Annotated in this window: 46 protein-coding genes (1 of these 46 running past the window's edge); 23 read left to right on the top strand and 23 right to left on the bottom strand. The window is 45.2% G+C overall.

Going from position 1 to position 57,671, the window contains the following annotated elements; genetic code table 11:
- Positions 1 to 357: 357 nt before the first annotated feature.
- The 3 genes from MN210_RS13045 to MN210_RS13035 form a co-directional block, all read right to left on the bottom strand.
- Entirely contained in the window at positions 358 to 645 is a 288-nt protein-coding gene (locus MN210_RS13045) for a polyhydroxyalkanoic acid system family protein (protein WP_110817241.1), read from the bottom strand.
- Positions 646 to 780: 135 nt separating this feature from the next.
- Complete coding sequence (locus MN210_RS13040) at positions 781 to 1,305, bottom strand: endonuclease V (RefSeq protein WP_241878794.1); 525 nt, start codon at positions 1,303 to 1,305, stop codon at positions 781 to 783.
- Between the two features lie 91 nt (positions 1,306 to 1,396).
- Positions 1,397 to 2,326: a hypothetical protein gene (locus MN210_RS13035; RefSeq protein ID WP_338412334.1), complete on the bottom strand. Its 930-nt coding sequence runs from the start codon at positions 2,324 to 2,326 to the stop codon at positions 1,397 to 1,399.
- Between the two features lie 174 nt (positions 2,327 to 2,500).
- Between MN210_RS13035 and thrC the strand changes: the two genes are divergently transcribed.
- A complete protein-coding gene (gene thrC / locus MN210_RS13030) occupies positions 2,501 to 3,931 on the top strand; it encodes a threonine synthase (RefSeq protein WP_338412333.1) in 1,431 nt (476 codons plus the stop codon).
- A gap of 97 nt (positions 3,932 to 4,028) precedes the next feature.
- On the opposite strand, the gene MN210_RS13025 is transcribed toward thrC, so the two are convergent.
- Positions 4,029 to 5,183, bottom strand: coding sequence for a cytochrome-c peroxidase (locus MN210_RS13025; protein WP_338412332.1), 1,155 nt, complete (start codon positions 5,181 to 5,183; stop codon positions 4,029 to 4,031).
- 500 nt (positions 5,184 to 5,683) lie between these two features.
- Between MN210_RS13025 and dprA the strand changes: the two genes are divergently transcribed.
- The 3 genes from dprA (at position 5,684) to MN210_RS13010 (ending at position 8,780) form a co-directional block, all read left to right on the top strand.
- Positions 5,684 to 6,949, top strand: a complete 1,266-nt coding sequence (gene dprA, locus MN210_RS13020; protein WP_338412331.1) for a DNA-processing protein DprA — start codon at positions 5,684 to 5,686, stop codon at positions 6,947 to 6,949.
- A 76-nt stretch (positions 6,950 to 7,025) separates the two neighbouring features.
- Entirely contained in the window at positions 7,026 to 7,772 is a 747-nt protein-coding gene (locus tag MN210_RS13015; RefSeq protein WP_227535331.1) for an L-threonylcarbamoyladenylate synthase, read from the top strand.
- A 57-nt stretch (positions 7,773 to 7,829) separates the two neighbouring features.
- Entirely contained in the window at positions 7,830 to 8,780 is a 951-nt protein-coding gene (locus MN210_RS13010; protein ID WP_338412330.1) for a TIGR01777 family oxidoreductase, read from the top strand.
- Between the two features lie 156 nt (positions 8,781 to 8,936).
- Here the strand turns inward: MN210_RS13010 and MN210_RS13005 are convergent, their stop codons facing one another.
- Entirely contained in the window at positions 8,937 to 9,395 is a 459-nt protein-coding gene (locus tag MN210_RS13005; RefSeq protein ID WP_227535329.1) for a hypothetical protein, read from the bottom strand.
- Positions 9,396 to 9,453: 58 nt separating this feature from the next.
- Positions 9,454 to 10,842, bottom strand: coding sequence for an efflux RND transporter periplasmic adaptor subunit (locus tag MN210_RS13000; protein ID WP_338412329.1), 1,389 nt, complete (start codon positions 10,840 to 10,842; stop codon positions 9,454 to 9,456).
- A gap of 510 nt (positions 10,843 to 11,352) precedes the next feature.
- On the opposite strand from MN210_RS13000, the gene grpE reads away from it, so the two are divergent.
- Together grpE and dnaK are read left to right on the top strand one after the other, a co-directional pair.
- Complete coding sequence (grpE, locus tag MN210_RS12995) at positions 11,353 to 11,958, top strand: nucleotide exchange factor GrpE (protein ID WP_155587236.1); 606 nt, start codon at positions 11,353 to 11,355, stop codon at positions 11,956 to 11,958.
- A gap of 276 nt (positions 11,959 to 12,234) precedes the next feature.
- Positions 12,235 to 14,160, top strand: coding sequence for a molecular chaperone DnaK (dnaK, locus tag MN210_RS12990; protein WP_011961582.1), 1,926 nt, complete (start codon positions 12,235 to 12,237; stop codon positions 14,158 to 14,160).
- A 201-nt stretch (positions 14,161 to 14,361) separates the two neighbouring features.
- On the opposite strand, the gene MN210_RS12985 is transcribed toward dnaK, so the two are convergent.
- The gene (locus MN210_RS12985; RefSeq protein ID WP_338412328.1) at positions 14,362 to 15,591 is read right to left on the bottom strand and encodes an 8-amino-7-oxononanoate synthase; all 1,230 of its coding nucleotides are present in this window, start codon (positions 15,589 to 15,591) and stop codon (positions 14,362 to 14,364) included.
- A gap of 285 nt (positions 15,592 to 15,876) precedes the next feature.
- On the opposite strand from MN210_RS12985, the gene MN210_RS12980 reads away from it, so the two are divergent.
- The 8 genes from MN210_RS12980 to MN210_RS12945 all read left to right on the top strand — a co-directional run bounded on the left by MN210_RS12980 (position 15,877) and on the right by MN210_RS12945 (position 24,478).
- The gene (locus MN210_RS12980) at positions 15,877 to 16,443 is read left to right on the top strand and encodes a porin family protein (RefSeq protein WP_241878789.1); all 567 of its coding nucleotides are present in this window, start codon (positions 15,877 to 15,879) and stop codon (positions 16,441 to 16,443) included.
- 301 nt (positions 16,444 to 16,744) lie between these two features.
- Positions 16,745 to 17,323: an outer membrane beta-barrel protein gene (locus MN210_RS12975; RefSeq protein WP_241878788.1), complete on the top strand. Its 579-nt coding sequence runs from the start codon at positions 16,745 to 16,747 to the stop codon at positions 17,321 to 17,323.
- Positions 17,324 to 17,752: 429 nt separating this feature from the next.
- A complete protein-coding gene (locus tag MN210_RS12970) occupies positions 17,753 to 18,334 on the top strand; it encodes a porin family protein (RefSeq protein WP_011961578.1) in 582 nt (193 codons plus the stop codon).
- A 355-nt stretch (positions 18,335 to 18,689) separates the two neighbouring features.
- Complete coding sequence (locus tag MN210_RS12965) at positions 18,690 to 19,265, top strand: outer membrane beta-barrel protein (protein WP_110817230.1); 576 nt, start codon at positions 18,690 to 18,692, stop codon at positions 19,263 to 19,265.
- A gap of 230 nt (positions 19,266 to 19,495) precedes the next feature.
- Positions 19,496 to 19,969: an NfeD family protein gene (locus MN210_RS12960; RefSeq protein ID WP_110817229.1), complete on the top strand. Its 474-nt coding sequence runs from the start codon at positions 19,496 to 19,498 to the stop codon at positions 19,967 to 19,969.
- 161 nt (positions 19,970 to 20,130) lie between these two features.
- A complete protein-coding gene (locus tag MN210_RS12955; RefSeq protein ID WP_011961575.1) occupies positions 20,131 to 20,991 on the top strand; it encodes an SPFH domain-containing protein in 861 nt (286 codons plus the stop codon).
- A 213-nt stretch (positions 20,992 to 21,204) separates the two neighbouring features.
- Positions 21,205 to 22,575: an esterase-like activity of phytase family protein gene (locus tag MN210_RS12950; RefSeq protein WP_338412327.1), complete on the top strand. Its 1,371-nt coding sequence runs from the start codon at positions 21,205 to 21,207 to the stop codon at positions 22,573 to 22,575.
- A gap of 241 nt (positions 22,576 to 22,816) precedes the next feature.
- Complete coding sequence (locus MN210_RS12945; RefSeq protein WP_338412326.1) at positions 22,817 to 24,478, top strand: alpha-keto acid decarboxylase family protein; 1,662 nt, start codon at positions 22,817 to 22,819, stop codon at positions 24,476 to 24,478.
- A 127-nt stretch (positions 24,479 to 24,605) separates the two neighbouring features.
- Here the strand turns inward: MN210_RS12945 and hemN are convergent, their stop codons facing one another.
- Positions 24,606 to 26,174, bottom strand: coding sequence for an oxygen-independent coproporphyrinogen III oxidase (gene hemN / locus MN210_RS12940; RefSeq protein WP_155587242.1), 1,569 nt, complete (start codon positions 26,172 to 26,174; stop codon positions 24,606 to 24,608).
- Between the two features lie 242 nt (positions 26,175 to 26,416).
- Positions 26,417 to 27,328 (bottom strand): DMT family transporter, encoded by a 912-nt coding sequence (locus tag MN210_RS12935; protein WP_110817225.1) that lies wholly within the window; start codon positions 27,326 to 27,328, stop codon positions 26,417 to 26,419.
- A gap of 181 nt (positions 27,329 to 27,509) precedes the next feature.
- Between MN210_RS12935 and MN210_RS12930 the strand changes: the two genes are divergently transcribed.
- On the top strand, positions 27,510 to 29,057 hold the full coding sequence (locus MN210_RS12930) for a YifB family Mg chelatase-like AAA ATPase (protein WP_241878783.1): 1,548 nt from the start codon (positions 27,510 to 27,512) through the stop codon (positions 29,055 to 29,057).
- A gap of 2 nt (positions 29,058 to 29,059) precedes the next feature.
- Here MN210_RS12930 and MN210_RS12925 read toward each other — a convergent pair whose 3' ends face one another.
- The 7 genes from MN210_RS12925 to MN210_RS12895 form a co-directional block, all read right to left on the bottom strand.
- Positions 29,060 to 29,623, bottom strand: a complete 564-nt coding sequence (locus MN210_RS12925) for a hypothetical protein (RefSeq protein ID WP_338412325.1) — start codon at positions 29,621 to 29,623, stop codon at positions 29,060 to 29,062.
- A gap of 186 nt (positions 29,624 to 29,809) precedes the next feature.
- Positions 29,810 to 30,463, bottom strand: coding sequence for a c-type cytochrome (locus MN210_RS12920; RefSeq protein WP_241878781.1), 654 nt, complete (start codon positions 30,461 to 30,463; stop codon positions 29,810 to 29,812).
- 52 nt (positions 30,464 to 30,515) lie between these two features.
- Positions 30,516 to 32,114 carry a flavin monoamine oxidase family protein gene (locus MN210_RS12915; RefSeq protein WP_011961568.1) on the bottom strand — a complete coding sequence of 533 codons (1,599 nt, stop codon included), beginning with the start codon at positions 32,112 to 32,114 and terminating at the stop codon, positions 30,516 to 30,518.
- A gap of 105 nt (positions 32,115 to 32,219) precedes the next feature.
- A complete protein-coding gene (locus tag MN210_RS12910; protein WP_338412324.1) occupies positions 32,220 to 33,716 on the bottom strand; it encodes a c-type cytochrome in 1,497 nt (498 codons plus the stop codon).
- 553 nt (positions 33,717 to 34,269) lie between these two features.
- A complete protein-coding gene (locus MN210_RS12905; protein ID WP_338412323.1) occupies positions 34,270 to 35,979 on the bottom strand; it encodes a formate--tetrahydrofolate ligase in 1,710 nt (569 codons plus the stop codon).
- Between the two features lie 99 nt (positions 35,980 to 36,078).
- Complete coding sequence (locus MN210_RS12900) at positions 36,079 to 39,162, bottom strand: efflux RND transporter permease subunit (protein WP_338412322.1); 3,084 nt, start codon at positions 39,160 to 39,162, stop codon at positions 36,079 to 36,081.
- Between the two features lie 190 nt (positions 39,163 to 39,352).
- Complete coding sequence (locus MN210_RS12895) at positions 39,353 to 40,681, bottom strand: efflux RND transporter periplasmic adaptor subunit (protein ID WP_241878779.1); 1,329 nt, start codon at positions 40,679 to 40,681, stop codon at positions 39,353 to 39,355.
- A 657-nt stretch (positions 40,682 to 41,338) separates the two neighbouring features.
- Here MN210_RS12895 and MN210_RS12890 point away from each other — a divergent pair.
- A complete protein-coding gene (locus MN210_RS12890; protein ID WP_338412321.1) occupies positions 41,339 to 41,905 on the top strand; it encodes a hypothetical protein in 567 nt (188 codons plus the stop codon).
- 128 nt (positions 41,906 to 42,033) lie between these two features.
- Here MN210_RS12890 and MN210_RS12885 read toward each other — a convergent pair whose 3' ends face one another.
- From MN210_RS12885 to MN210_RS12875, 3 genes are all read right to left on the bottom strand, one after another.
- Complete coding sequence (locus tag MN210_RS12885; RefSeq protein WP_338412320.1) at positions 42,034 to 42,768, bottom strand: MOSC domain-containing protein; 735 nt, start codon at positions 42,766 to 42,768, stop codon at positions 42,034 to 42,036.
- 101 nt (positions 42,769 to 42,869) lie between these two features.
- Positions 42,870 to 43,976, bottom strand: coding sequence for an RNA-guided endonuclease InsQ/TnpB family protein (locus MN210_RS12880; protein ID WP_338412319.1), 1,107 nt, complete (start codon positions 43,974 to 43,976; stop codon positions 42,870 to 42,872).
- Between the two features lie 169 nt (positions 43,977 to 44,145).
- Positions 44,146 to 45,294, bottom strand: a complete 1,149-nt coding sequence (locus MN210_RS12875; protein ID WP_241878777.1) for an OmpW/AlkL family protein — start codon at positions 45,292 to 45,294, stop codon at positions 44,146 to 44,148.
- A gap of 447 nt (positions 45,295 to 45,741) precedes the next feature.
- On the opposite strand from MN210_RS12875, the gene MN210_RS12870 reads away from it, so the two are divergent.
- Entirely contained in the window at positions 45,742 to 47,166 is a 1,425-nt protein-coding gene (locus MN210_RS12870) for an FAD-binding oxidoreductase (protein ID WP_338412318.1), read from the top strand.
- Positions 47,167 to 47,196: 30 nt separating this feature from the next.
- On the opposite strand, the gene MN210_RS12865 is transcribed toward MN210_RS12870, so the two are convergent.
- Positions 47,197 to 47,781 (bottom strand): O-acetyl-ADP-ribose deacetylase, encoded by a 585-nt coding sequence (locus tag MN210_RS12865; protein WP_338412317.1) that lies wholly within the window; start codon positions 47,779 to 47,781, stop codon positions 47,197 to 47,199.
- Positions 47,782 to 48,053: 272 nt separating this feature from the next.
- Between MN210_RS12865 and MN210_RS12860 the strand changes: the two genes are divergently transcribed.
- From MN210_RS12860 to MN210_RS12845, 4 genes are all read left to right on the top strand, one after another.
- Entirely contained in the window at positions 48,054 to 49,148 is a 1,095-nt protein-coding gene (locus MN210_RS12860) for a PTS sugar transporter subunit IIC (RefSeq protein ID WP_338412316.1), read from the top strand.
- Between the two features lie 242 nt (positions 49,149 to 49,390).
- Positions 49,391 to 50,221, top strand: a complete 831-nt coding sequence (locus MN210_RS12855; protein ID WP_338412315.1) for an arylamine N-acetyltransferase family protein — start codon at positions 49,391 to 49,393, stop codon at positions 50,219 to 50,221.
- A gap of 120 nt (positions 50,222 to 50,341) precedes the next feature.
- Positions 50,342 to 50,875, top strand: coding sequence for a DUF2058 domain-containing protein (locus MN210_RS12850; RefSeq protein ID WP_241878769.1), 534 nt, complete (start codon positions 50,342 to 50,344; stop codon positions 50,873 to 50,875).
- A 305-nt stretch (positions 50,876 to 51,180) separates the two neighbouring features.
- On the top strand, positions 51,181 to 51,339 hold the full coding sequence (locus MN210_RS12845) for a hypothetical protein (RefSeq protein ID WP_011961554.1): 159 nt from the start codon (positions 51,181 to 51,183) through the stop codon (positions 51,337 to 51,339).
- A 101-nt stretch (positions 51,340 to 51,440) separates the two neighbouring features.
- Here the strand turns inward: MN210_RS12845 and MN210_RS12840 are convergent, their stop codons facing one another.
- The gene (locus tag MN210_RS12840) at positions 51,441 to 53,168 is read right to left on the bottom strand and encodes a flavin-containing monooxygenase (protein ID WP_338412314.1); all 1,728 of its coding nucleotides are present in this window, start codon (positions 53,166 to 53,168) and stop codon (positions 51,441 to 51,443) included.
- Positions 53,169 to 53,397: 229 nt separating this feature from the next.
- A complete protein-coding gene (locus tag MN210_RS12835; RefSeq protein WP_338412313.1) occupies positions 53,398 to 54,318 on the bottom strand; it encodes a DMT family transporter in 921 nt (306 codons plus the stop codon).
- A gap of 85 nt (positions 54,319 to 54,403) precedes the next feature.
- Here MN210_RS12835 and MN210_RS12830 point away from each other — a divergent pair, with 85 nt between their 5' ends.
- On the top strand, positions 54,404 to 54,529 hold the full coding sequence (locus MN210_RS12830) for a hypothetical protein (RefSeq protein ID WP_338412312.1): 126 nt from the start codon (positions 54,404 to 54,406) through the stop codon (positions 54,527 to 54,529).
- Positions 54,530 to 54,687: 158 nt separating this feature from the next.
- Here MN210_RS12830 and MN210_RS12825 read toward each other — a convergent pair whose 3' ends face one another.
- Positions 54,688 to 57,213: a TonB-dependent receptor gene (locus tag MN210_RS12825; protein WP_338412311.1), complete on the bottom strand. Its 2,526-nt coding sequence runs from the start codon at positions 57,211 to 57,213 to the stop codon at positions 54,688 to 54,690.
- Between the two features lie 156 nt (positions 57,214 to 57,369).
- Between MN210_RS12825 and MN210_RS12820 the strand changes: the two genes are divergently transcribed.
- Positions 57,370 to 57,671, top strand: the 5' portion of a protein-coding gene (locus tag MN210_RS12820; protein ID WP_338412310.1) for a TonB-dependent receptor plug domain-containing protein. Its footprint extends 2,092 nt past the window's final position; the window shows 302 of its 2,394 coding nt (coding positions 1–302); it begins with the start codon at positions 57,370 to 57,372; the stop codon falls past the right edge of the window.

The following is a 57,671-nucleotide window of genomic DNA, read 5'->3' as shown; positions in this document are numbered from 1 at the left end:
TACGATGATGTTGTGTTAAGAATGGGGTATTTACATGATCGATTTGAGTCTGTCGCTTCTTTTACTAAAAGTGCTTTAAACTCGGGGCTGTAAGTTCTTCGTTTGGGTTTATTAGAGGGTTGTATTGTCATCTTAGTGTCCACGATTATTTGATCGTGGACACTATCTCGCATTTTTTAATAGAAAAAAAGATGGGATGGTCGGATGCTTACACACCAGTTCGTGATAGATAAAAGGATTGACCTCTAACTTGTTGTTAAGGTCAACGAGTCACCCAAAAAGCCCAGCTCATAATAGAGCTGGGCTTTTTTGGGTATAAATGAGGGTCAAAATAATACCAATCAATTGGAAAGTAGATTAGTTAAAATACTTGCTTAACCCTGATTCTAAGGCGTCTTTGATCTTACCTTTTAATGGCTTGGCCAAAAAGCCCAAGGTCGCTTCAAAACGTATTTTATTTTCATCTAGCGTGGCTTTGCCATCGATGCCTTTACGTGTGATTGTCACGTTGTCTTCGTTCTCGCCTTCGACATAATTGGCATTAATACCATATTTATCTTTGGCACTTTCAAGCCATTTTTTGGCTTGTTCACGGGCGGTATTAAAGTCTAAGCTGTGTTTTTTTTCAATTTCGATATCTGCCATGGTGTTACCCTTTTTGTTGTTAGTTATTAACTGATGAAATAAACTTTTAGACTGAGATTTATTAATAAGCCGTCATAAGCTATTTATATCATTAAATGAGAGGGTTAACAATTCAGTCGTGTAGTGTGAGTGATACTAAACTCGTCCTAGCGCATCTACCTGCTTAATGATGTTTGGTAAACGGTGATTCCCTTCTAATTTGCTAACCATATCTTTTGCACCCGCAATATCAAAATCAATACTGGTCACATAAAGTGGATGCTTACTAACACCTCGCCATACCGCATAATGGTCACTAATGTCTTTAAACTGATTTTTGGCGATACCGATAACAGGCTTTTTTGTTTGTAGGTTATCATAAAGATATTTGCCCAGTCCTGCTTGCTCTTTGCCATCTAAAAAGACATAACCATCAATGATAATGACATCGAATCGTTCATTTGTTTGGTCGATTTTATTGATTAGGGCAAGCAGACAAGGCATTTCTCGTTTATAGAACTGTCCTGACTCATAATGGGATACTTCGTTTACGATAACGATATGTTCGCTTAGTATCTTATTTAACTCTATACCTTGAAAACGTATTCCTGAGACTTTGGCAGTCTCGGTTTGCGTTGTAAGGTCGGTTTGGTAATGGACGTCTAGGATTAGATAGATCAATGGCATTCCTTTTAGATGAATTTAAGCTCAGTAATTAATCATAAACAACATCATCTATTTTTTTAATCAGACAGTACTCTTTTAACTAATACTAGAGAGATATTTTGAGATTAGGAGCAGTCATTTTAAGCCTTTCTTTTGTTTCTAATGAGAACTCTGTAAGAGGAATTATTTCTGTTAATGAACCAAAAACCTGCTTGTTATTAAAGATACTAAAATCTGCCAATCCATCTAGTCCATCTAACCCACTGATTAATAGTCTCTCAACATACTGAAAGCTGTTATTATTCGACCATATGTCAAATAGCTCATTGATAATATTTTTATCTAAGCCTAGTGATAAAAAGCTATCAAAAGTGAAAGTTTGATAACTATCGATCATCTTATATACGTCAGGTAAAGGTATTGGACAACTTGTATAGGGTTTGTCTTGTAAAACGCCTTTAGTCGCAGAGAATTTTTTAACTTTTTTAGTAACTGGATTATACTTTATTCTAACTTCCTCCACTTCTTCCATGTTCCGCCAATCCGCATAAGAAAAAAACACCTCATCTACTCTAAATCCATCATAACTATATGTTAATCCGTCAGGTTTATAAAGTAATTCAAAACTTACTGGCAAAAGACTGTCTGTATTCCAAGTTATATAGTTTCCAGAGTAACCATCATCATCGATATAGTTCTCATACAGACATTTTCCCTCTACAAAGTCATACACCATTCCCGCATATGACTTATCCTGATAACGCAATCGTACATCATTCCAACAATCATGCAACTGGTCATAACGGCAGTCTGGACTATGTATAGCTGACTGATCAACCTGCATTATTGAAGGTGGACTTTCTATACATGGAGAGATATATGGTTCAGTAATAGCACCGTTATGAACGATAAAGGGCGCTATTTGACTGTCTTCTTTATCAAAAAAGACAACCCCTGTAAATGGCACACCTTGGTAATGCCATTTATTATCTACTTGAGTTAGTAACGTTGATTTGAGTCTGAGCATGTTATTCATAGTTGTCTTTTTGCTGTTTTTTAATAGAGTTATTAATGACGCACATGCCAAAACTACCACATACCCCACCACAAAACCAATAAGCCGTTTATTTAATATGGCTTATGTCTAAAAATATGCTACTCTTTTTGATACAAAAATTGATGACCTCTTTTGACAGGATAAGACGAAGACATGAAATATATCAGTACGCGTGGTCAAACCGAGCCGATGGATTTTAGCGATGTGTTGTTGATGGGATTGGCGCCAGACGGCGGCTTGATGCTACCTGAGAGCTATCCGCAGATTGATGCTGCGACGTTGGATAAGTGGCGTAACTTGAGCTACCCAGAGCTGGCGTTTGCCATTATGCGTCTGTTTGCCACCGATATTGATGAGGCAGATTTAAAAGACATTATCGAGCGTACCTATACTGCTGAAGTCTTTGGTAGTGAAGATATTGTGCCAGTACGCAAGCTCAAAGATGACTTGTATATTTTAGGATTGTCTAATGGCCCAACGCTGGCGTTTAAAGACGTGGCGATGCAATTTTTGGGTAATGCCTTTGAATACGTGTTAAAGCAAAAAGGCAAGCGTCTGACCATCATTGGTGCAACCAGTGGCGATACGGGCAGTGCGGCGGAATATGCACTGCGTGGTAAAGACAATATCGAAGTATTTATGATGTCGCCCCATGGCAAAATGAGTGAGTTTCAGCGCGCACAAATGTATAGCCTAACCGATGCCAATATTCATAATATTGCGATCAAAGGCATGTTTGATGATTGCCAAGATATTGTTAAAGCATTGCAGCAAGATGCTGATTTTAAAGCCAAATACAGCTTGGGTACGGTCAACTCAATCAACTGGGGGCGCATCCTAGCGCAAATCGTTTATTACTTTAAGGCGTACTTCTCTGTAACAAACGGTGCAGCAACTACAAGCAACGATGAAAAAGTCAGTTTTTGTGTGCCGTCAGGTAACTTTGGTAATATCTGTGCCGGTCACATTGCCCGTGAAATGGGTCTGCCGATTGACCGCTTAATTGTCGCTACCAATGAAAATGACGTATTAAACGACTTCTTTAACCAAGGCACTTATACGCCGCGCCCAGCCGACAAAACGTATGTGACCTCAAGCCCGTCTATGGATATCTCAAAAGCGTCAAACTTTGAGCGCTTTATTTATCTGTTATTAGAAAAAGACAGCAAACGGGTGCATGAGCTGTTTGATGGGGTGAAGGTAGGTAACGGCTTTGATTTGTCAGACGTGTTAGAGGAAGTCAATAGCCGTTATGGTTTTGCGGCAGGTAAATCAACGCACCAAGACCGCTTAAATACCATCAAAGCAGTGTACGAGACTTATAACGACTTGGTCGATCCACACACTGCCGACGGTATCAAAGTGGCGCAAGAGCTGCAAAAAGACGGTGAGGTTATTATCTGTGCGGAGACAGCGCTGCCAGTGAAGTTCTCAGAGACTATCTTTGAAGCGATTGGCGAGATAGACATTGAGCGCCCTGAGCATACCAAAGATATTGAGAGCCTAGAGCAGCATGTGACGGTACTGGATAATGATGCCAGCCTAGTGGCGGATGAGATTAAAGCGGTGGTAGCACCCGTTTAGATTAAGATTTAATTGACCTGTTTTGTCATAAAAAAACCAGCGAATGAATCGCTGGTTTTTTTTATCGAAATCTACTCTGGCGCTTACTTTTTATAGCCTAGCCTTGTCTTTCAAACGGAATAGGCTTCGGTGTGTTCTCGTTAGAGGGCGGCAGTTTAGGTAGGGTAATCTGCGGCTGATCACCAGTTAGGGTTTTTAAGAACGCCACAATGTCTGCGGTTTCTTCGGAGGTAAATTCACGGTTTAATTGAATTTTGCCCATGATATTGACCGCATCTGCGAGTGAGTTAACCTGACCATCATGGAAGTACGGATAGGTGAGCTCAATGTTACGCAGTGTCGGTACTTTAAAGACGTGTCTGTCTTCTTCCTTTCCAGTAACGGCGTAGCGTCCTTCAGATAGATTTTGTGTGGTGTACTTCTCAAAGACCCCAAACTTTTGGAACGAGCTGCCGCCTAATGTCGCACCATTGTGACAAGCGATACAGCCACTGTCTTTAAATAGCTTGTAGCCGTTTAGCTCTTGCTCATTGATGGCACTATCGTCGCCGGCAAGCCATTGGTCAAAGCGTGAATTCGGTGTCACAAGAGTATCCTCAAATAAGGCAATTGCCTCGGTTACCTGATCGATGGTGACATCACCACTGCTGCCATAAGCTTCATTAAACAAGGCTTTGTACTCTGGGATTGAGTTTAAAACCTGTTCAACATACTCATGAGACGATGCCATCTCTATTGGATTTTCAATTGGACCACCGGCCTGATCCATCAGGTCTTTGGCGCGTCCATCCCAGAACTGTGCCAAGAAATAGCGACTGTTTAACACTGTCGGCGAATTGATTGGCCCTTCTGCCCAGTTGTAGCCTACTGAGGTTGGGATGTTGTCTGTACCGCCTTTGGCAAGATCATGACAGCTATTACAAGACAAGGTTCCTGATTTTGATAAGCGGGTATCAAACCACAGCATTTTACCCAGCTCTACTTTTTTAGGCGATTCAATCGCCTCTACTGTAATGGTTTCGACAGGCTCATCACGAACGCTGATAAGCGGCTTTACATCAGTATTACTGGCGCTCTCAGCACCTAGCTCTGTGTCTTGCGTATCTTCTGACTCATTAGATACGACGTGTTGACCGCCTGGACGAAAATATCCAGAAAGGGCGATTAGCAAGACAAGTAGTAAGAAACCAATCACGCCGACAAGAGCATAAGTGACTTCCTTTCTCGGGTTATTTTGATGAGCGTTAGCCATAGCATGTGTACCTGTTGTGACTAAGAATAAGTGAAAGTTAGCAACGTGGGCTGTATTGACTGAAATGGGCTATATTGATTGACGTGTGAAATAGTTTATTCAGTATTAAGTAGTTTTAAATCCATTGTATCAGTAAGGTTTTATTAAGTACAGATAACCATATAGAAAATAAGGATTTATTTTAATCATTATAATGATGATTAAAACCAAACAATGATGGTGGATAACCTATACACTGATAACTCTCCAATGCTATGGTGTTAACGGAGAGTACGCTTCTTTAAATGAGGATAGACATACTAAACATAAGTGTCAGAGGTGTCGGAGCATAAAGATAGCAAGACAACATAACGCTATAGTCAAAGACGTCTAAAATGGTGACAAGGCAACCGAGCATCAGGTCTATAAATGTAAGCTTAGCGAGAAATGTAGGCTTAGTGAGGTTAGCGCCGTAACCGTTTAACAGTTCGCTGACTATACTATAAAAACTGGTAAATAATATGACAGCACTTGAACCTGCATTAACGACAGAGAAAGCCGCTATACTTTTATTATGGCAACGGGTAAACACCTCTTTATCTGCCTTTTATAAACTGATTGCTCACTTTGAGACGGCGCAGCAGGCGCTACAAGCAGGCAGGAGTCAATGGCAAAATCTAGGTATTCATAAAAAGCATCTTGATCGGCATGCGCAGGCAAGTCAGGAGGAGGATGCTCAGTTTATCGCGCAGCTTGAACAGCGCATGGCCGCGGGCGAGTTTCATTTGCTGTTTCAACAACAGGCTGATTATCCGCAGCAGCTGCTTGGTCTATTTGATCCACCACCTTTGTTGTTTTATCGAGGCAATAAGCAGCGTTTGAATCAAGCACAGATAGCCATTGTGGGCAGCCGTAGGCCGACACAAAAAGCGCAGCGCTTTAGCTTTGATATCGCTCAATATTTGGCAAAGTCTGGTTTTATTATCTGTAGTGGTTTGGCTCAAGGGGTAGACGCCCAGGCCCACCTAGGTGCTTTATCTCAGCCTGCTGAATATGCCGGGCGCAGCGTGGGGGTGATGGGTTCCGGCATAGACGTCTGTTATCCCAAGCAGCACCAGGCCTTGTTTGATCGGATGATTGCAGAGGGTGGCTGTATAGTCAGTGAGCTGTTCCCAGGCACACCGCCTCACAAACACACCTTTCCTAGGCGCAATAGAATTGTCGCCGGCTTAAGTCTTGGTACTGTGGTAACCGAAGCGGCGCTACAAAGTGGCTCATTGATTACCGCACGCCTTACCTCAGAGCAGGGCAAGCAAGTGTTTGCGCTACCTAGTGACATTGATAATGTTAATGCTCAAGGGGGGCATCATCTGATTCGAGAGGGTGCGACCTTGGTGTATCATCCTGATCAAATTGTGAGTGATTTGTGCCATCAATTGGTGACACCTGTGCAGATATCGCAGGCCAAAGACACTATATATGGCAACAGTTCAGACCACTTTCATGCCAATGCTACTTCACACCCTACAAAGCATCCCAATGCAGTGAGCTCTGATACCACTGCGACACCCAAAGATAACGTGAATCCTATTTTAAAAGCGCAGAAGTCTGTTACTATTTCTGAGCACCTGCAGCCTTTGTGGGTACATATCCAATTTGAACCGCAGGACCTAGATGCCTTAATCAATAAGACCCAACTAGATACCGCTACCTTATTAAGTCAACTCATGGAGCTTGAGTTAATGGGTGCGGTCGCTGAGGTCGGCGGTCGTTATCAGCGTGTTTAAACTGTTTTGCCGGTTTTTTATCCGTATCAAATAGATGGCTTATCGGCGGTCTATTGTGTCAATGAAGTCTGAAACTATGAATGCTACTACTGAGCCGAATGGCGCTACCACCACAAGCCCTGAACAAGCCGCACAATGGCTACAGCAAGGCAAACTTCTGGCTTATCCCACCGAAAGCGTCTGGGGTATAGGCTGTGATGCTTATAACCAACAAGCCGTTGAGCAGATATTGGCCATAAAAAACAGGCCAAGCGAGAAGGGGATGATCGTGGTGACTGACAGCATTGAGCGTATCAGGCCATTATTACAGCAATTACCCCAGAGTCGTCAGCAACAAATCATAGCCAGTTGGTCAACGCGAGCAAGTGAGGATAATGCAGCACACACTCAGCAGGCGCACACTTGGCTATTGCCTTTAAAGACGGCTGAATTTAGCGCAACAACAGAAGCGGATAACGAAGATACGAATACTCAAGATATTGGTGCTCAAAAGGCTAATGCTAGCAAGGCTCATGACCCACACCAACCTGGCATCGATGCTTTAGTACCTTATTGGATTACCGGAAAACACGACTCTATTGCGGTTAGAGTGATTGCGCATCCACTTATTGCTCAGCTGTGTCAGCAAATGGTCAGCTCTGCCAACCCTTATGGGCTGGTGGTCTCAACCAGCTGTAACCCATCAGGAGACTCTCCGGCTAAGAGTTTTGAGCAGGCCTATGCCTACTTTGGGCAAGACATAGCGTATCTACAAGGAGAGACTTTAGGCTATGTGCTACCTAGTCAGATCAGTGATGCATCAAGCGGGCAGGTGATTCGTTAGTTTTTTATCCTACTGTGCCCGCTACTTAATATAGGTTTGATAACACAAGGATGAGGTATGAATATTTTAATTAGTGGGGGTTCTGGATTTATTGGTCAGACATTAAGCCAATATTTACAAGATGCCCAAGGCACAGAACAAGATTCTCAATACTCAGACACTCACATAACTTGGCTGACTCGAGACGCCATCCAGCCGCACCCAAGCTTTGTGAGCTTAATGAGTTATGAGCAATTACAAACCACGCAGTCCACCTTTGATGTGATTGTCAATCTGGCTGGGGCAGGCATAGCGGACAAACGTTGGAGTGATGAGCGCAAGCAGTTGCTGCTGCAAAGCCGGCTTAAGCCTACCCAAGCTTTATTAGATTATATAAGCCGTACCTCGGTCAAACCTAAACTGCTACTTAGCGGCTCAGCCATAGGCTGGTATGGAGACCAAGGCGAGATGCCACTTGATGAAAGCAGTCGCTTTGAGGATAAAGGTGATGCAGATTTTGCCCATCAATTGTGTGAGGCTTGGGAGGCTAAAGCTAAGCAAGCGTTAGACTTTAAGGTACCGGTAGTTATCCTACGCACAGGGATAGTGATTCATCCCAGCGGCGGTATGCTGGCCAAGATTTTGCCTGCTTTTAAAATGGGGCTGGGTGGTCAGTTGGGGGATGGCAATCAGATCATGAGCTGGATTAGTCTGAACGATTGGGTTCGAGCGGCAGTGCATATTATGGCGCAGCATACGGCGAATGAGCATTATGCCGATAGCACTGTCTATAATTTAACGGCGCCGCATCCGCTTAGTAATGCAGTGTTTACCCAGATTGTGGGCAGTTGGTTAAAGCGTCCGACTTTTATGACTTTGCCTAAAGCAGTGTTGAAGCTGATGTTCGGAGAGATGTCAGGCTTGTTAATTGAAGGCCAAAAGGTATTGCCAAAGCATCTACTAGATACTGGCTTTGTATTTAAACATACTGCACTCAAACAAGCTTTGATGGCGCAAAAGCTGTCTTAAATCATCTGCAGATTAAGATAAAGTTTCACGTGGAACAGTACTTAAAGATATGGGTTGATTATTAGCGCTTATCTATGTTTCACGTGAAACCATCAATAAAACATCAATGAGGCTATGGCCCGCTCTTTGACCTGCTATTTAATAGACTTTACCGGCTTAACGGCTTTCGTGCTTCTTTCTAATAAAGAAAATAATCGCAGTAAGCGCGGCGACCATTAGCGATAAAATGGCGCCGGTCAACAACGTATTGAGCAGTGCAAACCCAAATGGATAATGGTTCTGAGCAATACCCAGTCGATCTTGAGTAATACCCACCGAAATAATACCGGCCCACAGCTCAGGAGAAGCGGGCCAGCCAAATGCCAAAAACACATTCATAAGCTGTAAACCCGCCTTAATATACACGCTTCGGCGCAGTGCATCGTGCCATCTGCTCAGATTCTGCTTGATAAGATAGGCATCAAGGGTGCCATATACTAGGATAAATACCACAATCCCAAGCAACATGCCGGCAAAGGCTGCAGGTGTCGCACTTAATACAATGCTGCCCCACATAAAGCTGGCAAGAGCATTGGCCATGACCCAAAAGCCCCAAAATAACCAGTGATTTGTCATTTCATGTGCATTTTTTATCATTATTGAACCAAAAGTATTTTATTGAACCAAAAGTATTTTATTGAACCGAAAGTATTTTGCCATCGGAATCTTTGGGTAAATCTGCCAGACAGACCAAGCTTTCATTACTGATACCACTGACTAAGAATTGATCTGAATCGGCAAAGTACTCCACCACTTGAATGGGCGTGTATGACAAGCTTTGGTCCTGTCCCACAATCCACACATAGCCATGAATGGGTGTGGTAGGGCGAGGGTTTTTCTTAGTCAGCGGCTGTAAGTTGGCTTCATGAATGGCCTCGCGCGGCAAGCGCACACCAAGCTCAATTTGACCATATTCAATGCTCATCGAGGCGCGCATGCCAGGTTTGAGTAGTGACGCTGTGTTTTCACCAGCAATCAAAGGCGCATGTACCGTCAAAGTGTGGTTATTGGCATCGGGGGTAATGTGGCTGATTTGACCGGTAAACTCTTTATGTAAATCAAACACAGTAAAGTTCACCGGCTTACCAACGGACAACTGTGACTGAGTTTCCAGTGGCAATTGTGCGATTAATTGTAGCACCCGAGTATTGGCCACAGTAATAATAGGCGAGGGTAGCGCAGTAGAGGTGTTGACTTCATCAGTTGCGCCTTTGGTGTTATCGGTGCTCTCAGTGGTATCTTTGGGCGCCGCTGTATTTTGTGTGGCAGCTGTATTTTGTGTGGCAGCTGTGTTTTGTATATTAGTCACTTTACCAGCAATGGGTGACTTGAGCACCAAGGTCACCTCCACCAAGCGTTGGGATTTATTTGCCTGCTGAAGTGTATTTGTCTCAGTGCTTTGAGTCTTACTGTCTTGTATGGGCTTATCTACAGCGGATGAGCGCTGAGCATCATCGGCCGTATCACTGGTGGCACTGACGGCCACGCCTACGCCGCTGATACTACCAGTACCGCTTGATTTTACGGTGCGCTTGGTGGCACTGCTTTGAGTGGATTGTGCGTCTATTCTTTTATCGCCCTGATACACCTCCAGAAAGTCATTACCAATAAAAGGCAGCTCATTTTCAGCAACTTTTGCTTCAAGTCTGGCCACCACTTGCCCTGGTTGCACGCTATCACCTTTTGCCACCTCAAGCGTGCTTGACACGATGTGATAAGGGGCAGTCAAGTCAACACTGTTAACCGGCACTAAGTCGCCGACAAGATTGTAGCTGGGCTGATAGCGCTCTGGAATACTGGTATGAATCAGGTCGTGACTGACCACAATTTTATTGTCCAAAATCTGAACCTCAGCCTGCTGCTGTTCACCCTGAGTCGCTCCATCACAGCCGACCACTGCGAGCGACGCAGCCACTATCGCCATGGCAAGCACTTTGGCATAACGGCCACGGCCCCTTTGATGTCCATCAGCGTGGGCAACTTGGGGGTGAGTGGATGAGGCGGCAAATAGCGGCGATCGCATAACAGTGAAATCCTATCGGTTGGATAATAAAAAAGGGCAAGTCATCAAACTCTCAATAACACAGTGACTGATAATAAAGTGACCAATAACACAGTGACATAACAAAATAAGGTATGGTAATGACAAGTCTTGCACTAATTTTAGGGCAAAAACCCCACAGTCTTGTTATAGGATTGTGTTAAGTTTGTGCTTAGGGGTTGAAATTTTGGCTCATGGCCTTTATCAAGCAGTTACCATACAAAACATTAACAAAAGATGATTCCCCCTGCTATTTAGCATTAAAGCGGGAACTGCTATTTAGCATTAAAGCGGGAAATAATGAAATTAAGCTGCTGACCATAAAAACTTATACCACAAAAGATGTGTGCACAGGGCATTAAATCAGCAGACTGCAAAAAAATTAAAACGTCTGCTTCCTTTGCCCTTTTTATTCATAAATTTAATAAGTGACCCATTAAGCTATACCCATTACGCTATATAAGCTACTTAAGCCAATAAGGAGAGAAAACCATGAGTAATAATGAAGCGAATAATCCTCAAGACAATCCAGTACATGACAATGTTGGCCACTCAGAGACCATCTTAGAAGAGACCCTAAATGAGTTTAATCCAGAGGCCAATGGCGGCGATAATGATGTGGTACACAGTGATATTGATGTGAGCACTTATCAGGCACGTATTGCAGAATTAGAAGGTGAGGTAAAAGCGGCCAAAGAAGGCCAAGCCCGCGCCAATGCCGATGCCTATAACGCTCAAAAACGCATGGAACAAGAAACTGAGAAAAGCCGTAAGTTTGCACTACAAAAATTCGCTAAAGAGTTATTAGAAGTTGTGGACAACTTAGAGCGTGCCATTGTCAGCGTCCAAGCCGATGATGATGCCGATGACGCCATCTTAGAGGGTGTAAAACTTACCCATAAATCTTTCTTAAACGTATTAAATAAGCAAGGCGTAGAAGTGGTAGACCCACAAAACGCTAAGTTTGATCCAGAGCTACACGAAGCGGTGGGCATTGATCCTGAAGCGCCAGCTGACACTGTGGGTGACGTTCTACAAAAAGGTTATACCTTAAACGGTCGTCTATTGCGCCCTGCGATGGTTAAAGTCGGTCAATAAGTCATCAACCGTTTTGCCTGAGGCCCATCTCTGCGGCAGGATGACCAAATAAATCAGTCGCTTATAAGGGCATATGAAAGGTGAAAATGCAAAAAATGACAATAAATTGCGCAATTGTGTTGAATTTGGCTTGAAAAATAGACGCACTAAACCGATATATAAAGACAACAAGCAAGGCTTACACAGTTGTGGCATGAACCACGGACAGCATGAACAGTAAGCCAAATGCTAACATTGAAATAAACACAAACAAGAAATGATTTGGAGTTTTATATTATGGCTAAGACAATTGGTATTGATTTAGGTACAACCAACTCTTGTGTTGCAGTGATGGAAGGTGACAAAGTTAAAGTCATCGAAAACGCTGAAGGCACACGCACTACCCCTTCAATTATCGCTTATAAAGATGGCGAAATCTTAGTAGGTCAGTCTGCAAAACGTCAGGCAGTCACCAACCCAAACAACACTTTATATGCTATTAAGCGTCTTATCGGTCGCCGCTTTGATGACAAAGTGGTACAAAAAGACATCGGTATGGTGCCATACAAAATCGTTAAAGCAGACAACGGTGATGCTTGGGTAGAAGTAAACGACAAAAAAATGGCGCCACCACAGATTTCTGCTGAAATCCTACAAAAAATGAAAAAAACAGCAGAAGACTACTTAGGCGAAAAAGTAACTGATGCGGTAGTAACTGTACCTGCTTACTTTAACGACTCACAGCGTCAAGCCACTAAAGATGCCGGTAAAATTGCGGGTCTAAACGTTAAGCGTATCATCAACGAGCCGACTGCCGCAGCTTTAGCTTATGGTATGGATAAGAAAAAAGGCGATAGCACCGTTGCTGTTTATGACTTAGGTGGTGGTACATTTGACGTATCAATCATCGAAATCGCTGATGTTGATGGTGAGCAGCAGTTCGAAGTATTGTCGACCAACGGTGATACTTTCTTAGGTGGTGAAGACTTCGACTTAGCCTTGATCGACTATCTGGTTGAAGAGTTCAAAAAAGAGCAAAACTTCAACTTAAAAGGTGATCCACTAGCGATGCAGCGTCTAAAAGAAGCTGCTGAAAAAGCGAAAATTGAACTATCAAGCGCACAAAGCACTGAAGTAAACCTACCTTATATTACTGCAGATGCTAGTGGTCCTAAGCACTTAGTAGTGACTATCAGCCGCTCTAAGCTTGAAGCCTTAACCGAAGCTTTGGTAAAACGTACGATTGATCCTTGTAAAGTAGCGTTAGAAGATGCTGGCCTTAAAGCCAGCGATATCGATGACGTTATCTTAGTTGGTGGTCAGACTCGTATGCCACTGGTACAAAAAACAGTAGAAGAGTTCTTCGGTCAAGAGCCACGTAAAGACGTGAACCCTGATGAAGCGGTAGCGGTTGGTGCAGCCATTCAAGGTGCAGTATTATCAGGCGACAAAACTGACGTACTACTACTTGACGTAACCCCACTAACCCTAGGTATCGAAACCATGGGCGGCGTTATGACCGGCATCATTGAGAAAAACACTATGATTCCTACCAAAAAATCACAAGTGTTCTCAACCGCTGAAGACAACCAGCCTGCGGTAACCATTAAAGTGTTCCAAGGTGAGCGTAAAGTTGCGGCCCAAAACAAGCTGTTGGGTGAGTTCAACTTAACTGATATCCCACCAGCACCTCGTGGTATGCCTCAGATCGAAGTAACCTTTGACATCAACGCTGATGGTATCATGAACATCTCAGCCAAAGACAAAGGTACTGGTAAAGAGCAAAGCATCCAGATTAAAGCCGACTCTGGTCTATCGGATGAAGAAATCGAGCAAATGGTACGTGACGCAGAAGCCAACGCTGCAGAAGATGAAAAATTCGCAGCACTAGCTCAAGTGCGTAACGAGGCTGATGGTCGTATCCATGCCATCCAAAAAGCGCTAAAAGATGCTGAAGACAAAGTTACTGAAGAAGAAAAATCTTCAGTTGAAACTGCCATCAGTGATCTAGAGTTGGCTGCTAAAGAAGATGACCATGATGACATCAAAGCCAAGCTTGAAGCTTTAGACAATGCCTTCTTGCCAATCAGCCAGAAGATTTACGCAGCAGGCCAAGGCGCAGAAGGTGCAGCACCTCAAGCCGATGCTACTGAAGCCAATGCCGCTGATGATGATGTGGTGGATGCTGAGTTTACTGAAGTCAACGAAGACGACAAAAAGTAAGCTTATAAAGTATCTCGCTTACCTCAGTTATCAACTTAGTAAGCGGTATAAAAAAGACCGTGCTATTAGCACGGTCTTTTTTTATGGGAAAATCACAATTGATAAGAGCTAAATAATCAATCATCTAACGGTTTAACTTACTGAGCGGCTGGTTAAGCGACTGGTTAAATGGCTGGTTAAGCGGCTGGTGATTTCGTTGTCTTATGAACCAGATAACTGCTCAATAAGCCGGCTACAGTCATCATCACTGAGCTTAGCATTCATGACCAGTCGAATGCGTGAGGTACCTACAGGCACAGTCGGCGGACGAATGGGCAGGGCATAAAATCCTGCTTGCTGCAGCGCCTGAGCTTTTTTTATAGCGCTGGCATTATCGCCTAATATATAAGGAATAATGGGCGACTCATATTGCGCAACTGAGTCATTGTGAATGGCGTAAGATACGCGGCGTGATATATTGGCTAAGTGACTGCGTGATTGATATAGCGAAGGCATTTTGGCCAAAATAAATCGAGTCCAGCAGTGGGTAATGGGCGGTAGCGCCGTACTAAAGATAAAAGAGCGCATTTGATTAATCAACCACTCTCGAACAGAGGCATCACAAATCACATAAGCACCCATCGAGGCAAAGGCTTTGCCAAAAGTACCCACGATATAATCTATATCCTCTAATGTCTGAGTTTCTTCAGCAAGTCCAAGTCCATTATATCCGAGCACACCCACTGCATGTGCCTCGTCAATATACAGCTCAATGCGAGGGTCGCAGGCCTTGAGCTTGACTAAGGCTTTTAAGTTGGCTCGATCACCATCCATACTAAAGATACTTTCTGTGACCACAATAATGCGTTGTATCTCATCACCCGCCTGCTCAATCAAAGTGGCTAGGTGCTGCATATCATTATGGCGATAGCGCTGATAAGTACAGTGTGGGTGCTTGTTGCCAATAAGGCGCACACCATCTATAAGGCTGGCGTGAATTAACGTGTCGGTCAATATTAAGGTATTAAGCGGCAGCTTAGCCAGTGCTGGCAAGATACCTATATTGGCGTGATAGCCGCTATTGACCACCAACACAGATTTGTTACACGTTGAGCGCTGCGCCTCTGGCAAAGCAAGTGTATACCACTCTAGCAGCTCCGCTTCTAATAAGGGAAGTTGACTGTGATTACCGGTCAACAGCCGAGAAGAGGTGGCACCCATCTTAGGCCTCTGGCTATCTGGCATCGCTTGCAAATCACTCAAAAACTGCGATTGTAGCTGGGTATCATTACCAAGCCCCAGATAATCATTACTTGAAATATTTAATAGCTGCTTATTATCTAAAACAATCCATTGGTTTTCATGTCTGATACCAGGCAGCTTTCGGTACTGCTCTTTTGATTTTAAAGTGTCTAGTAGCGCCGCAACGCTTGAGCTTGTGGGGCTGCTCATCGATGTCCATCCTTGATTTTTTATTGATATAAAAGGCTTATTTTGGCCCGTCAATCGTCCAAAAGATTGGACAATATATCTGTTTTATTGCTAAAAAGGGTAAATGTAACAAAAGTTTTCATAAATCTAGGATTGTAACGCACCAAATAACTAATCCTCGTAAAAAATAACTTCATGCCTATCAAACACTGACAGAACCTTTGACATATCTTGTTACTATAGATTCATGGATAACAAATAAGCTTTTTAAAGGCTGTTTGTTGACTCACTTTTTAGGAGAAGACTATGAATACTTTAAACAAAACCCTACTTGCGGTAGCTGCTGGTACCCTAATGACGGTAGGCGCTCAAGCGGCTGTTAGCTATGGTAACGGTATGACAGCTCAGCCCTATATCGGTGCTAAAGTGGGTCAATATGATCTTGATGGTGCGAAAGACAAAGGCACCTCATATGGTGTCTACGGTGGTGCCAAATTCACACCAAACCTAGGTGTCGAAGCTGAATACCTAACTACCAGTGATGAAGACTTCGGTCCAGGTACAGAATACTCAGCTGATGTATACGGCCTGTATGGTACTTATGATTATGCCTTCCCTAACACAGGTGGCTTATATGCTAAAGGCCGTGTGGGTGTCGCTAAGAATGAAGTCGATGTGGAAAGCAAGAACTCAAATCTTTATAAAGATTCTGGCTCTGAAACAGGTATCGCAGGTGGCTTAGGTCTAGGCTTTAACGTGGCACAGAATGCCTCTATCGAAGCTATGTACAACTGGTACCCTTCTATTGAAAACACACGTGGTGACGATATCGATGCCAGCGGTGTTACCTTAGGTGCTCACGTTAAATTCTAACCTTGGTATTTAACCGCTAGGCAAGAGTGATTGTTTAACACCAGTAATTGAATATCAAAACCTTGTTAATTTTCATAAATAACCAAAGCGATTGTTCGGGCAGTCGCTTTGGGTGTGAATCTAAGATTAAGAGTTTGTTTTAAAAAGATATATTTACTTTCAAAAGTTAACATTGCCGCTATCAAATAGCGACATAAAAATCGGACATATCTTGTTACTATAGGCTCATCGATACAGCGACGTGTTTAGAATAATTTTCTTATACTGATGCGAATCGCTATACTTTTAATTGGAGAATACTATGAAAACATTACAAAAAACTTTATTAGCATTGGTTGCTGGTTCATTAATGACTGCTGGCGCACAAGCAGCGATTACTTATGGTAACGGCATGACCGCTCAGCCTTACATCGGTGCTAAAATTGGTCAATACGACCTTGATGATGCAGACGATGAAGCATTATCATATGGCGTTTATGGTGGTGCTAAATTCACACCAAACTTCGGTATTGAAGCTGAATACCTAACCACCAGTGATGAAGATTTTGCTCCTGGTTCTGAATACAGTGCTGACGTATATGGCCTATACGGTACTTACGACTACACTTTCCCAGGCTCACAAATGTACGCTAAAGGCCGTTTAGGCGTTGCTAAAAACAAAGTAGACGTAGATGCTAAAAACGTTGCTGGCCAATTTGCAAGCTATAACGGTAAGCATTCTGACACTGGTATTGCAGGTGGTCTAGGTCTAGGTTACAACATCGCTCCTAATGCAGCAGTAGAGTTGGCTTACGATTGGTATCCAAAAGTTGAAAATGTAGGTAGCAAAGGCGACCTAGATGCTTCTGGTATCACTTTAGGTGCTAACTTCAAGTTCTAATCTAACTTGCTTGAAAATACCTAAATAGTTTGGCCGATCTGGCCAACAAAAAAAGCGATCACCTCGGTGGTCGCTTTTTTTATGGCTTATCTTACTCACAGCGACTGTTAATCTTTGCTTATCAAAAATAGTGGCTATCGGTGCTTAAAAGTATCTAAGACTATGTGTTTGAGACTATGTGTTTGGGACTATATGTTTGACATGGCTAAGGCTATGTTTCTAGTGGATAGATTTGGTAGCAAAAGTTAACATCTGCACTACCAAGCATCGACACAGTTTTCGAAATATTTTGTTACTATATAGATATAGATAAAAAGAAGGGATTTAAACAGACACGGTTATAGGTGTTTGATTTAGATTTTAGATATAGGTATTTGATTTAAATGCTTTAACCCTTTCTTTGATCGAAAACAATACTAGGAGAAAATCATGAAAACATTACAAAAAACTCTACTTGCTTTAGCTGCTGGCTCATTAATGACTATGGGTGCACAAGCTGCCGTGAACTATGGCAATGGTATGACTGCACAGCCTTATATCGGTGCAAAAATTGGTCAGTATGATCTAGACAAAGCAGACAACGAAGCCATGTCGTATGGCATCTATGGTGGTGCTAAATTCACCCCAAACTTCGGTGTCGAAGCTGAATATATGACCACTAATGATGAAGACTTCACACGTGGTGCCAATAAGTCTGAATATAGCGCTGATGTGTATGGTCTATATGGTACTTATGACTATACCTTCCCAGGCTCGCAAATGTATGCCAAAGGTCGTTTAGGTGTGGCTAAAAACAAAGTAGACATCGACTCTAAATCATTAGCTTACAATAGATATGATGGTAAAAAATCAGATACAGGTATCGCCGGTGGTCTAGGTCTAGGTTATAACCTTGCTCCTAATGCTGCGGTAGAAGTGGCTTATGACTGGTATCCAAAGGTAGATAACGTGGCTGATAAAGGTAACCTAGATGCTTCAGGTGTTACTTTAGGAGCTAACTTTAAGTTCTAAGGTGATTTAAGTTCTAAGTAGCGACAAAGGCGTTAGTGCTTATCGCTAAAGTCAGTACTTAGCGCTAATAAGACAAGACACCACAAACAAGCGATCGCTGCGGCGGTCGCTTTTTTATGTGTTAAATGTGATGAGATTTTCTATTATCAATTTATCTAATAACTGTTTGTTTTTTATAGAAATGTTTGCTTGCAATTGGTAACAATGAAGGCCCCAAAGCACTACAATCATTTCGAAATATTTTGTTACTATTTAATCATAGCGAAAGGGATAGGCCGTTAAGCCATCAATGACAAATCATGGCTTTAGAGGGCTCATCCCAATCACAGAAATGATAACCTCAAAGGAGAAGACCATGAAAACTTTACAAAAAACTCTACTTGCTTTAGCTGCTGGCTCATTAATGACTGTGGGTGCACAAGCTGCCGTGAACTATGGCAATGGTATGACTGCACAGCCTTATATCGGTGCCAAAGTTGGCCAGTTTGATTTAGATGATGCCAAAGACAAAGCATTTTCATACGGTGTATATACTGGTGTGAAATCTAACCAAGGTATTGGGGTTGAAGCTGAGTACCTCACCACCGAAAAAAATGATTTAATTAAAACAGATACTGACCGTAAAGAATATAAAGCAGAAAACTATGGTCTATATGCCACTTATGACCATGCTTTCCCAAATACAGAGTTATACGCCAAAGGCCGTGTTGGTGTTGCAAAAAACAAAATCAAAGTAGAAGACAAACTGGTTGGCGGCAAGACCTCAAGCTCTGATGTGGGTATTGGTGGTGGTCTAGGCTTTGGTTATAACCTAGCACCGAATGCTGCCGTTGAGTTGGCTTATGAATGGTATCCAAAAGTAGATAAAGTAGCTGGCCTAGGTGATCTAAGATCTGAAGGGGTTACTTTAGGCGCTAACTTTAAGTTCTAATCACGCTGAATGCCATTACACTGTCTAGCAAATTTAAATCAATGACGCAGACAACTAAAAAACGATCGCTCCGGCGGTCGTTTTTTTTGTGCAAATGGCAGTTGGCAAATTAAGACTGACGTCCACAAAACCTGAAAACATCCGCGCTACTAACCGCCGCTAAAAGTGATAGTATAAGGGGCGTGCTAATAATTAATAATAAACATAATATTTAAATTAAGGATACGGTTATGTGGCAGATAGAGCCTTGGCATTGGTTGGTTCTTGGTGGGATATTAATTATCTTAGAGATGTTTCTAACCACATTCGCAGCCTTATGGTTTGGGGTAGCAGCCCTTATTGTTGCCTTGGTAAGCTGGCTTTTTCCGGTACCTGTAGTGATTCAGATTGTATTGTGGTTAATACTGTCTGTGCTGATGGTATTTATTTGGTTTAAATATATCAAGCCTTTATCGGTCGATCGTACCAAAGCCGGTCTGGGTGGCAGCATTATCATCGGTGAAAAAGGGATGATTATTAGGGCGCCCTCTGACAACCAAACCGGTACGGTGCGCTTTAGTGTACCTATCGTGGGCGCTGCTGAATGGCAATGTCGCAGCCGTGATGAACCGCTAGAGGTGGGTCAACGCGTGGTTGTGGTGGATATTATGGGTAATGAGCTGGTTGTGGCGCCTCTACCTGGCTCGGTACCTATAGCACATTAACGGTAACGGCGCTGACAGAGCATCAGCAAAGCGCTATTTGCCCCATTTATTGTTAATCTAACTATTATTAACCTAACATTAGTCTAGATCAGCCATGGTCGTTATCAGTGATAAATAATAAAAATCAATAGTTATAAATATAAACAGCAGGAGTGTGGCATATGAACAGTTTGAGTATCGTGATGATTGTCTTGGTGGCCTTGGTGGTGTTTACCATCTTTAAAGGCGTCAGAATTGTGCCGCAAGGGTATAAGTGGATTGTGCAGCGCCTAGGTAAGTATCATCAAACCTTAGAGCCGGGTTTAAACTTAATTATTCCTTATGTGGATGATGTGGCTTATAAGCTCACCACCAAAGACATCGTGTTAGACATCCCTTCACAAGAGGTGATTACCCGCGATAACGTGGTAATTATTGCCAACGCCGTGGCTTATATCAGCATCGTACAGCCCGAAAAAGCGGTCTATGGTATTGAAGATTATGAGCATGGTATCCGTAACTTAGTACAAACCTCACTGCGCTCTATCATAGGTGAGATGGATTTAGACAGTGCCTTATCAAGCCGTGATCAGATTAAAGCCTTGCTTAAGCATGCCATCTCAGAGGATATCGCCGATTGGGGTATTACTCTAAAAACAGTTGAAATTCAAGATATTAACCCATCAGACACGATGCAAACCGCTATGGAAGAGCAGGCTGCCGCAGAGCGTCAACGCCGTGCTACCGTAACGCGTGCCGATGGTCAAAAACAAGCGGCTATCTTAGAGGCTGATGGCCGTCTTGAAGCCTCACGCCGTGATGCAGAAGCTCAAGTGGTACTGGCCAAAGGGTCAGAGGAATCTATTCGCTTAATCAGTCAAGCGATGGGCAAAGAGGAGATGCCTGTGGTGTATCTATTGGGTGAGCAGTATATCAAGGCCATGCGTGAGCTGGCCGAGTCGGACAATGCCAAAACGGTGGTATTGCCTGCCGATATCTTAAGTACTGTAAAAGGCATGGTGGGCAATAAGTTTCAACCTTAAGGTGCGGCTTTATTGTACCCATTAAGCCTAAGCTCCGATGCGCTTGGCACAACCCATTTACTTGCCAGTTACTTGACGCGAGCTGTGTATGTGCGGCAAAAGTAATAAGCGGTGTCTAAGCGGCAAGGGGGCTGTGTTGTGTCTTGCCAAGTTGCCTAATCCTCCTATATTTATATTAAGCTAAAAGCATACTAAGCTAAAAGAAGGTGAGCTATGTCAAATACTGACTTACATCCCATCACTCAAGGTACACCATTGCCTTATGATGTCTTGGATACCGTTCATGATAATGCCGCTTATCCGGGCACCCCACTTGAGATTCGCGGCGGCGGATTTGGGTCGGATGCGGCCGCTCATCCCACCAATGCCAATCAGTTTTACGCCTTGACAGACCGAGGTCCCAATTCAGACTTTAAAGGCAGTCTGGGCGAGGGCAAGCAGTTTTTGGTGCCAAGCTATAGCCCAAAAATCGGCTTATTTCAGGTCGAACCTGAGGGTCAGATTATCAAAGTTAAAGAGATTGTATTAAAAGATAAAGCAGGGCAGCCCATAAGTGGACTGCCTAACCCTAAGGCTTTTGGTGGTACCAATGAGATACCTTATGATGTTCATGGTGAGCCGATGACGAAGGACCCTAGTAGGCCTTATGATCCTCAGAGCAATCCAGTAAAAACCGATCTTAACGGTTTGGATCCCGAAGGGCTGGCGGCATTGAATGATGGCAGCTTTTGGATAAGCGATGAGTATGGTCCGCATTTGGTACATTATGATGCGCAGGGGGTTGAGATTGAGCGGATTAATCCGTTTGGTGCAGATAACCGCAATACCGTTATGGCTGGAGATAAACCCTTGTTATTACCGGCAGAGTTGGCCAAGCGTCGCACCAACCGTGGTATGGAGTCATTGACCATTACCCCAGACCAAAGCACGCTGGTGGGGCTTATGGAGTCCTCAATGGACAACCCCGATAAGCAGGGCAGGCAATCTGCTTTGACCCGACTATTAACGATAAATCTAGTAACAGGGCAGCTTGCGCAATACCTATATCGACTGGATGCGGTCAATCATGTTAACTCAGCACTTGCCGCTATTAATGAGCAGCAATTTTATGTCGCTGAGCATGATCGTCAGTTTCCTTGGCAACAGCCGACTGCCAAAAAGCTGATTTACAAAATTGACTTAGCCTGTGCCACCAACATCAATGACTTTGAGCATTTAACTGATATGGCAGCAAAGTCAGACTTGGCTGTCACACTGACTCAAGATGAGCAGCTTGGACTGTTAATTGATGGCTTAACCCTTGAGCAACTGATTGCAGAAGATGAGGCTAATTGGCAGCTACTGGAGAAGCTGGGTATTTATCCGGTCAAAAAAACATTGGCAGTGGATGTGCTCAAAGCCATTGATTATCCGCATGACAAGCTTGAGGGCATTTGGCTGCGTCAAGATGGTTCTTTGGGGCTATTAAATGACGATGACTTTGCCATCAATGATTCAGACAAAGGGATTGAGCATAAATATCTTGATGCCGAGAAGAGGGTAATAGATGCTAACCGGCTGTACGTGGTCACCCCAAGCGTATGACCGGATAGTATTAGATGAGCTGATTTTTACACAGCTGTGACTTCATATAACATATTACTTATTTTTTGAATAGGTATCACCAAATAGAATGGTTAACTGATAAAATGAATCGCTTACTAAAATAAGCGGCTTAAAAGGAGGGGCGGTCATTAAAAGGAATTTTAAACCATAAGCCGTGCCCCATGACCCTCTTTAACTTAAGTGATAACAATCAAACCTAACTAAAATAAGAGAGTATGCTATGTCACAGCCCATCTATACCATTGCTGATTATCTATTTGACCGAGTAGCTGAAGCGGGTGCCACCGAAATCTTCGGGGTGCCAGGCGATTACAACTTAGCCTTTTTAGACAATATTATTGCTTCAAATAAACTGCGCTGGGTAGGCAATACCAATGAGCTCAACGCCGGTTATGCTGCTGATGGCTATGCGCGCGAACGCCGATTTTCGGCCATGGTCACCACCTTTGGGGTAGGTGAGCTGTCTGCTATTAACGCCACTGCTGGCTCATACGCCGAGTATGTGCCGGTGCTGCATATTGTGGGCGCACCCAATACTCAGTTAAGAGATGGCAAGCGCCGCCTACATCACAGCTTAGGTGATGGGGTGTTTAACCACTTTATTAAAATGGTGGAGCCTGTCAGCGTGGCCCGAGCTGAGATTACGGCCGAAAACGCCGCCTCTGAGATTGATAGGGTAATTCGCATGGTGCTAAAAAAGCAGCGCCCTGGTTATTTATTATTGTCACCTGATGTGGCCAAGCTGCCTATTTATCGTCCCACCACTCAGCTAAAAGACAGTGAAGAGGACATCACCAGTCAAGAGGCTTTGGCTGACTTCAAAAAAGAGCTGAGCTGCTATATCGAAGGCAAAGCCACCACCTTAATTGCAGACTTAATGGTACACCGCCTGGGCCTACAATCTCAGCTAAAAGCACTGATAGCCGACACTCAAATCCCCTATGCCACTTTATCTTGGGGTAAGACCTTAATCGATGAGCACAGTGATCGTTGGGCGGGTGTTTATGTGGGTGAGCCCTCGCAGCCTACGGTAAAAGATGCCATTGAAAATGCGGAGTGTTTGATTAAATTGGGTGTTAATTATACCGACACCACCACCTCCGGCTTTACTCAAAAGATTGATACCTCAAAAGTGGTCGATATTCATCAAGAGCGTGCCACAGTAGCCGATAAGACCTTTGCTCCCATCGCCATGAAGGATGCGCTACGAGCACTGCATGAGGTATTAACATCAGGCATTGAGGTGGTCGCCAAGCCACTTATTGCGCCAGTTGATGTGCATCAGCAGCAAGGCGGTGATGATGAGCCACTACTGCAAAAAGACTTATGGCATATTGTGGCCGACTGTTTGGATGGCAATAACTTGGTGTTTGCTGAGCAAGGTACCGCCTATTTTGGCATGAGCGAAGTGCGTCTGCCTGAAGGGGTAACCTTCTATGGTCAGCCGCTGTGGGGCTCTATCGGCTATACATTACCTGCCAGCTTGGGGGCCGGTATAGCATCACCTAACAAGCGTAGTGTGCTGCTTATCGGCGATGGCTCAGCGCTATTGACCATTCAAGATTTGGCGGTAATGATTCGTGAGCAGCTAAACCCAGTGATTTTATTAATCAATAATGCAGGCTACACCGTAGAGCGTGCCATTCACGGCGAAGAGGAGCTTTACAATGACATTCCTGTGTGTGATTGGCAGGTGATGCCTCAAGCTTTTGGTGCCAATCAACACAACTGCTTGACCCTAAAAGCTGCGACCCCAGCTGAGCTAAAATCAGCGCTGTCTCAAGCGGACAAAGCCAAAGATAAGATGGTATTTATTGAAGTAATTACCGGCATGATGGACATACCGCCGTTATTACAAGATGTGGCGGCATCTTTAAAATAAAACCACCGCTTTAACCAAAAAAACCGATACCATCTAACGTGGTGTCGGTTTTTTTAGGTCAATAACAGGGGGTTATATTGGCCGCTTTATTTAGGAGTTTTGGTGCAATGACGACTCTTTTAGAGCACTAAATCACTTTAGAGAAGCGGTTTTTTTCTTTACTTGCCAAATAGCTATCAAATACCATGGCCACGTTGCGGGCAAGCAGGCGTCCCTTTGGCAAAATACGGATACCGGCAGCATCCATATCTATAAGTCGGTCTTGCTGCATCTCACCGAGCTGCTGAATTTCATCAATAAAAAATGTGATGGCATCTATCCCAAATTTTTGATTCAAGTCTTTAAAATCAATGTAATCATGGCACAACAGATTGGAAATCACATAACCACGCAGACGGTCTTGTATGCTGGTTTTGATATGGCGTACCGCCGGCAGTTTGCCGGCATCTACCATGGCCTCATACGCTTTTAAATCTGTGTGATTTTGTAGAATATGAGTAGAGGTATTGCCCTTATTGGCATACAAGGTGCTGTTAATTTGACTGATAGAGGAGACACCAAAGCCCAATAAGTCGCAGTCACCTAAGATGGTATAGCCTTGGAAGTTGCGGTGCAAAATACCATCACGCTGAGCGATGGCCATGCTGTCATCAGGCTTCGCAAAGTGATCGATACCGATGTACTGGTAGCCAGCTGTATTCAACGCGGCTATGGTATCACTGAACATCTCAAGCTTCTCGGCTGGTGTCGGTAAATCCTCCTCTTTAATCTGACGCTGCGACTTAAAGCGATCAGGCAGGTGCGCATAGTTAAAGATGGACAATCTATCAGGCGAGATGTCAATAATGGTCTGTACCGTCTTAGCGAACGTCTGCGGCGTTTGATGCGGCAGCCCATAGATTAAGTCAATATTGGTCGACTGAAAGCCTAAGCGGCGGGTCTCTTGCATCACACTACGGATAAGCGCTTCAGATTGCACTCGGTTCACCGCAATTTGAACCTTGTCATCCAAGTCCTGCACCCCGAAGCTGACTCGGTTAAAGCCCAAACTGCGTAACACGCTCAACGTGGTATCTCTAATCTCTCGAGGGTCAATCTCTACAGAGTAGTCTCCCATTTCTGGGTGCTCATCGCTCACTTGCTCAACTGAGGTGGGTGCAAATTCAAACTGGGTCTGCAAAAACTGCCAAAGCTCAGTCAGTTCCTCATCACTAAAGAAAGTCGGTGTACCCCCACCCAAATGCAGCTGCTTGACATAAGGCTTACCACCTGAGTCAGGACGTTGTAATAAGGCACGCTTTTGTTTTACTTCATTTTTTAGATACGCTAGGTAGTCACCGGCATCGCTGTTCTTTTTGGTGATGATCTTATTGCAAGCACAGTAGTAGCAAAGATGGCGACAAAAGGGAATGTGAAAATAAAGCGATAGGGGCGCATTGGGGTCGCGGCGGGTCAAAACCTCTAATTCAACGCCGGCTTCAATGGGCTTAAACTCAAGCGCAGTAGGGTATGAGGTATAGCGTGGCCCTGAACGATTATATTTATGAATTAACGCCTGATCATATTCTAACTGCGGCATCTCAGAGGTCGCTGCATCAAACTGTTTTTTGGCATAAGGATTGCTAGGAGAAAAATCCGGACGCTCAGTAGATGGGGGAAGACTGGCTTGGTCTGTAAAAATGGCAGAATGAGTCATAAGATTGGCCTTATCGGAGAGCCGATAAACAGGAGCTATGAGGAGAGGGTTAAAATCGAATCAATTATAACAAATTATACTAAGGTAGCTGTAATCTGCCCGGTTTTCTATACCTCTATCGTGTAGGGGGGCTTAGTCAATAGCCAGGTAATAGCAATATAGGAATAGGAGCGACAAGTTATGAGCACTTTTAAGCATAAATAAGGCAAGACCAAGAGCCTAAGGCTGTTAAGGTTGAATTTTTAGAGCGCCTGCTTGTTTTTTAGGCCACCTAACGTCACCAAAGTGACCCCGAGGGCAATAAGTCCTGCACCCCATAGCAGTCCCTCAGGCGGCGCTTCTGCTTGAAAAAATATGGCAATAGGAACCGCAAACAGTGCAGCGGTTGAACCCAGCAAGCTTAGCAGCACCGGCCCGCCGGCTTTTTGTAATAAAAACAGCACTTGAAACTGTCCGGCAAAAACAAAGGACTGCAGTACAATTAGCCCCATTGATACTATCAAAGCCAGTGGATCCTCGCGAGGTAAAGTGAGTGAAAAGTGGGGCAATAACCCCAGCATACCCAATTGTATCGCTGCTGCTATTAGCATCCCAGGCGCAAGGGCACTGGGTGAGGCGCCTGTGGGCCAGCGTAAGGTGCGATACAAATTACCTATGGCAAGCAGCACTGGGCCACACAAGGCCACGATAATCCAAAACACACTGGCATTAGGCGCACCAAGCTTATTAGCAGCCAGTACCCCAGCACCGCTTAATGCTGCGGCTACCCCTGCAGCCCGCATTGGACTAAAGCGCTCCATCTTTAACAAGAGTGCGCCCAAATAAGTCAGTAAAGGCGGCAGTGAGATGATGAGCGCCACAAAACTTGCCCCCACTTGGGGAATGGCTGAGAAAAATATCAAGTTAGAGCCGGCAACACTGACTAAGGCAGCCACAGCATAATACTCAAGACTACGCCGAGTTAAAGGGGGCGGCTGACGGCGCAGCAAAGAGATAACCAATAAGATAAAAGCGGCCCCACTAATGGACCAAAATACAAACGCCAGCGGAGTGAGCCCCACTGTACCAGCGTATTTGGCCAGATTAGTAGATAAGCCAAGCAGAGCGCCGCCAGCAATCAAGCAACCAATAGCCACTTTAATATTCTTGTTCACTGCCGCCTGCTCCTAAACCTACCTTGAGGATCTAAGTCCTTATTCTAACACCATTACTGTCGTTGATAGGATGCGGCTAAGGCCGACATAAATTAATGTGTTTGCAGCTTTGCTAACTGTTAATAAATAATTTATTATGAATGAAACAAATTTAATAATTATTATTTATATAAGGCTTATCATGTCTTTTGCTCAAGTCCATACCCGCTCGGTCGTCGGGCTACATGCCCCTAAAGTTAGGGTTGAGGTACATTTATCGCAAGGCTTGCCTGCGCTCACTATAGTGGGGCTTCCTGAAGCGGCAGTGCGTGAGAGTAAAGATAGGGTCCGCTCGGCATTGATTAACTCGGATTTTCAATTTCCCAATCGGCGATTGACCATCAACTTGGCCCCTGCGGACTTGCCCAAAGAAGGGGCACGATTGGATTTGCCCATTGCTATGGGTATCTTAGCGGCCAGTGGTCAGCTTGAGCCTGAGTGGTTAGAGTCTTATGAGTTTATTGGTGAGCTGGCATTAAGCGGAGAGCTGCGCGAAATATCAGGTGCGCTTGCAGTAGCACGAGCCATAAAAAGCGAAGCCATGGCGGCAAAATCAGATGATAGGGCGCGCAAGCTGATGGTTCCGGCAGGTAATGCCATTGAAGCAAGCCGGATAAGTGGTATGCAGGTTTATGCCGTCAAGAGCTTAAAACAAGTGTGCGAGCATTTGCAGGCAGAAAACAATCCGTTAGGCGTCCACCCAGCAAGCAGCGAACAGGGGTTACTGACAGCCGTAGTGTCGCAAGAGGCTAAGCAGAAAGTGGCTTATAAGGTGGATTTGGCTGATGTTAAAGGGCAGCATCATGCCAGACGGGCACTGGAGATTGCAGCTGCTGGCGGTCATTCATTGTTATTTAGTGGCCCTCCTGGCTCAGGTAAGACCTTGATGGCAGCTCGATTGCCGACCATATTGCCAGACTTAAGTGAAGAAGAAGCGCTGGAGGTCGCCAGCACTTATTCTGTGGCCAATACTGAGTATCATTATGGCACTCGCCCCTTTCGCGAAATTCACCATACTATTTCGGCGGTGGCCTTGGTCGGGGGCGGCTCACGCCCTAAGCCTGGCGAGATTACACTGGCCAATAAAGGCGTTTTATTCTTAGATGAGATGCCAGAGTTTGATCGAAAAGTGTTAGAGGTATTGCGTCAGCCCTTAGAATCAAAGCAAATCACCATTAGCCGGGCCAATCAACAAGCAACTTTTCCGGCTAACTTTCAATTGGTAGCGGCGATGAACCCTTGTCCTTGTGGTTATCATGGTGACCCTTCTAATCGTTGCCATTGTCGACCTGAACAAATTCAGCGTTATCAGGATAAAATTTCTGGTCCTCTACTAGATAGAATAGATTTGCAGGTTAGTGTACCCGCTTTACCGATTAGTGACCTTCAGAATAGTCAGCCAGGTGAGGCCTCACAGACGGTTCGAACACGGGTAACTCGTGCTTATAAACGTCAACAGGAGCGGCAAAACAAACCCAATTGTGAGTTAACCCCAAGCGAAATGGACGAGCATATTACGTTGGGTGACAGTGAAAAACAGCTGTTAGCGATGGCACAAAGCAAACTGAATTTATCCGCCCGTGGCTACCACCGATTATTGCGAGTGGCACGAACCATAGCAGATTTGGCAAACAGTACAGATATAAAAACGCCTCATTTAAGTGAGGCGCTTAGCTATCGTGGCGGCTAGAGTCAATCTATTAGTTTACTTCTCATAAAGATTCCCGGCTCTGTAAGACAAACGTGGTCTTCTGGATTACGCACAGACTCAGATACCCCACCTTGTGGGTTATCAAACTGTAGGTGATAAAACAGATACTCTTCTTTAACCGAACCGCCAGTCTTTACAGTCTCTCCGAATTTCACCTGTGTACCATCTAAGATAAGAGCTTGCTCATTCTGTAGCAAAGAGACCTTGTAAGTAGGATCAAACAGAGGGGTTAAAAGACGGGTCTTATTATTATAAATCTGCTCAAATTTCAAGCAATTGTCTTGCACCACATAGCGACCTGTAACTACGGGATATATGCGCTGCATCAAAAGTGTGGGGGTAAAATAATAAAGTAATAAAGGGGAGGAAGCAGCAGCGGGCAGGGGGTTAGTATTGTCTTTATTAATAATTGTTTTTTCTACAGCGCTTCTTGTATCGGAGCCGATTACAGGTTTAGTGCTATAAGTGACTGATGTAGTTTGACAACCCATAACCAGTGACGACAATGCTACTCCGATAATGGCTTTGCTAAGTGAGATTTTCATAATCAATCCTTTGCATTTATGCGCTATTCATTAATCCCAGCTTCATTAATTGGATTCATTAAATTTAATTTATTTTTTATTATACGACAAAGGTTATTATAAAAACGCCTCATCTAAGTGAGGCGCTTAGCTATCGGGGTGGATAGGGCGATGTTATAAGTTAAATACCACTTATAACAACCGCTGTTATTCATCCGAGGGATCATACGTGGGCGGCTCAGCAGGACGCAATTGTGCGGCATCTTCTGCTGTCACCTTTACGTCAAAGCCATTTAAATCTTGAGCAATATACTGGGTTACCGCCGCCATCTGCTCATCGTTTAACATACCACGGAATGAGGGCATACCTCTAAATCCATTAATCAAGATATCTAGTACATAGTACTTAGACTGCATCTTACTGTTGTTGGCCAATGGTGGATAGTAGCCGGCACCATAGGCGCCTTCACCTTTATGCATATGACAGGCAGCACAAGAGTCGTGATACAGCTTTTTGCCATCTGTGGTGGTATAAGCATGCTCAAAGCCAAACTTTTCATTCCACTTCGTTAAACTGGGGTCTTTATCAAAAGGCGGCACAGCATCCACATCTACGATATGGCGATTAGAGTCAGTCAGCTCAGCTTCGCTCATATATACGCCGCCCCAAGCCCCGTCATTGCGGCTGGCATAGGGGTCAACTTCAGGGGAGACAGCCGTTTGGCTAAAGCTATCCGTGGTCTGGGCTAAGGTGGTGGCCTGTTTATCAGACTGTGACGAGCAGCCTGTTAATACCGCTAAGGCTGAGGTCATAATTAGCATGCCCATATTAGGCAATGAGGGGTAGGTTAGGTGTTTCATATTAAAGAGCCTCTTTATTGTGTAATCCATGACAAATAAGAACAGTCATGGGTTAGACTGCTTTGGCACGTTGGTGTAAGCGATTGGCGGAATCGAGACCCGATAAAATGGCACCTTCTTGCCAAGCAGGAATGTGCGAGCAGTGCTCTCCGGCCAATACGATACGATTATCAATGCTACACAGCGTTTTATAATGCTGATCACGAGTCTCTTTGGTCCATATACCGTAGCAGCCTAAGGTCCAAGGCATACGGTGCCAGACCATGGATGTCCCTGAGCGAAACTCTTTTAGATACTGAGGGTGAATGTGTTTGCCGTAAGCTAAGGCCGCTTCAATACGCTCTTGGGGCGCTAAAGAGTTAAATTTGTAAGAGGTGGGGCCATACCCATAGCCGCCTAGCAATACGCCACTGCCTGATTTGAACATGTCTTGTGATGGATAAGAGATTTGTTTAATCGGCATATCCGTATAGGTTACGCCGCCATAAATCCATTCGTCTTCCTCCCAAAAGCGGCGTTTAAATTCCAGACCTACTTTAAATGACGTCTCATAAGGCACAGCTGCTATGGCATCGCGCATTGGCTTTGAGACGTTAATGGGCAACTGGCTCAATATTGATAAGGGGATGGTACAAACACACCAGTCAGCGCGTGCTGTTTTAACCGGACCGGCTTCATTATTACTATCGACATAAGAGACGGTAACACCAGAATCATCTTGGCGAATCTCGGTGACTTTGGCATTGAGCGTAATCATATCTTGGCATTCACGGGTAAAAGCATCACCGATTTTGCCCATTCCACCCACCGGCTGAAACATCGTAGGGCTGTGCATATAGTTGGTGTGGTTGGCATAAATATCGCCCCATACCCCTGATTGCAAAATATCATCTAAGGGTAGCGGGGTAGAGGCTTGCTCATTGGGCATTAATCCGCCCCCTGGATACACCGAAAAGCCCCGCTGTTTACTGGTTTCAAGGCTCTTTTTATACCTATAGTCTTTGTCGAGTGCGCCCCAGCCCTTTAAGGCTTCTAACAGCTTTTCTTTGTCCTCGCCTGTCACTTGACGGTCTAGGCTACCGACATTGACCGCCTTTGATAACAGCTCAGAGACATGGCCTTGGATGTCATGTTGCACATCACCAAGTCGCTGCGGTGCCCCGTTAAAGTGTTGAGTGCGATGTAAGTAGGCACGGCTGTTTTGTTGAATAAATGGCTGCATCTCAACCCCAAACTTTTTGCAGTAATGAAACACCGCATAGTGGTGGCTGGGCAAGCGCCAAGGACCTGGGTTAAAGTAGTTGCCCTCTTCAAAATCGCAAGTGACCTCCTCACCACCAAGCTCGGTATATCTATCGCCGCCCCTTAAGGTAATACTGCGGCCGCCGCCTCGATTTTGATACTCCAAAACGGTGACTTTATAGCCCGCTTTTCTGAGTTCATAAGCGGCGGTCAAGCCGGCAAGTCCTGCCCCTAAGACTATAATACTGGCCCCTGCTGGCGCCCCAGTAAGTTCAAGCTCTTTTTTAAAGCTAGATTCAGAAGCAAAGCCTAAGGTAGTCATGGCTTGATACATGGCTGCACCACCGGCTGTTTTGCCTATCATGGTGAGCAGCTGCCGGCGTGTGGGCGATTTTAGATTGTCTAGCATGGTCTTATCCTTATTACTTTTGGCCATATGGTTTTTGCCAAAACGATTTTGGCCATTTTATATGTGTTTTTCTTAAATATGCTTTGAGTCAGTTTTTATTCATTTTTAAGCACGGCGACGAAACAGCCAGCGAATCAATAAAACCAATACAATCAGACCAGCGATAATGCCTAATACAGCAAGCCAGCCGGCATTTTTAATCAAAAAAGGGGCGCTGTCACCTCGGTTCAAATGCCCATTAATATCATCAGCAGATACGTCACTATTGGATAGACCGCCAAAGGTAGTACGAACATAGTTGACCACTTGCGCCATTTCTTCTGCGCTCAGCTCGTCTTTAAAGCCTGGCATTCTAGGACGGGTATTGGGCACTTGTTGAATACCGTGCGCCACCACATTAATGACAGGTGCAGGATTGTCCCGTCTGAGACTTGAGATACCAACGATAGGGGCATAACCAGCATCAGGCTGGCCATAACCATTGACCCCGTGACAGCTTGCACATTGATTAAGATACAAAGACTCACCGGGTGATTTGGCTTGAGCGTTGGCTTGCTTGAGATAATCCATCTGCGCCAACAGATCAAAAGTCATGTTGGGGCTATGTTCACTCGGTAAGGCTGCGCTATTAACTGGTTGCACGGTGTCTTCGGTGGTAATGGCAGGTACCGCTTTTAGGTAGCTGGCAATGGCGCTTAAATCCTTGTCACTAAGATAGCGGGTGCTGTTATACACCACTTCATTCATGGGGCCTGAAGCCACCGCTTTTTGATGGATTTTGCCTTGACGCAAATAGGTGACAATGTCCGCCTCACTCCAGTTACCGATACCACTGCTGGCATCAGGTGTGATGTTGGGTGCATGCCAATTGCCCAGCATAGCGCCGCTTAGGTAGTTGTTCATGTCATAACCGAAGGTGGTATTGCGCGGTGTATGACACGTGCCGCAGTGGGCGAGATTATCGACCAAATATTGACCGTATTTTTGGGTGTCATTTAGGCCATCACGGGCTTGCCATTTTGGCATATTGACGATATTCCAGCCGAGCATCACGGTGCGAATATTAAAGGGGAAGGGCAATTGGGTCTTATGCTCAGGCGCTTCATCTACGGCAGGGACCGTCTTAAAGTAGGCAAATAAAGCTGAGATATCCTCGTCGCTCATGGCGTTATAATCAGGATAAGGCATGGCTGGGTATAGACGGTGGGTCGGGGTTTTACCTTTGGTTAAGGCGTTTTTGAAATCTTGCTCGGTGTAGTTGCCGATACCATATTTTATTGAAGGGGTAATGTTGGTGGCATAAATGGTGCCCATCGGTGCCTCGACTGCCACGCCGCCTGAGTAGTCCTCTTTATGACAGCCCATACAGTCGGCTTGACGCGCCACATAAGCGCCGCGATTGACCTGCTCGCTTTGACTGGCATTGTATGAGGGCATAACCTCAGGAGCGGCATGGGCAACGCTCATAGGCAGGCTGAGCGAAGCGCCCAATAATGTGGCCAATACGGTCGGGTTAGCTGCAGGCAGCGCAGGGATGCGGCGTAATCTGACGACGACAGAACGGACAGGCGAGCGGGCAAATAGGGGGGCAATAGGCTTCATAACTTCCTCATTGGGCTAGCAAATAGTGCTGGCTTAAGGGGTGGATAAGGGCGACAACATAACAATAAGGGTCAAATTGGCTTAAAAATAAGACATACACCCATCCCTTAGTGTCGATAAAAAACAACGGTTGACAGCAAGCGGATAAAAGGAGGGGATTTGAATTAAACGAAGCGGTTAAGGAGGGCAGAAAATCACAGCACCATGTGTACTGCTTGTTGTTGATCCTTCATCGCCCCTATCATCCTTGCTTTTAAGCTGCCTTGAGAAAGGCTTAAGGGTGGTCTAGTTATGACCTTACTGAAATTTAACAGAGTTGTAAACACATGGCTCATTTAGTTAACAATTCCTAAACGAAGTCGCTTTAGAGAATATACACTAAGCAAGTGATATCAGCTGATTTAGCCTATCATGCGCTAAAAATAGGCCTGATAAATCTGCACCTAGAATCGAGGCAAACTAGGTTGTATCACTAAAAAGCAGCACATTGGTAAAGACCAAAGTGCTGCTCATAGGTTTCACAAATAGGAGGCATAAACAGGAGCCGTTATGGTTAAAACAGTCCGGTAATGTTCCCCTTCTCATCGACATCAATGTTTTCGGCAGAAGGATGTTTTGGTAGGCCGGGCATCTTCATGATAGGGCCACAGATGACCACAATAAAGCCGGCGCCGTTAGACACACTGATATCACGCACATGAATGTTAAAGCCGGTGGGTCGCCCTAATAGCTTGGCGTCATCGCTGAGCGAGTATTGAGTCTTGGCGATACAAATAGGCATTTTATCAAGCCCCAACGCTTCTAATCGCTTAATCTTCGCTGCCGCTGTCACACTGATATCCACATCATTGGCACCATAAATGCGCTGGGCGACAGTGCGTATTTTATTGACAATAGGCTTGTTACTGTCATACGCAAACCCAAAGGTTTGCATCTGGTCGTTATGTGTCTCTAACAGCGCCAATAAGGTGCGGGCCAAATCCTCGCCACCGGCGCCGCCTTTTTCCCACACCTGAGTTAACGCCACCTCTACTTTTAGACGTTTACAGGCTTTGCGTACCATCTCGATTTCAGCAGCTGTGTCGCTTTCAAATTGGTTGATCGCGACCACCACAGGCAGACCGAATACTTCTTGTAGGTTCTCAATGTGTTTAGTTAGATTGGGCAGTCCTTGCTCAAGCGCAGTTAGGTCCTCATTTTTTAGTGCATCTTTGGCTGCGCCACCATTATATTTAAGGGCACGAATGGTCGCGACCACCACGGCTGCATCGGGGGTAAGACCGGCCAGTCGGCATTTGATATCACAAAATTTCTCTGCACCCAAGTCAGCACCGAAGCCTGCTTCTGTGAGAGTGTAATCGGCCAAATGCATGGCAGTACGGGTGGCAATGACCGAGTTACAGCCATGAGCGATATTGGCAAAAGGGCCACCGTGTAAGATGGCTGGCGTGCCCTCAATGGTCTGTACCAAGTTTGGCTTAATGGCATCTTTTAACAAGGCGGCCATGGCACCATGAGCCTTGAGGTCCTTAGCATAAATGGGCTGCTTGTCTTGGTTATAAGCGACTAAGATATTGCCCAAGCGCTGCTTTAAATCTGCCAAATCAGTGGCCAAACAAAAAATTGCCATGACCTCTGAGGCCACAGTGATATCGAAGCCATCTTCGCGCATTACCCCATCGGCAGGCTTGCCTAGACCAGTGACCGTATTGCGCAGCTGACGGTCATTCATATCCACCGCTCGGCGCCACACCACTTGCTTTGGGTCAATATTGAGCGCGTTGCCTTGATAAATATGGTTGTCGAGTAGGGCGGCAAGTAAGTTGTTGGCCGCACCAATGGCATGCAAGTCGCCAGTGAAATGTAGATTGATATCCTCCATCGGCAACACTTGAGCATAGCCGCCCCCTGCTGCGCCGCCTTTAATGCCGAACACAGGACCCACAGACGGCTCACGTAGCGCCACAACAGTACGTTTGCCGTTTTGGTCTTGATGATGTACACGGTTTAGCGCATCGGCCAGCCCAATGGTGACGGTGGTCTTACCTTCACCGGCTGGGGTGGGATTAATGGCGGTGACCAATACCAGTTTGCTATTGCTCGACTTAGCGGGCATATCAAACACATCATTTGGGTTAATCTTGGCTTTGTAATAGCCATAAGGTTCAATCTTATCTGCTGAAAGCCCTATTTTTTTAGCAATATCAACAATAGGTCTTAATGTGGCATTTTGGGCAATAGTAATATCACTAGGGACGGTCATAATCAGGCCTCAAATAAAAAGGGTCATCTAAAGATAGCAAAAAATATTGGAGGTTATTTATAATTAGGCGCTATTTATATGTGATAAAAGCCGCTAATTTTAGTCGGTCTTGCCATGCGGACGTAGCCATTTGCCAAACCAATTTGATATGTCATCCATAAAGGTATACACCATAGGTATGACAATCAGGCTTAGCAAGGTAGAGGTCACAAGACCACCTAATACCGCCGCTGCCATAGGCTGACGGAAAGTAGGATCTGCTGAGCCCCAACCAAACACCAACGGCATCATGCCTGCACCCATCGCAATGGTAGTCATGATAATTGGCTGCGCCCGTTTGCGGCAGGCATCAAGTAGCGCATCAAAGCGGTTTAAGCCGTGTTCTCGCTCAGCCAAAATAGCATAATCGACCAGTAAGATAGAGTTCTTAGTGGCAATACCCATTAGCATAATAAAGCCAATCATCGAGGGCATAGATAAGCTGCTGTTAGTAATGGCCAGTCCCACAAAAGCACCGCCAATAGATAAAGGCAGCGCCATTAAAATGGTAAATGGCTGCAAGACCTTGCCAAACAAAAGGATTAACACCCCAAAGATACAGATGATACCAACACTCATGGCAATCACGAAGCCGCCGAACAGCTCAGCCATGCTCTCTGCCTGACCTTGGTCAATGAGCGATACCCCATCAGGGATACTGCCTGGCTGCAATGAGGGCAGTGCCTTAACTGCTTTGACCAGACCACCAAGCTCACCGCCTGCTACCTGCACATTGATAGTGATGGCGCGTTCTCGGTCGAAGCGCAAGATTTCTGATGGGCCAGTACCAAAGGCTAAATCGGCCACTTCTGCCACCCGCGCACCAGATTCGGCAGTACTGGGCACAAATAAGTCGCCCAATTGGCTGACATTGTTTTTTGCCTCATCGGGGAGACGCACCACGACGGGTACCTGACGGGTGTCTAAATTAAGCTTAGATAAACGCTGCTCATAGTCGCCCATAGTCGCCACACGTAGTGTATCGGCAACCCCTTGGGTAGTCGCGCCTTGATCTGCCATAGCCATGCGATTGGGGATGATGGACAGCTCTTGGCGAGGCAAGCTTCGGTCACTAGTGACACTGCCGGCTTGTGGCAATGAGCGAATTTCGGTCATCACTTGCTGCGCGGTTTGATCCAGTAGGGCAGGGTTGGTGCTGGTCAGTGAGAAGCTATAGCCGGACTCGCCGCCACTAGACAGGCCCACATCAAAACGGGCGCTCGGCACAGCGGTTAAGGCCTCGGTAATGGCCCGTTCAATCTCGATTTTGGTCGGTCTGGCATTGCGCGGTTCAAGCACAATGTCCATACTGGCAGCGTTCTCTGCACGGCCACCACCGGTGGAGTCCAAGCTGGCTTGCTGTGGGTCGCCAATGACGCTTAATATGCTTTTTACCCCCTCAATTTTTGATACCTTCTCCTCAACCATCTGAGTAATGCGAGAGGTGTCTTCCAAAGTAGCATCTGGGGTCAGCTCAATACCAATACGGGTCTGGTCGATGTCATTTTCAGGAATAAACGTGGTGGGCAGCAGCTTCACCAAAGTTAAGGAGGCAAAAAACAGCACTAGGGTGGTACCAAGCGTAATCCAGCGATGGTGCAATGTCCAGCTCACCGCTTTTAGGTACATCTGCATCACTCGGCCACTTTTTTCGGTGTGGTACTTTTCAGGCCGCAAGATATAAGCGGCCATCATGGGCGTGATAAGACGGGCCACCATCAATGAGGCAAAGATGGCAATGGCTGCCGTCCAGCCAAATTGACGGAAAAACTGTCCCACAATACCGCTCATAAAGGCAGTCGGTAAGAACACCGCAATCAAGGTAAAGGTGGTGGCGACAACCGCCAAACCAATCTCATCTGCCGCCTCCATCGCCGCTTGGTAAGGGGTCTTACCCATGCGTAAATGGCGCATGATGTTTTCGACCTCAACGATAGCATCATCTACCAACACCCCGACCACTAGCGATAAGGCCAACAGACTAATGAGGTTTAAGCTAAAATCAAAAAAATACATCCCCAAAAAGGTGGGTATAACCGACAACGGCAGAGCCACGGCAGCAACAATGGTCGCGCGCACGTTACGTAAGAATAAGAACACCACCACCACAGCCAATAGGCCGCCTTCAATGAGCATTCTTAAAGACGCTTGATAGTCCTCATCAATGGGAGTGGCACGGTCGAACACCTTGGTAATGGTGTAATTGGGCATGTCTTTTTGTAGCCTGGCAAGCTCGGCATCGACCAGCTTGACCACTTCGACTTCACTGGCGCCACGTGAGCGGGTCACGTTAAAGGCCACCACTGTGGTGCCATTAAGTTTGGCAATAGAGGAGACATCAGCTGTACCATCGGTTATGGTTGCCATACTGCCAAGCGCTTGAGTACCCCCTGTAGGCAGTGCAATTTGCAAGTCATTAAGCTCACGCGCCGTTTGTATCCCGCCTAGGACACGAATGTTTTGTTTGCTATTGCCGACCTCTGACTCACCGCCTGAGCTGTCTTGCTGTAGCCCTGTGATTTGTTCAGATAACTGAGTGATGGGCAGGCTCAGCGCATTTAAGCTAATGGGGTCGACCTCAACGCTGATTTCACGCTCAAGCCCGCCGACACGGCTTACCGTACTCACCCCTTTGATATCAGATAAGCGCTTATTAATGATATCGTCCACAAACCAAGATAAATCTTCGGGGCTGATGCCATTAGCGGCCACGGTATAAGTTACTGCGGGCAAGCCTGCGGTGGTTACCTTAGTGATAATAGGATCATTGGCAGCAGCCGGTAAATCGCCTTGTACCTCACCGACGGCTGAGCGCACATCATCTACCGCTTCTTGAATGTCTTTTTCTAACACAAACTCAGTTGCGATGGTCGCCGCTCCAGTTTGTAAGGTGGTGCGCATGTGCTTCACCCCCTCAATACTAGACAGCTTATTTTCAATTTTTTTGGCGATATCATTCTCAAGCTGACTGGGTGCCGCACCGGGTAGGGTGACGGTCACCACCACAGCAGGTAAGTCGATATCAGGGAACTGCTGCACTTTCATTTTCATGAAGCCATAGATACCGCCTAAGGTAAGAAGGACAAATAGCAGTATCGCCACAAGGGGATTTTTTATTGAATAGGCTGAGACGTTGAGGCTCATAAAGAATATCCTGGTTGGACAAATGGGTCGAAATCAGCGGTGCAGTAGATAAACCATAACGTTTAATAAATATGCTTTGAGGGCCAGTATAACTTGAGGACCAGCACAAATAGTCACTGTCGATGCCAAGGACAGGACATCAACATCGATGTCCCTTCGTATCAGCGAATAGATGATACCCTCAAGCTACTTACTTAGCTGGCTCGGGTGTGGCTGTGGCCAAAGTTACCACATCACCGTCACTTAAGAAGCTGCCACCTTGACGTACGATATTGCCGTCACCTTGTAGCGGCTCAAGCAGAACCACACGGTCACCTTGACGCTCACCCAGCTTCACTTTGACTCGGTTGACGCGGTAGATGGTGTCGCGATTTTCATCCTTCACCGCTTTGACCTGCATCACATAATCATAGCCATCTTCACTGACCACAGCACTGACAGGGATGGTCACTTTGGCATCGCTACCAAGCTTAAAGGTGCCGCGTTGATACATCCCTGCGCGCGCATTGGGATTAGGCGCTAAAGCGGCATAAATAGTAATTTGGCGGCTGCCATCTTCAGCAGTGGGTGAAATACGAGTGACCTTACCGGCCACGCTCTTATTATTGGGTAGGCTCACTTCCACCGGCGTACCAATATTGATTTCTCCCACTTTATTAGGATCCACTTGGGCCTGCCACTCAAGCTTGCCCTCCTCGATAATGGTGAACAAAGGTTCAGGACCAGGAACGCTGCCAACATTGGCATTTTTTTCGCTAATGACCCCGCTGACGGGTGCCACTACTTTGGCATTTTGCATATTTAGGTTTTGATTGTTCAAGCGCGCCTTAGAGGCAGCCACAGAAGCGGCAGCTTGATTGGCAGTGGCCACATAACGATCAGCTTCTTGCTGGCTAATGGCATTAATCTCTAATAAAGGTAGTACCCGCTCGGCATCTCGCTTGGCCAAGTCATAGCTAGACTGAGCTTCTGCCAGCTCAGCTTGAGACTGAATAATTTGTTGACGCATGGCATCGGTATCAAAGACGGCCAATACCTGTCCTTTTTTGACTCGGGCTCCCTCTTGTACCAGAACCTGATCAATGGCTACCCCACTTACTTTTCCGCTCACACTAGAGGTAGTCTCAGGACTGATGGTACCGTCTGCTGAGATGTCATTGGCCACACTTGACTGAGTTGGGGTAACGGTTTCAACCGTCAGTACCGGCTTTTGATTGACCGGCTTTTCTATTTCAGTGATACCAGTAGCTGTACCGCCTTCAGGCACGACAGATCTCTGCGTTTCTGCGCTGTTGTCTTCAAGTTGCTTTTGGCCCCACATACGACCAGCAAATAGACCAACCGCCAAGGTCAATAAAATAAGGGGTAATACCCATAGCCAGTTTGGTTTGGCTTTGGTTTCTGCGGCAGTATAAGGCTTGAAATCATCAGAGCCTTGGGTAGCAGCAGCTGCATCCACCTTAAGCTTAGTAGACGCCTCATCAGGGGTCTTTTTATTGGGATCAGAATAAGAAGTCATATTAGTCTCGCAAACACTGGGGTTTGGATAAATAAAAAATAATTTAAATTATACGTTAAATATATCTCTTATGTTTAGAGCGATATCGTAGTAAATTTTTAACGCTATTATGAAGTACAGTTAAACTAAATCTGGGTGTTGTATGATGCTATGAAGCTTGGGTCTATAAAACTGTCATTGTAAAAACCAGAGCTTAATAAAAAGAATTTTTATATCAAAGCCCTTTATTTACTAAGCTTGTGGCTATAGCAGCAATATATACCAAAAAATAACAGTCAAGTAAGTAAGCGCGCTTAAAAGCTACAGCTGGCAAGAAAAACTTTACAAAGCCACTCTAAAAATTGCAATGGGTGCTCGTATACTAGAAAACGAAATAAAAAGCTTGGCCCATAAGTTAATTCCAAAGGCTCGTTTATATTTTTTTATACTTTCACTATTTTTATACTTTCACTATGAACGGACACGTTTAATTAGGGATCACGACATTTAGGCGATATAAATCGCTTTTTTTAATCGGTCATTGAGATAGCTCAGCCATGAGCAGTTACCAAGTGTGCTCAAAGCTTAGATAACTGTTTAGGCTTAACTATTAACAGACTGTTCAATAATTATTTATTAAAAACTACTTTAGCATAAAATAAAGTATGGAGAATTACTATGAAAGCGATCAATACGGACACGCAAACCAAAGCTGCAGCCAAAAAAGGCTTGATGGTATCTACCTTAATAACAGGTGTATTGGCACTATCAGCTACCGCATTTGCGGCAGCCCCCGCTCAAAACCCTGCCGCTGCTCATGCAGTAACCACCGCTCAAGCCAATATGGATATGGCTGGTGATGAACTAGAAGCTGATGATCAGCGCAATTATGACGCTGATACCCAAGCCGATGTAGACACTGCAGAAGTAGACGACGGCACAGCTGAGCAGCAAGCGGCTATGAGACAGATGCCACACACCACCCAAATGTCGCAGGATGCCGCCGACAAAGCGCAAGATGATGACACCGCTCAAGCAACTGCAGTGACCCGAGCGCAGCAAAACGCTGCTCAAGCTGGAGGTAGCACCAATATGACTTCTGCATGGGGCGAAGGTGAGGGCATGACTGCACAGTCGACAGCCATTACCTTGCAGCAAAAGATTAAGGACAAGCGTGGTGAACTACAAGCCACTCAGCCTGGTCAAGTAGAGGTTCAAGAAAACCGCCGTATTAGAGCGCAGTAGGCCTTTTATGAAGCAGTAGGCTTTTTATCAAATAAAAAAATAGCGTGTTATCCAAACTTTGCCCCTGAACTAGGGCATATCAAGTAAAGATAACCGACCTCAATAACTTTATTGGGGTCTTTTTTTTGTTAGGCCCGTACTTTTTTGATCAGTGCTTTTTTCCAGCTTTCCTCTAAGCAGTCTATGCCAAGCCAAGGCTCAATAATGCTGGCCTCAATAGGCTCTTTGCTATTGGTAAGCTGCCAAAGCGATTGTAAAGTGGCAAACGGATAAGGGCGCTCAATCAAATAGACGGGCATACCGTTATCAATAACCCCTTCTTTGACCACCTTAAAGTACCAGCCAGAGAGACCTTGCTGGGTGATCCAAGAGGCGATATTTCTATGACTGGCCGTCACCCCAATTTGATCATTAATCTTATAGCAAGGCCGTCTAGGCTGCACGATGCAAAGCTGTACAGCACTCTCGCCATCTCCATATTGATAGACATCGCCGATACATACGTTTGCCTCAGTTAAATTGTCTGTACCTAAAACGGGTGTGGTGGTTAAATTTTCACCCAATAACCCCGGTTCAAGCTTAAGCCCAAATTCAATATTTAGCCTATCATAAGTGGCCGTAGACATCTGATGTACTGCCTTTAGGTGCCCGCCATGATGGCGCCGATCTGCCTGCTCATCGCTCACAAGCCCCATGTAATTGATGGCGACTGGCTGCTTAACAGGGATTTTATTAATGGCGCTAAGCTGCTCTCGAGTGAAGGGCATGGCTTTTCCAGCCCGTACACAGCTTAGTGTGGCGATATGCAGGGGAGGGCTAATGGGGGCGCTATCTGATCCTGGTGACAAGGGTGAATGTGTCATAAATAGATATACTCTCTAAGATTATGAGGCTTTTTACTATAACAAACAGCACATGGGTTTATCGATCAATTTAAAATCATCACTTTGACTTCCTCCCCTCGCTAAACCGAGGGGATTCCTACAGCTAGACGGTCAAGCCCGACCGCAAGGATGTTCTTAGCAGCATTGATATCTCTATCATGCCATGTGCCACACTCAGCACACCTCCATCCTCTTATTCCAAGACCTGCTCTACCTTTTGGACTACTACCGCTTATTTTAAGGCAGCACGAGCAGGTCTGGGTAGTGTAACTCTCATCCACTATCTCAAGCTGACAACCTGCATACTTGCATTTATATTCCAGTTGTCTTTTGAGTTCAAACCATCCTGCATCGTATGTTGATTTAGCCAGTTTGGTTCTCTTACTTGTGAATGATCGGGATTTAACATCACCAACCACAATTAAAGCATTGCTCTGCACTAACTTGGTGGTGAATTTATGAATTAATTCTAATCTTGAGTTTTTGATCTTGGCATGGATTGCTTTGACTCGCTGTTTGTTTTTCGCTCTTTGAGCTATTGCAAGCTTTTTAGCCCACTTTTGCGTTTGTTTGGTTGTCAGCTTGTCACCGTTTGAGGTGGTAGCAGACTGCTTTAAGCCTAAGTCAATACCAACGCTGCCTTTGCCACTTGCTTGTCTAGGAAAATCTTTGACGGTAATACAGGCATACCAACGATGACGGCTGTCTTGCACTATCTCAAGCGTGTTAATTTGATACAAAGATAGATTATAGCTATCAAAGAGGTCTATGATGAGCTTTTGACCTTTAGAGAGCGATAGCTGTATGGTTGATTTAAGTGCTTTCTTTCCTGTTTGTCTGCTACGTAGATACTTGATAGCAGACTTTTTAAAGGGTATCCAGCCTAGGCTTTTGCGTTTGGCATCGGGTCGGTTGGTTCGCCAATTGAGTTTGGCTTTTTTAAATTGTTTGCGAGATTTGGCATGAGTTTCGTTGATGGCTTGCAAAGTTTGCGAGTGTAAGCCTAAATACTCACCACTGCCTTTGGTGTATTGGCTTAAATCATAGGCCGAAAAGTACTTACCTGTGCGTCTTAAATGCTCAAAGCTTAACGCATTAACATAGTTCCACCCATAGTTAACACTCCCAGCTAGTTTGTTTAGCTGGTTTGCATGTTTGTCTTTGATGCGTAGCTTGAGTGTTTTCATAGGGTCAGTATGGCGAGGTTAATTTTAACTTGCAATACTTTAAGTGCTGATCACGACAGTGTGTGTCGCCTTATATCCACCCCCTGAAGTGGGTGGTTTTACGGCGACCGGTGATAAAAAAACGCACCTTTTAAAAGTGCGTTTTTTAAATAGAGTGTCAACCATTTAATTAGAAGCGGTAACCGACCCCTAAGTAGCTGATATAAGGATCAATATCAATCTTAGAAACTGCTTTAATTAATTGTTCGCCGTTATCGTTAGAGACGGTGATGGTGCTGTCGCTATCCAACTTAGCATAAGACAATGATCCTACGGCAAACCAGCTGTCATCGAAGTCATAGGTAGCACCGACAGTGACAATAGGTGCCCAAGCACTATCAGCCTTAACTTTTACGTGCATGCCACTACTAGAAGGTGTTGTTCGACCGTCAGGACCATCGTATTGCAAAGAGGTACCGGCATTGCCCTCTTTGATGTTTTGAATCATATGGCCAGCATCCACTAAATCTTGACGAATACCTGAATTTAGTTTTAAGTCGTTAAAATAGGCATACATCACACCTGCGCCTACATAAGGACGGAATTTATTAACCCCTGATTTACCAAACTTATAATGTAGCTCTGTGGCCGGCAACCAAGCACGTGCAGTAGAGGCTTTGCTGCCTTGTGATAAATCGGTAATCACAATGTCATCTTTAATATTAAAGTCACCAATGGCTCGTTCGGCAATACCTGATGGGGTTACCACACCTCTAAAAGGTGCAACCACAGTACCTTTACCTAAGATGTCGACTTTAGGCGGAAAGCCAGCCTTCACCTCTACTGACCAGTTATCATCTATATGATAGTTTAGTAGCATACCCAAAGTATCTACATCATCTGATTCAAGACCTGTGCCAGGTGTCGCAAATTTTTGTAGACCGTTAATCACAGTTGTACCTGACAAATTACCTAAAGCGGTATTGGATAAGTCAGTATTGTCGTCACCCGGAAGGCTCAAGCCGCTATTAATTTCATTAAATCTTGCTTGGTTTTCAGCAGCACTGTCTAGGCCTTGGTCTGGATCGAGCACCCGTTTTACGGTGCCTGATCTCACGCTACCATTGTTGTGGCTTGTACCATCTGATATCGCAGTGGTATTTTTAACTGGCGTAGCATCACCGGTTGGATTTGCATGCAACCAACCTGCTGAAACTGAGAAGCGCTTGAAGCTTCCATCGGTTTCTATGTATTTTGAATAATCAAATTGAGCCATAGCTGAATGGCTAAATAGTATAGGTGCAGCTACTGCACAGGCAAAAGAGAGGGGTTTGTTCATAATACGTCCTTGTAAATATAATGTAGGAGTAGGCTTTGCCGCCAATTTAATAAATAGCTGAAGCTACCTATATAGTGCTTAGTCTCCACTAGCACCTCATAACGCTAAGGTACTGAGTTATTGTAAAGACCAAAACAGAGTGAGCGGTCAACTTCCGTGCAGACGGCCCTGCTAAGCATTCACTTATTAAAACAATTATTATGTATTTATAGCTTAAATCATTAAAAATTGTTTCAACAATTACTTCATTCTAGAAAACTTAATAATGATAGTCAATCATTGTTACTAAAATAAATTATAAATAAGTTTGTAAAAAAGCTTATATAATACAAACACTAATGCACAGTTGTACACTAAATTTCATGGGCTGTGTCCTTATAATAGTGATAAATTTATCTTAAGTATAGCGAGTATGACACCATCAGCTTTTTAGCAAAGGAATATGATATGACCACCACAGTACCCTCTGATGCAATACCATCTGCACCAAGCTCTAGACCGACAAAAGATCACAGTAAAGCGATAGCTGAGCTAAAAGCACAATTTGGTGACAGGCTTAGTACCAATCTAACCACCCGTCAGCAGCACGCACATACCATGACGTGGCTTGAGAGTCAGCCGGCCGATGCGGTGCTTGTGGCCCGTGATAAGCAAGAAGTCGCCCAAGCGGTGGCTATTTGTAATACTCACAACATGCCAGTGATTGCCTTTGGTATTGGCTCCTCCTTAGAGGGGCAGCTAAATGCCCCTTATGGCGGTCTGTGTATCGATATGAGTGAGATGAATGAGATTTTGCAGGTCAATAGTGAGGACTTAACGGTAACGGTCCAGCCTGGGGTGACCCGTGAGCAGCTCAATCACTATTTGCGTGATACAGGGCTGTTTTTCCCGATTGATCCTGGGGCTAATGCCACTATCGGTGGTATGGTCGCCACTCGCGCATCAGGCACCAATGCGGTGCGCTACGGCACCATGAAAGATGTGGTATTGGCACTTGAGGTGGTCACTGCTGACGGTAAAATTATCAAGACAGGCTCGCGTGCCAAAAAGTCAGCCGCAGGCTATGACTTAACCCGCTTGATAATCGGCTCAGAGGGTACGTTAGGTGTGGTCACTGAGATTACTCTAAAGCTCTTTGGCATCACAGAATGTGTCGGCAGTGGGATTTGTCATTTTCCCACGGTTGAGGCGGCGTGTGAGGCGACCATGATGACCATTCAAATGTGCTTACCGATAGCTCGTATTGAGCTGTTAGATACCTTGCAGGTCAAAGCGTGTAATCAGTACTCTAACCTCACGCTAAAAGAGATGCCGACCTTATTTGTGGAGTTTCATGGTAGTACAGCTGGCGTGCAAGAGCAGGCACAGATCTTTAATGATATTGTTGAAGAATGCGGCGGCTCAGACTTTGCGTGGGACAGTAATGAAGAGGCGCGCAAAAAGCTGTGGCATGCCCGTCACAACGCCTATCCTGCCAGCCGTGCGTTACGCCCAGAGGCTCAAGCCTTATCAACCGATGCCTGTGTGCCTATCTCAAGGTTGGCCGAATGCGTCAGCGAGACTGCCAAAGATATTAAAGAGGCTGGCATGATTGGCCCTATTGTCGGTCACGTAGGCGATGGTAACTTTCATGTATTGCTACTCGTTGACACCGACAATCCTGATGAGGTGCAGACGGCTGAAGACTTGGTCGGACGCTTGGCAAAACGTGCCATCGATATGGATGGCACCTGTACTGGGGAGCATGGTATTGGTCAGGGAAAGCGCAAATATATGGCGTATGAACATGGCGATGCCGTAGGGGTGATGCAGGCCATTAAGCACGCACTTGACCCGAATAATATCTTAAACCCCGGCAAGATTTGGCCGTAAGCCCAGCTTTAAGATGTAAGGCTGCTTGCTTTATAAATCCAGTTGCTGCTTATAGACCGCGGCATCGGCGGCTGAAAAACAGCAATAAATCACCTCTGTAATCAGAAGCTGTGATACCGAAGCTTGCTGGATACTGTCTATCACGCTATTAATAGCAATGTCTGTGGCCTGCTCGATAGGGTAGCCATAGACACCGGTACTAATGGCTGGGAATGCAATGCTAGTAATATCATTATCTACTGCCAATTGAATGCTATTGCGATAACAGCTGGCAAGCAGCTCAGGCTCACCTTGATTACCGCCATGCCAAACAGGGCCTACGGTATGAATGACATACTGGGCCGGCAGCTTAAAGCCTGGGCTGATTTTGGCCTCCCCAGTCGGGCATCCGTTTAAGGTACGGCAATAGGCGACAAGCTCAGGCCCTGCAGCGCGGTGAATGGCGCCATCAACCCCGCCACCACCGAGCAAGCTTGAATTGGCAGCATTGACAATGGCATCGACTTTCAATGTCGTAATATCTGCTTGAATAAGGGTTAGGGTCACTGGGTGCTCACGATTGTGATCATCTTTGGTATAAATTTGTTTTTGAAATAAGATAGCGGGGGCATTCATAGTTAACTCCTACATTTGAGATAGTGAAGAAAAGTATTTTTATCCGATTAATAATAATCGATAAGCGGTCTATTAATTTTCTAGGTTGAGCCTATTTTGTATAAGACTGTCCATTTTGGCCTTTACTTATTAAAGCGGCTGCTTCTAAAAACCGCTAGAATAACCTCGTAGCAAACCGTGCTGTGTTTGTAAACGCTCTATATAATGCGTTTGTGCTTGCTCTTGTGACGACTGCTTTTTGACCCTATTTTCGCTGCCCTAGGAATGATGTTATGACCTCATCGGCCTCTGCCCATGTTTTACCTGTCTTTGTGCGTGACTTTTTTAATAAATATCTTATCGATGCCTTTACCGGTATGGCGTTAGGGCTGTTTGTCACTTTAATCGCGGGGCTTATTTTCTCCCAAGTGGGGCAGGCGTTAGAGATGCCGCTGCTGATGGATTTGGGCAAGCTGGCCTCTATCTTGATGGGCGCAGGCATCGGTGTGGGCATTGCCTATTATCTCAAGGCGCCGACACTGGTGGTGTTCGCCTGCTTAGTGGCCGGCATGATGGGTGCACACTCTGAGGCGTTAATGGCCGGTCAATTATTCACGCCGCAAGCGGGGGCGCCTGCTACCTTTTTGGCCGTACCAGGCAATCCGATCGGCGCTTATTTGGCCACTGTCTTTGCCTACCGTGCCGGCAGCTGGATTCAGGGTAAGACCAAGCTTGATATTATCTTAGTGCCTTGGGCAGTAGGACTGGTGGCGTTGGCAGTGTGCGCTTGGCTCAATCCACCTGTGGTCAATTTGGTTAACAGTATTGGTGACGGTATTGCGCTGGCCACGCAGTTGCAGCCATTTATGATGGGCGTGGTCATCGCTGTGGTGGTGGGCCTGCTGCTGACCATGCCGACCTCAAGTGCCGCCATTTGTATTGCCATTGGGCTAGATGGTCTGGCCGGCGGTGCAGCGGTAGTCGGCTGTGCGGCGCATATGATTGGCTTTGCGGTGGCAAGCTTCAAAGACAACGGCATCAGCGGCGTCATTGCCCAAGGGCTTGGCACCAGTATGCTGCAAATTCCCAATATCTTCAAAAAGCCGATTATTTTGCTGCCAGTTGTGATTGCCAGTGCCGTTGTCGGACCCATAGCAACTACTGGTTTTGGACTCATGAGTACCGCCAGTGGTGCTGGTATGGGGACCGCGGGTTTTGTGGGAGTATTTGGAGTGCTTGAGGCATCAGCAGGTAGTCTAACGCTCAGCAATATTTGGCTGGCAATTGTGCTGTTGATGTTTGTGTTACCCGCACTAATCGCTGGGCTAGTGGCGTGGTGGATGCGCCGAATGGGCTGGATAGCGCCAGGAGATATGACATTACCCTAACCAATCGTTACCGTTATTTACGCAGTGCTTTGTTAATATAAAACCACATCACTCTCTATTTAACCTTAGCCTTTAACCCCAGCTATTTAACGATGATTAACTGTATTTATTTAATAATAAGTTATTTAGAGCACATTAAAGGTGAGCATGTCAAAATTGAAGACATTAAAATAAAAATGCGTGTCAGCCAGTGTGCCAAAAAAGCGGTTAATTAGAGGCCTATACTAGACTAGGAGATCAATGTGGATACCGAACAAATTGTTAAAAATTATCTGGACACACTCAATATTGACCAAGATATCAAAAGCTTAGAGGATATCTCAACGCTGGCAAAAGCCCATTTACAAACTTATGCCTTTGGTAATCCCAAGATTTTACTTGGTGAGGCGATCCCCATTGATTTAGAGTCTGTATATAACAATCTAGTGGTCAGTAAAAGAGCCGGCTACTGCTTTGAGCATAATAAGCTTATGTATGAAGTGCTTAAGGCCAAAGGCTTTGAGGTGACTCAACACCTTGCTCGAGTGGTGAACAACCAATCTCCACCTACCATTCCTATGACGCATCGTGTGACTGTCTTGTATTATCAAGGTGAGAAGTATTTGGTGGATGTGGGTGTTGGATTTCGAAGCCCGACGGTGGTTATCAAAATAGGTGACACCCAGCCGACGCTGAGTCATTTAGGTATTGAATACAAAGTGTTGCCTGTGGATGCAGACAAAAACGTGTATACCATGCAATTAATGGAAAAAAATGAGCCTTACAATGCCACTGCCTTTGATTTGATTGAAAATATCGATGCAGACTTTGAGGTGGGTAATTTTTATTGTTATATGAATCCTGAGGGCATATGGCGTAATAACTTGGTTGTCTCCTGCTATGGCGAGGATGTGATTTATTCGCTCAGAAACACTGATTATTTTAAGATTTATGCAGATCATACCGAACAGGTGACCATTACTGAGCTTGAGCATTTTATTGATATTATGCAAGATGAGCTCAATGTAAACTATAGCCGAGATGAATTAGCCCAAGTATTTGAGGGCTATGTACAAGACAAAGCCGAGCACTGATTCATAGGCGTTAAGTAAAGCGATGAAAGTGATGACAGGGTGACATAAAACTTGTACCCTGTCTTTTTTATGCCTTTTTATTTAAAGCGCGAACCTATTTGAAGCACAAAGGATATCAACATGGCCAAAAATGCCTTACAAGCCCAACTCTTAAAAGCAGGGTTGGTGGATACCAAAAAAGCCAAAAAGCTAACCAAACAAGCTGAACATGCCAAGCGTACTGGCAATGCCCCCGATGCAGAAATCAAACAATCAGTGGCAGAAGCACAGGCCGAAAAGCTCAAAAAAGACCAAGCTCTAAATCAGCAAAGACAGCAAGCACTAGAAGAGAAAACCCTAAGAGCCAATATCGTACAGATGATTCATCAGTATCAGATTACAGACACTCAAGGTGATATCGAATACCGCTTTGTTGATGACAGCAAAATCAAAAAGATGCACATCACCCAAAAGCTGTTTGATCAGATTGTTGCCGGTCATGTCAGTATTGCCCGCTTAGAGGAGGGGTATGCATTGTTGCCACGTCCGTTAGCCGATCGTATTAATGAGAAGCTAGAAGGGTTTATTGTTGAGTCTAATGACAAGGCGCAAGATGAGCCTGCTGAAGATGATCCGTATGCTGCTTATGTTATCCCTGATGATTTGATGTGGTAAATCAGTCATTAGCATTCATGGTTTGGCGTTCGAGGCAGACAAGAATGGTGTGAGGTTTTTTTATTTAAAGCGATTACAGTAATTAGGTAGTGCAATTTAATATTACATTCTAAATACAGTAGTCTCTTGTTTTAAAAATCTAATTTGATACTATCGATATAAGTCATTATTTATCGTTGTCAACCTAGCAGATGTTAAGACTCTGGTTGCTGCGGTAAATAATAACTTTAGGTAAAACATTACCTGATAGGTTAAACATAAGATATTTAATGATAGATTTATAAAATAAATATAAGGAAGCCATCATGTCTAAATCTGATATTAAAGCGCTAAAACAAGAACTGAAAAAAGACATCAAAAAAGCTAAGAAAAAAGTAGAGAAAAAGGTCAAAGAGTTAGATAAGCTAAAAGACCAAAAAAAGAAAGAAAAAGCTAAGAAAGACAAAAAAGCTAAGAAAAAATAAGCGCCATTAATGGTTTATTAAAAAAAATAGGATAGCGAAAGCTGTCCTATTTTTTTATTACCTGCCGATCGTGGCGCTAAGCGTAAAGTAATGGCAACAGCTTAACGGCCAAAGCGAAGCCATTTATCATGAACGCGGTGCTGCTTGAGCATCATACGGTCGCTTAGATAGTTATTAGTCACATACCAAGGATACCGGTCGCCTTGCTTGGGTAGGGTGTTTTGGGCCCGCTGAATGTAGCCGGCGCTCAGTGACCCCATGACTGTATCTGGCAGTCGGTTGGCCTGTTCACCATCGGTAGCTACCGCATCGGGGATGACGCTTTTATAGCCGTAATGATGCATGTGGCGTAACAATCGGGTCAGATAGGCCGCAGCGAGGTCAATCTTGAGTGTCCAAGAGGCATTGGTGTAGCCGAACAACACAGCCATATTAGGAACGCCCTCTAGCAGCACCGCTTTGTAACTCATGCGCGCACTGACATCAAGAGCTTTGCCATCTATAGTAAGTTTAGCGCCTCCAAGCATTTGCAGCTTGAGGCCTGTGGCGGTGATAATAATATCTGCAGGCAAATGACGACCAGAAGCCAGCTGTATACCGTCCTTAGTAAAGTGATCAATATGGTCTGTCACCACATCAGCATGACCTGTATGCATCGCTTTAAATAAATCACCATCTGGTACAGCGCATAGACGCTCATCCCACGGATTATAATCAGGCACGAAATGGTTTAATGCCACACCGCTGCCTTTAAGTGCATATTTATTACGCTGGGTGAGGATGGTTTTTAAGAGTTTGGGCGCCACTCGAGATAATCTATATAGGCTTTGCTGCAGCAGTATGTTACGACCTCGAACTAGGCCATAGGCAGCATTGGGCGGTAATTTAAATCGCTCGGTGAGTAGAACATAGCTTGGATCTTCACTTGGGATGCTGGCGATATAAGTGGGTGAACGCTGCAGCATGATGACCTGCGCCGCAACTTGTGGCTTGGCAGGTGAAGCAGAAGCCAAATAAGCGTCTTGACTTAGTAGCGCGGGTACCAACGTCACCGCAGTGGCCCCACTGCCAATGACCACCACCCGTTTATTGTCATAATCAATGGTCTCATCCCACAGCTGTGGGTGTACGATTTTACCGTTAAACGCTTGCTGTCCCTTAAAAACAGGCTGATAACCTGCGTCATAGTCATAATAGCCCGTGGCGCCAATGACAAAGCGGGCGGTGATATGGCGGGTTTGCCCTGTAGTGACGTCGGTGAGCTGAGCCTGCCAGTATTGGTGCCGGCTTGACCAGTTTAATGCACTCGCTTCGGTATTAAACTGTATCAAAGGCTGTAAGTTTTCTTCTGTAGCAGTGTCTTCAATATAGCGCTTAATTGAAGCGGCATCCGCCAAGGTCTTTTTGCCCAGCCAGGGGCGGTGAGCAAAACCAAAAGTGGTCATGTCGGAGTCTGAGCGAATGCCAGGGTATTTAAATAAATCCCAAGTACCCCCAATGGCGGCTCGCTTCTCCACAATGGCGACTTTTTTGTGTGTAATCAGTGGGCTAAGTAGCTTGTCGCGCTGTAGATGACTGGCTGTTGCAATGCCGGATACGCCTGCGCCTATAATTAACACCTCAAGATCAGGCTTTTTATTAAAGGGTAGCGCCGGCAGCAGTCTGCGTGCCGAAGCGGCGGCGCGTTTGGGTAAGTTGGGTAGTGCCGGCAATTGCGGTAAATACTGTGTCCGTATTGAAGCTAATCCCAAAGGGGCAGCGCTGTCAGCTGCAGTATTTGATGCAGTTAGAACAGGTATTAAGCGCTTAATAGGGGAGAAAATGGGCATAAATCATCCTTGAGTTAAACTGGGGTAAAGACAGGTACTGAGGTAACTGTAGCTTAACACACCGCCACTCAGGCCATAAGCCATCCTTTGTTGAGAGCGGATATTTATCGATCAGCAGTTGATATCATGCCCAAAGATGGCCATGACAAAAAGCTGTGCTATAACCCCCTGACAGTATACCCATAAAAAAAGCGCCTTGAGCGAGCAATCAGGCGCTTTTTTTAGGTGTTTAGACTTGAGGTTCGGCCAGTTTTTTAACAGATAGGTTTAATGACAGATAAGTGCCGAATAAAATTACCACCGAGCCCACAATGGCAAAGATATCAAGTGATTCACCGAGTAATATATAGCCAAAAATAATGGCAAAAATGGGGATGACCAAGGTGATGCTGGTGGCGCGTACTGGACCAATACTTTTGATCAACTGATTCATAAATATCAGTGCAATCGCAGTGGATAAAATACCAATACAAATCACCGAACCCCAAGCTTTGGCGCTAATAGAGTGATGATAGGGGAAATTATAAATAGCGACCGGCAGCATCACAATACTGGCCGTAATCAAGGTGCCGGCCGTAATGGCGATGGGAGAGATGTGCTCTAGATAGTTGCGGGTGAGGTTGGCGCCGGTGGCATAGCCAATACAGGCAAACAGCGCAAAGCTCATGGGCCACAATTGGGACTGTAAGCTGCTATGATCGCCGCCACTGCTGTGCATCATCGCCAAGAAATTTTCACTCATCAAAATAAACACGCCAATGACCCCAATGACAAGTCCCAGTATTTGTTTTTTTGACAGTTTATCATTGAAGAACAGGCTGGCCATTACCCCACTCATCATCGGGACAGAGGCGTTTAATACCGCCAGTACACCGGCATTAACCGATTTTGCGGCATAGCCGAACAGCACGAATGGAATGGCAGTAGAGCATAATCCGATAATGGTCAGTAGCTTCCAGTTAGCCAAAATGCCTTGACGGTTTTTTGGGTTTAGTAGCACAAATAAAAGCATGGTTATCCCCGCCAGCTCCAAGCGAATACTGGCAAAGGCAACTGAGCCAAATTCAGGCACCCCAATGCGGTAAAATATAAAAGACAACGACCACATGAAGGCCAGGGTAATAAAGGTTATGAGGTCACGTTTGCTCACAAAAAATCCTATGGCCATCTAAATTAGACAGCTGTATAAAACAGCAGAAAACTTGCTATTATAGGCCGGCTTGTGGGTCATGGATATGGGATTAACAAAATATAGCCAAATTCAAGCTCTAAAACAGTCTCATCGCTCTAGCCATCAAGCCAAGAGCAACCTAAGTGATGCAGAGCGCCAAGCGAAAAAAGCAGCAAAAGCAGGCTCATAATGGCGGCGATGACACTCCATGATGACAGTGTCTACAAAAATGATGCCTACAAAAATGATGGCTACAAATAAGTAATCTGTAAATAAGTCATCCCTAACCCATAAAAAGTGCCTCAGTCCATTCAGAACTGAGGCACTTTTTTTATGGCAAGGGTGAACTTAGAAGCGGTAAGTGATGCCGGCATTAAAAGAGCGTTCTGCCAGCGGCATATGCTCGACAAGGTAGGAGCTGTGATTGTAGGCTAAGTCATTTAATAGGTTAGAGACTTGTAAGAATGCGGTATAATCTTGCGGGCCGGCACTGTGATAAGTCACTTTGGCATCTACCATATTATAGCTGGGCGTAGTGTGCTCAAACTCTGCCACCTTATTTTGCTCATAACGGTGATAGCCTGACAACACCACATCAAATTGATTGAACTGCGCAGTAATGTCGCCGCCGACTCTAGGCGCAGCCAGTCTGGGTGCATACTTACTGCCGAGTTGTTTGTCTTTTAGCTCGATAATGGCAATATCTGAAAAGCCGCCAATACTAATATAATCATTTAAATAATAGCGTGCTTTAATTTCACCGCCATAGTGTTTGGCATCTGATTGATGATAATCAACCAATCTAAAGCCTTTAGACTCCCCATCGGTCACTAAGTCTTGAGTTTTTGCATAGATATAGTCGTCTGTATCGTTATAAAACACAGAAGTACTCAGATCAAAGTTTTTATTATTGTCATAGCGAAGGCTAAGCTCGATACCATCGGTAGACTCTTTATCCAGCTGTAGGTTACCACGCTCCCAAGTATTGGTAGCCAAGTGAGCGCCATTGGCATACAGCTCTTGAGAGGCAGGCAGTCTTTCAGAGTGACTGACGCGAGCGGATACTTGGGTCGTCGGTGTCAGGTAACGCCCAGCTTCTAAACTCAAAGAGTGTGCGTTATCAGATTTGGAGATATTGTTATCCATATCTTCGATTTTTTGAATATCTTGACGGCCGCCAAACTGTACATACCATAAGTCTTTACCCTGCTTTGCAAGCTTGGCAGCGGTACTGTCGGTAGGAAGGGTGCTGCTGCCGTGATTATGACCCCTATGATCTTGCTGTGTCTTAGAGGATTGCGCACCTAATCTGCCGGCGTCATTAATTTGGGCGCCAGAATAAGTCGGTGTTAAACGCTCAATAATATAAGTGCCTACTTGATTGCGTCTGGTCTTTGGCAAATACGCTTCTAGCCCCTCTGCGGAGAATTTGCTATTGGCATAATCGACACCAATGATTCCTTTCATATAACCTAAATTACCGACCTGATGGGTGGCATGAGTGGCCTGAACGGTCGCCCCAAAGGCCTTGTTTTTGAATATGGTACCGACAACCCCTTCATCAATCTCATCATGCTGATAATCGGTATAACTAAACCTTGTTGCCAGTTTATCAATACCGGTTAAGGGTACCAAATGCTCGGTTTGAATCTGATACACATCGGATTTTAGCTTAACGTAAGGCAACTCGCCATGTTCATGGTGATGCTCATGCTCGTCATGATCGTGTTCTTCATGGCCATGTTCATGCTCTTGGTGTCCGTGTTCTTCGTGTCCATGTTCATCATGACCGTGTTCATGCTCTTCATGTTCGTTATGACCATGTTCGTGCTCTGTATGCCCATGTTTTTCGTGTTCGTGCTCTCCATGATCGTGATGCTCATGCGCCCCATGCTCATGTTCATCTAAGCCGCACGTCAGTCTATTTATACGATGCTCATCTGGCTGACAGTGGTTATGCACATGAAACGGCAGACCATAGTCTGAATCTTGACGCTGATAAGAGAAGCCAACATAGTCAAACTCATTCACATAGGCAAAGCCAACACTGGCGTTGTCTTGCTTATACCAACTGTTTTTGACTTTGTCATAACGTGACTTGGGTACTTTCACATCATCTAGATCGGTCTTTTGAAAACGCCCCGTCCACTGCCAGTTATCATTTAGCTTGCCATTTAACTGGGCATAGCCTAGATAGCCGTCTGTGGTTTGCTGCCCAATCAAACCAAATTGTCCACTGACTGTGTCATTCATCGGCTCGGATGGGATGGTGTCATCGACCACATTGACCACACCGCCAATAGCACCGCCGCCATACATTAGGGCTGAGCTGCCTTTGATTACCTCAATCTGTTTGGCGCCAAGCACAGGCACAGAGACTTGGTGATCGGGTGATATTTGTGATGCATCTTGTACCAGCATGCCATTTTGAGCCACTTGTACTCTAGGTGCAGTTTGACCTCGGATGATAGGACGTGTGGCACCTTGACCAAAGGTATCTGAGTTGACACCGGGCTCATTTGCTAGTGCATCGCCCAAGGTGGATTTGCCTTGCTGCATAATCTGTGACTGGGTGATAACGCTGGTTGCGGTCGCCATATCACCCGCTTGTGGCTCAAATGCACTGGCGGTAACAACAATGGGCGCCAGCTCAACCGAAGGCTTATCTTCTGCTAATGCCGCTGTGCTATAGGCGCCCAGTGCTGCCAATGTGGCTGCTTGTAGCAAATACGGCAGCTTGGCAGATGCAGCCGGCAACGTCCTGTTTTGGATACAGATCGCTTGGATGTATAGACGGATACTCATCATCAGTGGCGATAAAGGGCGGTTGGTTCGGCGTTTTGGGGGTTGGTGGTTTTGATAGTTTGTGAGCATGGGCTTACCTAAACAATAAAAATGAATGCCGCTAGGCGGGTTAGAGTACATTTTGGTAAAAACGTTATGTTATACTATAACATAACGTTTAAAAAGGTAACAATAACTTACACCGTCTATTCGCCCTATTATTGTTTTTTAAGGTACCCACTAACCATGCAATACCGTTATCTATCCTTGATGATTTTAGTTATTTCTCACTCTTCTTTCGCACAAGATGACATGCCTCACATACCGCCTATTAGTGATAACGACATCACTCGCCCCGAAGTCGTACTGCCGACCATCACCGTAAAATCAGCAGCCAGTCCAGTTTCTAGCCACACGGTCACGATACAAGATCAACAGATTGATACGCATACATTAGGCGAGGCGTTAGAGAAAGTATCAGGGGTTCACTCTGGCAGCTTTGGCCCACACTCAGGCTCGCCTATTATTCGCGGATTACAAGGCAATCG

Source organism: Psychrobacter raelei (assembly GCF_022631235.3).
In the GTDB taxonomy this organism is placed as follows: domain Bacteria; phylum Pseudomonadota; class Gammaproteobacteria; order Pseudomonadales; family Moraxellaceae; genus Psychrobacter; species Psychrobacter raelei.
Note: the sequence above shows the minus strand (reverse complement) of the source record. Positions and strands in the feature narration are given on the sequence as shown.

Coding starts and splice junctions, on each gene's coding strand:
- MN210_RS13045 (WP_110817241.1), bottom strand. CDS start 645: ATGGCAGATATCGAAATTGAAAAAAAACACAGCTTAGACTTTAATACC.
- MN210_RS13035 (WP_338412334.1), bottom strand. CDS start 2,326: ATGAATAACATGCTCAGACTCAAATCAACGTTACTAACTCAAGTAGAT.
- thrC (WP_338412333.1), top strand. CDS start 2,501: ATGAAATATATCAGTACGCGTGGTCAAACCGAGCCGATGGATTTTAGC.
- MN210_RS13025 (WP_338412332.1), bottom strand. CDS start 5,183: ATGGCTAACGCTCATCAAAATAACCCGAGAAAGGAAGTCACTTATGCT.
- dprA (WP_338412331.1), top strand. CDS start 5,684: ATGACAGCACTTGAACCTGCATTAACGACAGAGAAAGCCGCTATACTT.
- MN210_RS13015 (WP_227535331.1), top strand. CDS start 7,026: ATGAATGCTACTACTGAGCCGAATGGCGCTACCACCACAAGCCCTGAA.
- MN210_RS13010 (WP_338412330.1), top strand. CDS start 7,830: ATGAATATTTTAATTAGTGGGGGTTCTGGATTTATTGGTCAGACATTA.
- MN210_RS13005 (WP_227535329.1), bottom strand. CDS start 9,395: ATGACAAATCACTGGTTATTTTGGGGCTTTTGGGTCATGGCCAATGCT.
- MN210_RS13000 (WP_338412329.1), bottom strand. CDS start 10,842: ATGCGATCGCCGCTATTTGCCGCCTCATCCACTCACCCCCAAGTTGCC.
- grpE (WP_155587236.1), top strand. CDS start 11,353: ATGAGTAATAATGAAGCGAATAATCCTCAAGACAATCCAGTACATGAC.
- dnaK (WP_011961582.1), top strand. CDS start 12,235: ATGGCTAAGACAATTGGTATTGATTTAGGTACAACCAACTCTTGTGTT.
- MN210_RS12985 (WP_338412328.1), bottom strand. CDS start 15,591: ATGAGCAGCCCCACAAGCTCAAGCGTTGCGGCGCTACTAGACACTTTA.
- MN210_RS12980 (WP_241878789.1), top strand. CDS start 15,877: ATGAATACTTTAAACAAAACCCTACTTGCGGTAGCTGCTGGTACCCTA.
- MN210_RS12975 (WP_241878788.1), top strand. CDS start 16,745: ATGAAAACATTACAAAAAACTTTATTAGCATTGGTTGCTGGTTCATTA.
- MN210_RS12970 (WP_011961578.1), top strand. CDS start 17,753: ATGAAAACATTACAAAAAACTCTACTTGCTTTAGCTGCTGGCTCATTA.
- MN210_RS12965 (WP_110817230.1), top strand. CDS start 18,690: ATGAAAACTTTACAAAAAACTCTACTTGCTTTAGCTGCTGGCTCATTA.
- MN210_RS12960 (WP_110817229.1), top strand. CDS start 19,496: ATGTGGCAGATAGAGCCTTGGCATTGGTTGGTTCTTGGTGGGATATTA.
- MN210_RS12955 (WP_011961575.1), top strand. CDS start 20,131: ATGAACAGTTTGAGTATCGTGATGATTGTCTTGGTGGCCTTGGTGGTG.
- MN210_RS12950 (WP_338412327.1), top strand. CDS start 21,205: ATGTCAAATACTGACTTACATCCCATCACTCAAGGTACACCATTGCCT.
- MN210_RS12945 (WP_338412326.1), top strand. CDS start 22,817: ATGTCACAGCCCATCTATACCATTGCTGATTATCTATTTGACCGAGTA.
- hemN (WP_155587242.1), bottom strand. CDS start 26,174: ATGACTCATTCTGCCATTTTTACAGACCAAGCCAGTCTTCCCCCATCT.
- MN210_RS12930 (WP_241878783.1), top strand. CDS start 27,510: ATGTCTTTTGCTCAAGTCCATACCCGCTCGGTCGTCGGGCTACATGCC.
- MN210_RS12925 (WP_338412325.1), bottom strand. CDS start 29,623: ATGAAAATCTCACTTAGCAAAGCCATTATCGGAGTAGCATTGTCGTCA.
- MN210_RS12920 (WP_241878781.1), bottom strand. CDS start 30,463: ATGAAACACCTAACCTACCCCTCATTGCCTAATATGGGCATGCTAATT.
- MN210_RS12915 (WP_011961568.1), bottom strand. CDS start 32,114: ATGCTAGACAATCTAAAATCGCCCACACGCCGGCAGCTGCTCACCATG.
- MN210_RS12910 (WP_338412324.1), bottom strand. CDS start 33,716: ATGAAGCCTATTGCCCCCCTATTTGCCCGCTCGCCTGTCCGTTCTGTC.
- MN210_RS12905 (WP_338412323.1), bottom strand. CDS start 35,979: ATGACCGTCCCTAGTGATATTACTATTGCCCAAAATGCCACATTAAGA.
- MN210_RS12900 (WP_338412322.1), bottom strand. CDS start 39,162: ATGAGCCTCAACGTCTCAGCCTATTCAATAAAAAATCCCCTTGTGGCG.
- MN210_RS12895 (WP_241878779.1), bottom strand. CDS start 40,681: ATGACTTCTTATTCTGATCCCAATAAAAAGACCCCTGATGAGGCGTCT.
- MN210_RS12890 (WP_338412321.1), top strand. CDS start 41,339: ATGAAAGCGATCAATACGGACACGCAAACCAAAGCTGCAGCCAAAAAA.
- MN210_RS12885 (WP_338412320.1), bottom strand. CDS start 42,768: ATGACACATTCACCCTTGTCACCAGGATCAGATAGCGCCCCCATTAGC.
- MN210_RS12880 (WP_338412319.1), bottom strand. CDS start 43,976: ATGAAAACACTCAAGCTACGCATCAAAGACAAACATGCAAACCAGCTA.
- MN210_RS12875 (WP_241878777.1), bottom strand. CDS start 45,294: ATGAACAAACCCCTCTCTTTTGCCTGTGCAGTAGCTGCACCTATACTA.
- MN210_RS12870 (WP_338412318.1), top strand. CDS start 45,742: ATGACCACCACAGTACCCTCTGATGCAATACCATCTGCACCAAGCTCT.
- MN210_RS12865 (WP_338412317.1), bottom strand. CDS start 47,781: ATGAATGCCCCCGCTATCTTATTTCAAAAACAAATTTATACCAAAGAT.
- MN210_RS12860 (WP_338412316.1), top strand. CDS start 48,054: ATGACCTCATCGGCCTCTGCCCATGTTTTACCTGTCTTTGTGCGTGAC.
- MN210_RS12850 (WP_241878769.1), top strand. CDS start 50,342: ATGGCCAAAAATGCCTTACAAGCCCAACTCTTAAAAGCAGGGTTGGTG.
- MN210_RS12845 (WP_011961554.1), top strand. CDS start 51,181: ATGTCTAAATCTGATATTAAAGCGCTAAAACAAGAACTGAAAAAAGAC.
- MN210_RS12840 (WP_338412314.1), bottom strand. CDS start 53,168: ATGCCCATTTTCTCCCCTATTAAGCGCTTAATACCTGTTCTAACTGCA.
- MN210_RS12830 (WP_338412312.1), top strand. CDS start 54,404: ATGGGATTAACAAAATATAGCCAAATTCAAGCTCTAAAACAGTCTCAT.
- MN210_RS12825 (WP_338412311.1), bottom strand. CDS start 57,213: ATGCTCACAAACTATCAAAACCACCAACCCCCAAAACGCCGAACCAAC.